The 56093-nt window shown below is 68.7% G+C and carries 58 protein-coding genes and 5 pseudogenes (2 of these 63 cut by a window edge); 34 read left to right on the top strand and 29 right to left on the bottom strand.

Annotated elements, in window-relative coordinates; genetic code table 11:
• The 4 genes in view from A4R44_RS16850 to A4R44_RS16835 are tightly spaced (each overlapping or abutting the next) and all read left to right on the top strand, a layout consistent with a single transcriptional unit that may run on beyond the window.
• Positions 1–690, top strand: the 3' portion of a protein-coding gene (locus A4R44_RS16850) for a M16 family metallopeptidase (protein ID WP_369805904.1). The gene continues 342 nt to the left of window position 1, outside the view; the window shows 690 of its 1032 coding nt (coding positions 343–1032); the start codon falls outside the window, past its left edge; it ends in the stop codon at positions 688–690.
• The gene (locus A4R44_RS16845; RefSeq protein WP_143132593.1) at positions 687–1541 is read left to right on the top strand and encodes a GNAT family N-acetyltransferase; all 855 of its coding nucleotides are present in this window, start codon (positions 687–689) and stop codon (positions 1539–1541) included. Before A4R44_RS16850 ends, A4R44_RS16845 begins: the two co-directional genes overlap by 4 nt.
• Positions 1538–2149 carry a hypothetical protein gene (locus tag A4R44_RS16840; protein ID WP_067581080.1) on the top strand — a complete coding sequence of 204 codons (612 nt, stop codon included), beginning with the start codon at positions 1538–1540 and terminating at the stop codon, positions 2147–2149. Before A4R44_RS16845 ends, A4R44_RS16840 begins: the two co-directional genes overlap by 4 nt.
• Positions 2106–2672: a hypothetical protein gene (locus A4R44_RS16835; protein ID WP_157904895.1), complete on the top strand. Its 567-nt coding sequence runs from the start codon at positions 2106–2108 to the stop codon at positions 2670–2672. Before A4R44_RS16840 ends, A4R44_RS16835 begins: the two co-directional genes overlap by 44 nt.
• A gap of 76 nt (positions 2673–2748) precedes the next feature.
• Here the strand turns inward: A4R44_RS16835 and A4R44_RS50360 are convergent, their stop codons facing one another.
• The 4 genes from A4R44_RS50360 to A4R44_RS16820 form a co-directional block, all read right to left on the bottom strand.
• Complete coding sequence (locus A4R44_RS50360) at positions 2749–3045, bottom strand: transposase (protein ID WP_232791636.1); 297 nt, start codon at positions 3043–3045, stop codon at positions 2749–2751.
• Positions 3046–3137: 92 nt separating this feature from the next.
• Positions 3138–3821 (bottom strand): hypothetical protein, encoded by a 684-nt coding sequence (locus A4R44_RS50355; RefSeq protein ID WP_232791635.1) that lies wholly within the window; start codon positions 3819–3821, stop codon positions 3138–3140.
• Positions 3822–4915: 1094 nt separating this feature from the next.
• On the bottom strand, positions 4916–5920 hold the full coding sequence (locus A4R44_RS16825; protein WP_067581076.1) for a ferritin-like domain-containing protein: 1005 nt from the start codon (positions 5918–5920) through the stop codon (positions 4916–4918).
• Positions 5921–6455: 535 nt separating this feature from the next.
• Positions 6456–6800 carry a hypothetical protein gene (locus A4R44_RS16820; protein WP_157904894.1) on the bottom strand — a complete coding sequence of 115 codons (345 nt, stop codon included), beginning with the start codon at positions 6798–6800 and terminating at the stop codon, positions 6456–6458.
• A gap of 104 nt (positions 6801–6904) precedes the next feature.
• Here A4R44_RS16820 and A4R44_RS16815 point away from each other — a divergent pair, with 104 nt between their 5' ends.
• Complete coding sequence (locus tag A4R44_RS16815) at positions 6905–7918, top strand: YncE family protein (protein ID WP_067581071.1); 1014 nt, start codon at positions 6905–6907, stop codon at positions 7916–7918.
• Here the strand turns inward: A4R44_RS16815 and A4R44_RS47965 are convergent.
• Entirely contained in the window at positions 7896–8183 is a 288-nt protein-coding gene (locus A4R44_RS47965) for a hypothetical protein (RefSeq protein ID WP_157904893.1), read from the bottom strand. The genes A4R44_RS16815 and A4R44_RS47965 overlap by 23 nt on opposite strands.
• A gap of 395 nt (positions 8184–8578) precedes the next feature.
• Between A4R44_RS47965 and A4R44_RS16810 the strand changes: the two genes are divergently transcribed.
• From A4R44_RS16810 to A4R44_RS47960, 3 genes are all read left to right on the top strand, one after another.
• Positions 8579–9472 carry a hypothetical protein gene (locus A4R44_RS16810; RefSeq protein WP_157904892.1) on the top strand — a complete coding sequence of 298 codons (894 nt, stop codon included), beginning with the start codon at positions 8579–8581 and terminating at the stop codon, positions 9470–9472.
• 58 nt (positions 9473–9530) lie between these two features.
• Positions 9531–10430, top strand: coding sequence for a hypothetical protein (locus tag A4R44_RS16805; RefSeq protein ID WP_067581066.1), 900 nt, complete (start codon positions 9531–9533; stop codon positions 10428–10430).
• Positions 10431–10530: 100 nt separating this feature from the next.
• Positions 10531–10671: a hypothetical protein gene (locus A4R44_RS47960; RefSeq protein WP_157904891.1), complete on the top strand. Its 141-nt coding sequence runs from the start codon at positions 10531–10533 to the stop codon at positions 10669–10671.
• 443 nt (positions 10672–11114) lie between these two features.
• Here the strand turns inward: A4R44_RS47960 and A4R44_RS16800 are convergent, their stop codons facing one another.
• The 6 genes from A4R44_RS16800 to A4R44_RS16775 form a co-directional block, all read right to left on the bottom strand.
• Positions 11115–11834, bottom strand: coding sequence for a trypsin-like serine protease (locus A4R44_RS16800; protein WP_067581064.1), 720 nt, complete (start codon positions 11832–11834; stop codon positions 11115–11117).
• Between the two features lie 1334 nt (positions 11835–13168).
• Positions 13169–14224, bottom strand: coding sequence for a VCBS repeat-containing protein (locus A4R44_RS16795; RefSeq protein WP_067581062.1), 1056 nt, complete (start codon positions 14222–14224; stop codon positions 13169–13171).
• 32 nt (positions 14225–14256) lie between these two features.
• Positions 14257–15186, bottom strand: coding sequence for a glycoside hydrolase family 6 protein (locus A4R44_RS16790; protein WP_067581059.1), 930 nt, complete (start codon positions 15184–15186; stop codon positions 14257–14259).
• On the bottom strand, positions 15183–17063 hold the full coding sequence (locus tag A4R44_RS50350; protein ID WP_232791634.1) for an FAD-dependent monooxygenase: 1881 nt from the start codon (positions 17061–17063) through the stop codon (positions 15183–15185). The genes A4R44_RS16790 and A4R44_RS50350 overlap by 4 nt, the downstream gene beginning before the upstream one ends.
• The gene (locus A4R44_RS16780) at positions 17048–17626 is read right to left on the bottom strand and encodes a polyprenyl synthetase family protein (RefSeq protein ID WP_067581055.1); all 579 of its coding nucleotides are present in this window, start codon (positions 17624–17626) and stop codon (positions 17048–17050) included. The genes A4R44_RS50350 and A4R44_RS16780 overlap by 16 nt, the downstream gene beginning before the upstream one ends.
• Positions 17627–17921: 295 nt before the next feature.
• The gene (locus A4R44_RS16775) at positions 17922–18209 is read right to left on the bottom strand and encodes an integrase (RefSeq protein WP_232791633.1); all 288 of its coding nucleotides are present in this window, start codon (positions 18207–18209) and stop codon (positions 17922–17924) included.
• Between the two features lie 287 nt (positions 18210–18496).
• Here A4R44_RS16775 and A4R44_RS16770 point away from each other — a divergent pair, with 287 nt between their 5' ends.
• Positions 18497–19861 carry an MATE family efflux transporter gene (locus A4R44_RS16770; RefSeq protein WP_067581052.1) on the top strand — a complete coding sequence of 455 codons (1365 nt, stop codon included), beginning with the start codon at positions 18497–18499 and terminating at the stop codon, positions 19859–19861.
• Between the two features lie 27 nt (positions 19862–19888).
• Here the strand turns inward: A4R44_RS16770 and A4R44_RS16765 are convergent, their stop codons facing one another.
• The 5 genes and pseudogenes from A4R44_RS16765 to A4R44_RS47950 all read right to left on the bottom strand — a co-directional run bounded on the left by A4R44_RS16765 (position 19889) and on the right by A4R44_RS47950 (position 24157).
• Positions 19889–20296, bottom strand: a complete 408-nt coding sequence (locus tag A4R44_RS16765; RefSeq protein WP_067581050.1) for a DUF1707 domain-containing protein — start codon at positions 20294–20296, stop codon at positions 19889–19891.
• A gap of 870 nt (positions 20297–21166) precedes the next feature.
• A pseudogene (locus A4R44_RS45725) lies at positions 21167–21426 on the bottom strand (bile acid:sodium symporter); the annotation flags it as partial.
• A gap of 114 nt (positions 21427–21540) precedes the next feature.
• Positions 21541–22359 carry an SDR family NAD(P)-dependent oxidoreductase gene (locus A4R44_RS16760; protein WP_067581047.1) on the bottom strand — a complete coding sequence of 273 codons (819 nt, stop codon included), beginning with the start codon at positions 22357–22359 and terminating at the stop codon, positions 21541–21543.
• A gap of 50 nt (positions 22360–22409) precedes the next feature.
• A complete protein-coding gene (locus tag A4R44_RS16755; protein ID WP_067581045.1) occupies positions 22410–23873 on the bottom strand; it encodes an MFS transporter in 1464 nt (487 codons plus the stop codon).
• Between the two features lie 44 nt (positions 23874–23917).
• Complete coding sequence (locus tag A4R44_RS47950) at positions 23918–24157, bottom strand: hypothetical protein (RefSeq protein WP_143132393.1); 240 nt, start codon at positions 24155–24157, stop codon at positions 23918–23920.
• Positions 24158–24198: 41 nt separating this feature from the next.
• On the opposite strand from A4R44_RS47950, the gene A4R44_RS16750 reads away from it, so the two are divergent.
• The 6 genes and pseudogenes from A4R44_RS16750 to A4R44_RS16725 all read left to right on the top strand — a co-directional run bounded on the left by A4R44_RS16750 (position 24199) and on the right by A4R44_RS16725 (position 28039).
• A complete protein-coding gene (locus A4R44_RS16750; RefSeq protein WP_067581042.1) occupies positions 24199–24405 on the top strand; it encodes a hypothetical protein in 207 nt (68 codons plus the stop codon).
• Complete coding sequence (locus tag A4R44_RS16745) at positions 24402–24638, top strand: hypothetical protein (protein ID WP_157904889.1); 237 nt, start codon at positions 24402–24404, stop codon at positions 24636–24638. Before A4R44_RS16750 ends, A4R44_RS16745 begins: the two co-directional genes overlap by 4 nt.
• Positions 24632–25294 carry a TetR/AcrR family transcriptional regulator gene (locus A4R44_RS16740; protein ID WP_067581037.1) on the top strand — a complete coding sequence of 221 codons (663 nt, stop codon included), beginning with the start codon at positions 24632–24634 and terminating at the stop codon, positions 25292–25294. The genes A4R44_RS16745 and A4R44_RS16740 overlap by 7 nt, the downstream gene beginning before the upstream one ends.
• Before the next feature lie 154 nt (positions 25295–25448).
• Positions 25449–25649, top strand: coding sequence for a ferredoxin (locus A4R44_RS16735; RefSeq protein ID WP_067581035.1), 201 nt, complete (start codon positions 25449–25451; stop codon positions 25647–25649).
• Positions 25646–26767 (top strand): annotated as a pseudogene (locus tag A4R44_RS16730) (NAD(P)/FAD-dependent oxidoreductase). Before A4R44_RS16735 ends, A4R44_RS16730 begins: the two are co-directional and overlap by 4 nt.
• Before the next feature lie 45 nt (positions 26768–26812).
• Positions 26813–28039: a cytochrome P450 gene (locus A4R44_RS16725; RefSeq protein WP_067581033.1), complete on the top strand. Its 1227-nt coding sequence runs from the start codon at positions 26813–26815 to the stop codon at positions 28037–28039.
• A 162-nt stretch (positions 28040–28201) separates the two neighbouring features.
• Here A4R44_RS16725 and A4R44_RS16720 read toward each other — a convergent pair whose 3' ends face one another.
• Complete coding sequence (locus A4R44_RS16720; protein ID WP_095213383.1) at positions 28202–28732, bottom strand: helix-turn-helix domain-containing protein; 531 nt, start codon at positions 28730–28732, stop codon at positions 28202–28204.
• Positions 28733–28810: 78 nt separating this feature from the next.
• Entirely contained in the window at positions 28811–29176 is a 366-nt protein-coding gene (locus A4R44_RS16715; protein ID WP_067581031.1) for an MATE family efflux transporter, read from the bottom strand.
• A 44-nt stretch (positions 29177–29220) separates the two neighbouring features.
• On the opposite strand from A4R44_RS16715, the gene A4R44_RS16710 reads away from it, so the two are divergent.
• Positions 29221–29433, top strand: coding sequence for a hypothetical protein (locus A4R44_RS16710; protein ID WP_067581029.1), 213 nt, complete (start codon positions 29221–29223; stop codon positions 29431–29433).
• Between the two features lie 4 nt (positions 29434–29437).
• Here the strand turns inward: A4R44_RS16710 and A4R44_RS47945 are convergent, their stop codons facing one another.
• The gene (locus A4R44_RS47945; protein ID WP_157904887.1) at positions 29438–30475 is read right to left on the bottom strand and encodes an ABC transporter substrate-binding protein; all 1038 of its coding nucleotides are present in this window, start codon (positions 30473–30475) and stop codon (positions 29438–29440) included.
• Between the two features lie 951 nt (positions 30476–31426).
• On the opposite strand from A4R44_RS47945, the gene A4R44_RS16695 reads away from it, so the two are divergent.
• The 7 genes from A4R44_RS16695 (at position 31427) to A4R44_RS49000 (ending at position 37056) form a co-directional block, all read left to right on the top strand.
• Positions 31427–32455 (top strand): hypothetical protein, encoded by a 1029-nt coding sequence (locus tag A4R44_RS16695; protein ID WP_157904886.1) that lies wholly within the window; start codon positions 31427–31429, stop codon positions 32453–32455.
• A 404-nt stretch (positions 32456–32859) separates the two neighbouring features.
• Positions 32860–33024: a hypothetical protein gene (locus tag A4R44_RS49005; RefSeq protein ID WP_093572809.1), complete on the top strand. Its 165-nt coding sequence runs from the start codon at positions 32860–32862 to the stop codon at positions 33022–33024.
• 82 nt (positions 33025–33106) lie between these two features.
• Positions 33107–33751, top strand: a complete 645-nt coding sequence (locus A4R44_RS16690) for a carbonic anhydrase (RefSeq protein ID WP_067581021.1) — start codon at positions 33107–33109, stop codon at positions 33749–33751.
• 94 nt (positions 33752–33845) lie between these two features.
• The gene (locus A4R44_RS16685) at positions 33846–35198 is read left to right on the top strand and encodes an FAD-binding protein (protein WP_067581019.1); all 1353 of its coding nucleotides are present in this window, start codon (positions 33846–33848) and stop codon (positions 35196–35198) included.
• Positions 35199–35431: 233 nt separating this feature from the next.
• Entirely contained in the window at positions 35432–35557 is a 126-nt protein-coding gene (locus tag A4R44_RS51740; protein WP_255366103.1) for a hypothetical protein, read from the top strand.
• 314 nt (positions 35558–35871) lie between these two features.
• Positions 35872–36534: a DUF1345 domain-containing protein gene (locus tag A4R44_RS16680; protein WP_198545305.1), complete on the top strand. Its 663-nt coding sequence runs from the start codon at positions 35872–35874 to the stop codon at positions 36532–36534.
• 9 nt (positions 36535–36543) lie between these two features.
• Positions 36544–37056 carry a cation diffusion facilitator family transporter gene (locus tag A4R44_RS49000; protein ID WP_067581013.1) on the top strand — a complete coding sequence of 171 codons (513 nt, stop codon included), beginning with the start codon at positions 36544–36546 and terminating at the stop codon, positions 37054–37056.
• 413 nt (positions 37057–37469) lie between these two features.
• Here A4R44_RS49000 and A4R44_RS48995 read toward each other — a convergent pair whose 3' ends face one another.
• The 10 genes and pseudogenes from A4R44_RS48995 to A4R44_RS45705 all read right to left on the bottom strand — a co-directional run bounded on the left by A4R44_RS48995 (position 37470) and on the right by A4R44_RS45705 (position 44654).
• On the bottom strand, positions 37470–37727 hold the full coding sequence (locus tag A4R44_RS48995; RefSeq protein ID WP_067581011.1) for a hypothetical protein: 258 nt from the start codon (positions 37725–37727) through the stop codon (positions 37470–37472).
• 126 nt (positions 37728–37853) lie between these two features.
• Positions 37854–38462, bottom strand: coding sequence for a hypothetical protein (locus tag A4R44_RS52395; RefSeq protein ID WP_369805903.1), 609 nt, complete (start codon positions 38460–38462; stop codon positions 37854–37856).
• Between the two features lie 29 nt (positions 38463–38491).
• Positions 38492–38905 (bottom strand): hypothetical protein, encoded by a 414-nt coding sequence (locus A4R44_RS50345; protein ID WP_255366111.1) that lies wholly within the window; start codon positions 38903–38905, stop codon positions 38492–38494.
• A 47-nt stretch (positions 38906–38952) separates the two neighbouring features.
• Positions 38953–39219 (bottom strand): annotated as a pseudogene (locus A4R44_RS52390) (glucose-6-phosphate dehydrogenase); the annotation flags it as partial.
• Between the two features lie 215 nt (positions 39220–39434).
• The gene (locus A4R44_RS16660; protein ID WP_095213380.1) at positions 39435–40352 is read right to left on the bottom strand and encodes a Dyp-type peroxidase; all 918 of its coding nucleotides are present in this window, start codon (positions 40350–40352) and stop codon (positions 39435–39437) included.
• Positions 40349–40681 (bottom strand): hypothetical protein, encoded by a 333-nt coding sequence (locus tag A4R44_RS16655; RefSeq protein ID WP_067581006.1) that lies wholly within the window; start codon positions 40679–40681, stop codon positions 40349–40351. Before A4R44_RS16655 ends, A4R44_RS16660 begins: the two co-directional genes overlap by 4 nt.
• Positions 40682–40683: 2 nt before the next feature.
• Positions 40684–41862: a CdaR family transcriptional regulator gene (locus A4R44_RS16650; RefSeq protein ID WP_067581004.1), complete on the bottom strand. Its 1179-nt coding sequence runs from the start codon at positions 41860–41862 to the stop codon at positions 40684–40686.
• A 4-nt stretch (positions 41863–41866) separates the two neighbouring features.
• Positions 41867–42985 (bottom strand): annotated as a pseudogene (locus A4R44_RS16645) (AAA family ATPase); the annotation flags it as partial.
• Positions 42986–43000: 15 nt separating this feature from the next.
• Positions 43001–43108: pseudogene (locus A4R44_RS52385) on the bottom strand (Hsp70 family protein); the annotation flags it as partial.
• A 670-nt stretch (positions 43109–43778) separates the two neighbouring features.
• Positions 43779–44654, bottom strand: coding sequence for a nucleoside hydrolase (locus A4R44_RS45705; protein WP_095213378.1), 876 nt, complete (start codon positions 44652–44654; stop codon positions 43779–43781).
• Between the two features lie 166 nt (positions 44655–44820).
• On the opposite strand from A4R44_RS45705, the gene A4R44_RS16630 reads away from it, so the two are divergent.
• The 11 genes from A4R44_RS16630 to A4R44_RS16580 form a co-directional block, all read left to right on the top strand.
• A complete protein-coding gene (locus A4R44_RS16630) occupies positions 44821–46332 on the top strand; it encodes a class I adenylate-forming enzyme family protein (RefSeq protein ID WP_067580997.1) in 1512 nt (503 codons plus the stop codon).
• A complete protein-coding gene (locus A4R44_RS16625; protein WP_067580995.1) occupies positions 46329–47498 on the top strand; it encodes a thiolase family protein in 1170 nt (389 codons plus the stop codon). Before A4R44_RS16630 ends, A4R44_RS16625 begins: the two co-directional genes overlap by 4 nt.
• A complete protein-coding gene (locus tag A4R44_RS16620; protein ID WP_067580992.1) occupies positions 47489–47875 on the top strand; it encodes a Zn-ribbon domain-containing OB-fold protein in 387 nt (128 codons plus the stop codon). The genes A4R44_RS16625 and A4R44_RS16620 overlap by 10 nt, the downstream gene beginning before the upstream one ends.
• Before the next feature lie 38 nt (positions 47876–47913).
• Complete coding sequence (locus A4R44_RS16615) at positions 47914–48696, top strand: IclR family transcriptional regulator (RefSeq protein WP_067580990.1); 783 nt, start codon at positions 47914–47916, stop codon at positions 48694–48696.
• A 16-nt stretch (positions 48697–48712) separates the two neighbouring features.
• Entirely contained in the window at positions 48713–50269 is a 1557-nt protein-coding gene (locus A4R44_RS16610) for a methylmalonyl-CoA mutase family protein (protein WP_067580988.1), read from the top strand.
• A complete protein-coding gene (locus A4R44_RS16605) occupies positions 50266–50562 on the top strand; it encodes a cobalamin B12-binding domain-containing protein (RefSeq protein ID WP_095213376.1) in 297 nt (98 codons plus the stop codon). The genes A4R44_RS16610 and A4R44_RS16605 overlap by 4 nt, the downstream gene beginning before the upstream one ends.
• A gap of 349 nt (positions 50563–50911) precedes the next feature.
• The gene (locus tag A4R44_RS16600; protein ID WP_067580986.1) at positions 50912–52270 is read left to right on the top strand and encodes an MFS transporter; all 1359 of its coding nucleotides are present in this window, start codon (positions 50912–50914) and stop codon (positions 52268–52270) included.
• Positions 52271–52292: 22 nt separating this feature from the next.
• A complete protein-coding gene (locus tag A4R44_RS16595; protein WP_198545321.1) occupies positions 52293–53282 on the top strand; it encodes an aldo/keto reductase in 990 nt (329 codons plus the stop codon).
• Between the two features lie 12 nt (positions 53283–53294).
• On the top strand, positions 53295–54089 hold the full coding sequence (locus A4R44_RS16590) for an SDR family NAD(P)-dependent oxidoreductase (RefSeq protein ID WP_067580982.1): 795 nt from the start codon (positions 53295–53297) through the stop codon (positions 54087–54089).
• Positions 54086–54955, top strand: coding sequence for a carbon-nitrogen hydrolase family protein (locus A4R44_RS16585; RefSeq protein WP_067580980.1), 870 nt, complete (start codon positions 54086–54088; stop codon positions 54953–54955). Before A4R44_RS16590 ends, A4R44_RS16585 begins: the two co-directional genes overlap by 4 nt.
• Positions 54952–56093, top strand: partial view of an amidase gene (locus A4R44_RS16580; protein WP_067580978.1) — the 5' portion only. The gene runs 229 nt beyond the window's last position; only the first 1142 of its 1371 coding nucleotides appear in the window; its start codon is at positions 54952–54954; the stop codon falls past the right edge of the window. The genes A4R44_RS16585 and A4R44_RS16580 overlap by 4 nt, the downstream gene beginning before the upstream one ends.

The following is a 56093-nucleotide window of genomic DNA, read 5'->3' as shown; positions in this document are numbered from 1 at the left end:
TTGACCGCCCGGCCGATCGCGGCGTCCCTTGTCGGGCCTGACGAGCTCATGGGGGAAGCGATAGACGCCGTGGCCGCGTCCCGCCTCGCGCAGTCAGTCTCGTCGTCACAGGACAAGAGGAAGGCCCCTCGACTGCAGGAAAGCCGACGGGTGGAGGGCTTCCGGCCAGCTGCGGACACGGACTACATCTGCCTCGCAGTCGGCGGATCCGGTGCGTCTCGCCGGCACCAGTTACAGCCCGCGTACGAAGTGCTGGCGGCACTCGTCGGCGGGATACCCGGCTCGTTGCTCTACGAGCGCTTGCGCAAGGAACTCGGCGCCGCGTACCAACTGCAGACGATCAACACGGCTTTCTCAGACTGCGGCGCGTGGCGAGTCCTGGCCGGAACGACGCCCGCAGAGGCGGCAGCAGTCGAGAAGGCGATCTTCGCTTGCCTCGACCAAGTCGCCAGCGGGCGACTGCCCGAAGGCGCGTTCGAGTTCGCGATCGCCCAGTGCCGAGGAGCGGTGCTGATCGACAACGAGGACCCGGTGTCGCGCGCCTACTTGACCGGGGCACGGGCGTGCGACGAACTTCCCGGAGAATCGCCGGTCCGGCGTATGGAGTCCGCCTTTAAAACCATCGATGCCGACATGGTCGCGGAGTCGGCGCATCGGGTGCTGGAGACCTACGTGGCGGTGTCGTCATGACCATGAGCACCTCCGGCGGCGTCGACCGGATGCTGTCCGAACTGACCTCGCGAGGGCTGCCTCGCACTCGCGCCCGGCTGTTCGCTGCCGAGAAGATGGTCCTCGCGGTTGGGGACGTCCGCCTGATCCTTTCGATCCGCGATGAGCCCCTCAGCGGCCGGCGGGAAGCCCTGCTCGCGCTGGACACTGCACCGGTGGTGTCGGAACCGGCCCTGCTCAACGAGGTACGCGACGCAGTGCGAGAACGGGACGAGAAGGTCAGCACCCTGGTCTTGCGTCTTCCGCCCGAGGTCGAGCCGACCGATACCTTCGTGGGCAAGCGAGCCACCCAGTACATCGTTGCCGGTCCCGATGTGCGCACCGTGACGGAATCGGGAGAGTGGACGCTCCGGCCCTACGGGCCGGAAAACCACGACGCCGTCGCCGCTTTGCTCCGCGAAGCGCTCGAACTCGGCTACCGGACGACGGTGCCGGACGTTCCGGTTCCGGACGTCGGCGAATTCGTGGAATCGCTGCTGAACAGCGACGGCGTCACCGTGTTCACGGCTTACCACCGGGACACGTTCGCCGGGCACGCGACCGTCGTCACAGACGAGGACGAGCTGACCGGTGCCCCACAGCTCGAACTCTTCGACCAGTTCGTCCTGCGGGAGTGGCGGGGCACCGCCGCCGGCGGGCTCCTCGCCTCGGCCGCTGTCGGGCGGGCACGCTCGGCGGGCCACGCCTTGCGCGGCCACGTCGTAGGGGACAATCCGCATTCCGAAGCGGTCACCGCGCGACTGCTCGCAGCGGGTTGGCATCGTGCCGAAAGCTACTGGGCGGTGCCGCTGAGCGGAGGTGCGGACGCTTGAAGCTGGAGCCCGGCCATATCGTCGACCTCGTCGAATCCTGGCTGCCCGCACCGTCCTCGGAGGTGTCCGAAACGCTCCGGGACCTCCGCAAACGGGCCCCGTCGTTCGTCCCGACCTGGCTCAGCGCCGTGGCCACTCGCACGACGCTGCCCGACCACCTCGCCCATGAAATCGACGAAGCCCGCCGGCGGACGCAGCTGTTACGTACCGTGCGTGACACCGTGGTCGAGGTGGTACCCGGGGCGTACGCGATCAAAGGACACGCGGTGGCGGATCGGTATCCGTCGCCGCTCGTCCGCACGATGATGGATCTCGACCTGGTGGTCACCGACGTCGATTCGCTGTGGCTGATCGCCGAAGTCTTGCGAGATCAGTGGAAGGCCGCGGTGCAGGCGGTGATCCGCTACCCAGCTCGCGCGGGAGGTGCATTCGGCGAGCACTGCGTCATAGCGACTGTCGTCGCCGCGAGGGACTGTGAGTTCGAGTTGCCGCTCGCCATCGATCTCTACACACACGGGTTCGCCGGTGACATCGGCACAGTCCCTGCTCGGAGGGAGATCGGGCGTGCCCCCCGAACACTTGACGAGCATCGCAGCGGAGGGGCTTGAAGGCGGCTTCTCGCCCAAGGACATGGTCGACGCGGCAGTTCTCCTCCTGGGCACCGACGCCGAGAAGGAGTTCCGGCTTGCACGCGAGTATGCGTGCGAGCTGAAGCTGGTGCCGGAACTCGCCCGGCTGCTGACACTCGCCCGGGTTCATGGACTTCCGCTCCCCTCCTTCGCCGTGGTCCCCGATCGGGAGGCCCGCGAAGGTCGGTTCAGGAGAGTCGCGGCGCATTTGCTGAACAGCGCGCACTATCCGCGCACGGCTCTTCTTCAGGCACTGCAACGCTCGGAGGTGTTTCCCGGTCCCTGGGCCAAAATTCGCCGCAGGGCATGGCGTCTCGTCGACGACGTGCTCCCAGTGTCAGCACGGGTCCGAACCCAGCTGCTCGGCTTCGGAGTCCCAGTTCGCCGGACAGGAAGCTACGACGGGCAACTGCTCAGCGGGGCGGGAAGGGAATTCCTTCTCGTCAACTCGGCTCAGGTCAAGGAGCGCTGGCTCGATCCTGCTCTCGAATTCCTGGAGTGAGGCAGTCGTGCGAACAAAGGCGTGCCTGGTACCCTGTGGGGTTCCAAAAGTCAGTCACCGGTCCTGACCAGTAGCTTTACGCGGCCCGTTCGTACTCGCTGATCAGACCTCCGAAGAGCTGTTGTCGCTTGATCCGCTGAGAGCCGAGGTTCGCCACGGGGTGGGTCGGCCGAGGTGGGCGAAGCTCGCGGGAACGATGCGGCCGTCGACCGTTGTAATGCCGGACGTACTCGGCCAACACGGCCCGCAGATGCCGCTCACCCACGATCAACACACGATCAGTGAGCTCGGTCCTGACCGTGAGCACGAACCGCTCGGCGTAGCCGTTCGCCCGCGGGCAACGCGGAGGAATCTTTACCGCCTCGATGCCCACGCCGGCCAGGACAGTGTCGAACGACGCAGTGAACTGGCCAGCCCGGTCGCGGACAAGAAACCTGAACTCGTCGGCTCGATCACCGAGATCCATCACCAGGTTGCGGATCTGCTGCGTAGTCCGCCCCCCCCCCCGTCCGGATTCGTGGTCATGCCCAGGACGTGCACGTAGCGGCTGCCGACCTCCAGCACGAAGAACACATAGATCCGCTTCAGGGTGAACGCACAGTCGACGTGGAAGAAGTCGCATGCCAGCATCGTCGCCGCCTGCGTGCGTAGGAACCGCCGCCAGGACGTGTCGGTACGCCGGTCCGGCGCGGGAGGTACGCGTGCCCGCTTCAGGATCCGCCGGATCGTCGACGCACCGACCCGATGACCAAGCTTCAGCAGCTCGCCTTGAATCCTCTTGTTGCCCCAGTGGTGGTTCTCGGTGGCCATCCGTTCGACCAGCCCGGTGATCGCCTCGTCGACAGGCGGACGGCCGGCTCGGTGTGGGTAGGTCCACTTCGCGGCGACCAGGCGACGGTGCCAGCGCAGGATCGTGGCCGGGGTGACTAGCCGGTGTGTTCGCAGCGTCTTGGGCAGCAGCCGAACCAACGCAGCGATCACCGTCCGATCAGCCCAGTCCAGACGAGGTTTCGGGTTACCTCGGCGCAGCACAGCCACCTCATGGCGTAACACCAGCAACTCGACATCCTTCGACGCCGACGAGCGCCCAAGCGACACCAGCAGACCCACCAGCCGGAGGAAGATCAGATAGAGCAAACGCAGCGCCATGGCTGGCGATCATGCCCTGCCCATCGAACGCGCCCAGCACCGCAGGTCAGATCCACGAACCGACTTCTGGGACCCCACAGGTTTTCAGACCACAGCCGGGTTCTGGACGTCCACGCTGGTCATCGTCATTCTTTCCGCCGCCCTGTATGCGTCCTTCAAGAAACGCGACTGGCTGTGGTCCGATCAACGCACGGCACGCCGCCTCGCCTGGTGCCTGCCGCGCCCTCGACCAGCACCGCCGGGGAATGCCCGCGGAGCGCATCCAACAGCGTCTCGTGTTCGGCGTCCTGGACTCCGCTCACCAAGAAATTCGCGGTCGGCACAACCGGCCGTCCGCTTCGCATCCTACTCACCTTGCGCCGAACCTCAGATCCCTTTAACGACCGGTCTTTCACGCCGAGCCGCACATCGCTGTCCCCCGCGCGGGGCGGATTACGTAATGCCCGTATGCCTACCCGCACTGACCCGTAGGAGATTCTGTGGCCCGAGTCGCCCAGAGGCGTCGAACGACCCTTGAGAACGTCGAATGCGCACCGCGCGGCCGGTCGGACCCCGTATTCGGGTGCAGCACCAGAAACCCGCTATGCGATCGTCCCCGGACAATTCGTCAACCACCGAACCGTTGTCGCGGCACCGGAAAACCGCGCGTTGGAGCAGTGACAGCTGGTAGGCGACGAGGCGGCGGGCCGGTGCCGACGAGCGCGGCCTCGACGACAGGTTCCCCCGCGACGACCAATCCGACGCCGAGGAGAGTCTTCGGCAAGGGCCGGCGATCCTGCCATTCCGCGCTCGTGAACCAGGATCGAATCAAGGACGCGCTCCGAGCAAACCACCAGCAGCTCAGGTGCACCTCGCCGGTCGCGGTCCGAGCTTGCTCGCTCCTGTACTCGCCGAACTGTCGCATGGCGACATCCGCGTCCAGGTGTTCTGCCTCGATCTGGCCGGTGAGCCATTTTCCGCGGAACGAAGGCCTCGTGTGTCAGGACGATCAGCCAAAGCCCGTAGAACGCGGGCCTGGCACCGGAATCCGCCGCGCCGAAGGGCCAAGAAGACACGGAGGACGGCAGCGGTGTCCGGTGCCGGGGTCTGCGGGATCAGTGGGCGGCGCTGGTGTTCACTTCGCCGTTGACGCCCTTGGGGAAGAATCCGCCGGAGGTGGCGGCTTTGCTGGTGAGGTAGACGATGTTGAGGACTTGGCCGGGGCTGCGGCTGTAGGCGATGCCGTTGGCGTCGGCCGGGACGATGTTGGCGTTGCCGCGGTCGTCGATGACGCCCTGGTCGTCGTCGGTCGGGCCGTCGAGGCTGTCGCGGGCGTCGGAGAGTTTGACCGAGGCTTCGCGCAGGTCGTGGCTGAACAGTCCGGTGCCGAGCAGGCCGTCACGCCGGTCGTAGAGCTGGCTGCGGATGTTGCCGGCGTGATAGGCCTCGACCGCGAGGATGCCAGCGGCGGCTTCGAGGTAGGTCTTGTTGGTGATCAGCGGGGCAGCGCCCTTGTAGGCGGTCACGCCGACGTCCTCGAACAGGTACGCGGCGAGCAGGAAATTCTCCTCGCAGGCGAAGGCGTCGAAGCTGTGGCCCTTCTTCACCAGGCCCGCGGCTTGCGCGGCGGCGGTGAAACTGGACTGGAGGTCGATCTGAGGCCGGGACACCGCGGCCCCGCCGAGGGCGCTGCGCAGGAACTGGACATGGTCCTTCTCGTCGCCGGCGATCTCCTGGGCGTACTGGCGCACGGTCCGGGACTCGAACCGCACGGCGCGGCCTCCGGTCACCCCGCCCTGGGCGCCGGTGCCGGTGGCCAGGGAATCCGGCAGCCCGCGGCCGGTGACCGCGTGCAAATAGAACTCCGCTTCGAGGTATTCCAGATTGAGCGCGAAGTTGAGCACCGCGCCGTCGCTCACCTGGGCGGCTTCCGCGGTTTCGGCCATCGGCGCGGCCGAGCGGGCCGACGCCGACGCGGTGCCCGCGGTCAGGCCGCCGAGCGCGCCGGCCCCCACCACCCCGAGTCCGGTCATCCCGGCCGCCCGCAGGAAACGGCGGCGGTCCTGATCGTTCTCCGCGCTCCGGTTGATCATCGACGCGGCATAACGCTTGCCAAACACGGATGAACTCCTTCCCGCCCGCGCGCGAAGGTGCGGGCGTACCCGCCGCCGGCTCCCGACAGCGGGACGGATCGTTCTCGGACTATTCGCATTCGGAGCCCACGCCGGTCTGGATTGGCCGGCCGCCTCTGATCAAGTGAAGAAACCCTCCGGGGCTGGCGAGATTGTCACCCGCCGGCAGGCGACGGCATGGCCGGTATCGGTGGCGGTGCGCTCTCGGCTTGGCGGTTCATGACCTGTTTGCGTGGTTTGCCCGCTGGTTCACCGCACAACGCAGCGCCCTGCGCCGCTGCTCCGGGGCCGGTGAACACGTTCGGGGAAAGCACCCGGTTTGCTCCGGGTGCTGGAGATTGCCGGCGGGTTGTTCGGGTTCGCCGCAGGCCGTCGAAGAAGAACTACCGCGAACATGCGGCAACCGCGCCGACTCCGTCGTGCCTGACGGCTCGGGTCGGCGGGACAACGACAAGCGGCGGGAGCCGACTACCGTCGAACTGCGGGAAAGACTGCGCTTTGCCCCTCGGCACGAATCGCGTGTTCAGGTTCGCACCGTTCGGCTGATCCCCGCCCCGTCCAAGGCGATCGCGACGTCGATATCCGCGGTGACGACCCGTAGACCGCAACGGGCGCGCCGGGCCGCTACTGCGGCGTCGCCGAGGGCAGAGGCGAGGGTGTCGCCGTCGCACCGGCAGGCAGTCGCCTCCACAATCACTACGCCGCAACATAATTCGAGCGCTTCGGCGAGTTCGGCCACCAGCGTGTCGACACCTGAGCCGATCAACCGGCCTTCCAGCACGACGGTGATCGTCCCGTCCGCGGCCAGCATCCGGGTCTTCAGCCAGCGCGCCGCCCGCACGGGTGCCCGTACCTCGAGTGCGCTCATGCGTCCCGCCCTTCCGAATTGCCCGTCCGAATCATCTGACTACCCGCTTACGATGTTCTTACGCATCGCGACCGGCAGCCGGGAAACCTCTACCGTGAGCGGACATGCGACGACGATGCGCACTGTTCTCGATCATGGTGCTGGCCACGGCCTGCGGGCCGTCCCCGTCGACCGGCGGACCAGCGCAGCCGCGGCTGCCGCCCGCCGCCGAGCCCGCCGTATCGCCCCCGCTGGGCGCGGCGCCCGCCGGCACGATCGTCAGGGTGGGGCCGCAGCCGGAGGGCATCGTCGCCGACAGCCCCAGCCACCGCGTCGCAGTCGGGATCCGAGACCCCGACCGGCTCGCGCTGCTCGACACAGCCACTGGCCAGGTCACCACCACGGTCGCACTGCGCGGGCACCTGCGGCACCTGCAGCTCGCGGCGCCCGGCGGGCCGGTCCTGGTCCCGGACGAGAACTCGAACCGGCTGCTGACCGTCGCGCTCCCGGACGGCCGGATCACCGGGGAGATCGCCACCGGCCGTTCGCCGCACGACGCCACCCGCGCGGCGAACGGCCGGGTGTTCGCCGCCAACGAGAACGGCCGCAGCGTCGCGGTCACCCAGGACGGCAAGCTGGTGCACACCTTCACCGACGTCACCCAGCCCGCCGGGCTCGCGGCGGCCGGCGATCTGGTCGGCCTCGTCGATGTCCGCCAGAACGATCTGAGCGTCTACGACGCCGCCGCGTTGACCCGCGTCGCGCGACTGCCCGCCGGTGCCGGGCCGACCCACGTGGTCGCCGACCGCCGCGGCCGCTTCGCGGTGATCGACACCCGTGGCGGCGCAGTGCTGACCTTCGACCCCGCAGCGCCCGCGCACCCACTGGGCAGGCTTGATCTGCCCGGAACGCCCTACGGCGTGGCCTACGACGCGCGACACGACCAGCTGTGGGTGACCCTGACCGCGAAGAACCAACTGGTCGGCATCACGCTCGCCGGAACTGTTCCGCGCGTGTTCGCCACCATCCCCACCGTGCGCCAGCCCAACACCGTCGCCATCGACTCCGCCACCGGCATTCGCTACGTCACCGGGACCGCGGACGGGACCGTCGAGATCATCCCTCCTGAGGCCGCATGAGCGCCGCGGCCGCGCGACGCCGAGAGCCGGGAACGCGAGTGCCTGTCGATCGCTGGAAGAAACTGCGGCACCCGACGCTGGTGTTGACAGTGCCATTGCCTCCTTTGGGAAAGAAGCCGCCGGAGGCGGCGGCTTTGGCGGTGAGGCAGACGATGTCGAGGACTTGACCGGGGAACGGCTGCAGGCGATGCCGCTTGATGGCGGCTGCGCCTTCGCCGCGCTGGTAGAGCGCGCTGCGGATGTTGCCCGCGTGGCAGGCATCCACCGCGAGAATCCCCGCCGCCTCCAGACAAGTCTTGTTTCCGCGACCTGCGCAGCGTGCGCGGTCCCCGCGGCGAGGCCGGTCATGCCGGTCGCCTCGCCGAAGCGGCACAGCGTTTGCCGAACACGGGCGAACTCCTCCCCTCCCGCACACGTACGGCGCATCCGCACGAGGACGGATCCTTTGTGGACCGTGCGCATTCGAGGCTGGGCCCAGCGCGGATTGGTCAAACCTCCGAGCGGCCCGCGGCGAAAACCCGCGCGGGATACCCGCTACTCCGAGGTAGCAAACTCGTTTGAGGGAAAAGAAAAACTTCCGCTCACACCCAATCCGATGACGCCGGCCGCGCCGAAATACGACTGACAGTGAAGTTCACACCAGAGGGGGGGGTGAGATGGATGAATACTTCTCTGACGGATGACTCGCCGGCCGGGCAGCCGCTCTTGCTGCGGCTGCTCGTGGTGACCGGTGCGTTGTTCGGGTTCACCCTGCTGGCTCTGGCCGTATCGGGCGCGGCGGACGCGTCCGAGGGTTCGCCACCGCCGGATCGGCCCGGTCTGCTCGACCGGGTGGGCAACACCGTGCACGAGGTGCTCAAGCCCGCCGGACCGGCACTCAAACCGGTCATGGACACCGCGCATCTCGTGTCGTCACAGGCAGCGCCAGCGGTCAAGGCGGCGACAAGCGGGCTCGAGCCCGTGGTCGCACCGCTGACCCGTCCGGTGCTGCACGCGGCGGAGCCGGTGCTGTCGGCCGTAGGGCCGGTGACCCAGCCGGTGCTGCACGCAGTATCGCCGGTCACCTCGCCGGTCGGGCACGCCACGGCCCCGGTGACCGCACCCGCGGCTCGGGCGGTCGGTGGCGAGCATGCCGCTCCCGCGGTGAGCGGACATCCTGCCGACGGAACGCCTACGGCGTCCGCACCACGCGGCGACGTGAGTTCCCCGCCGGCAGCGCCCGCGGTGCCCAGTACGTCAGCTGCGTTCACGCGGCCGGTCGCACAGCATCCTGCCGTGACGTCCGCCGTCCGGCACGCCGCTGGACACATCGGTTCGGCCGACGCCGGCGTCGCCGGTCCGGAGCCCGGTACCGGTGGCGGTGGGATGCCCGCGGACCTCTCCGGCACGGTCGGGGCGGTATCGGCGAGCGCCGGGAGCGCACACGGCAGCGAGTTCGCCGTGACCGAGTCCGGTTTCGCCGCGCCCGGCACGGACCGGGCCTGGCGGGCTCCGCCGGGCTGGCGTGCGTCGCCGTACTGGCTGGTCTTCTACGGAAACGACCATCCGAGCTGACATTCCCTTTCCGCCCCCAGAAATCCATCAAGGACAGACGGCAAGGAAAGGGAAGTTCATGCACAAGTACGTACGACGCGGCCTGACCGCCGCGTTCATCTCCGGCGGGTTCGTCCTGCTGGGCGGCGCGGTGGCCAGTGCGGACACCGGGAACCCGGGCTCGCTGGGCGGGCTCGGCGGCACGCTGCACTCGGCGGTGGCCGGCACGACATCGGCGACCGGCGCCGGCGGCAACGGCGGCGACTCGGGCAACGGCGGGAACGCGACCAGCGGCAACAACGCGGTCAGCGGGAACTCCGGCAACTCGGGCAACTCCGGTTCCACCGGGCACAACAGCGCCTACGGCGTCTGTGTCCTGGCCAAGTGCAGCACCTCGGTGACCTCGGGCAACTCCGGGAACACCGGCGCGACCGGCTCAACCGGGAACGCCTCGAACACCAGCACCACCACCGGCGGCAACTCCGGCAACGCCGGAAACGGCGGCTCCGGGACCGCGGCGTCCTCCGGCAAGAACACCGCCGGATCGCACGGCGGCGGGCGCTCCGCGCGCGGCGGGATCGTCGGGGCCCTTGGCTCCGTGACCGGCACCGCGAAGGGTGGCAACGGCGGCGATTCCGGCAACGCCGGAAACGCCACCAGCCACAACAACGCCGTCACCGGGAACTCCGGCGACTCGGGCAACTCCGGCTCCACCGGCGGCAACACGGCCGTCGCCTCGGCCCGGGGGCACGAGCACCAGGGCCGCCATCACGACGGCTGGAAGCACGAGCGCACGACGTCGCACACCGCGGTGACCTCGGGCGACTCGGGCGACACCGGCGCCACCGGCTCGACCGGTGACGCGGGCAACACCAGCAGCACCACCGGCGGCAACTCCGGCGAAGCGGGCAACGGCGGCAACGCCGGCGTCATCGCCGCGGGCTGGAACACCGTCGCGCACGCCCCGCACACCGTCTGACGGAGCGCGGGACCGCACGGAGCGGGGCATCGGGGATCTTCCCGGTGCCCCGCTCCCATTTCAGCCGGTAGCCGCGCGACAGGCGAAGAGAGGCCAACGATTGCGACGCACACTCGGCCCGACGACGACAGCGAGTCTGTTCTGGCACGAAACAGCACAGCTGTCCCAGCCCGCGAAGCGCTCGACACAGCGCCGCGACGCGGACAAGCTGCCCGAGAACGACACCGGCAAGCTCGCCTGATACCTGCAGCCCAACGCTGTTCGCCGGCTGGGCCAAGATCAGCACCCGAGACTGTCTCTGCTGTTGCGTCGTCGAGGCATCCTCCACGACTTGATTCGCGCGACGTTCGCCTCTCCTGCCGCGATGACGGCTCAGCACCGGAACCAAGGTTTGTCCTAGTGCCCTGTGGACGTGCGGCTCGGCTGGTTTCTCGGCCGCAGTACCGTTCTCGTCGACGGCTTGAGCGCGCGGGGATCGTGAGCGGGCGCGACAGCGACCGAGATCGGCAAGCTCCCGCGAGGTGCTTCGCCCTCTGCCGACCGCGGAACGAATCACACTTGCTCGGCTCAAGGGCGGTGCCAACGGAAGTGCCTCGGGGACACTCCGTTGACACCGCCTCAGCGGTGATCAGCCGGCCCGGCGCGGAGCGCGGCGGAGGAACCGCTACGCGCCGGGCCGGTTCGTCACGATCCGATCTGCTGCCGGATCCAGCTCAGGTGCTGGGCGATCCCGGTGTAAAGGGTGCTCGTCGCGCACTCGCCGTTGTTGTCGCCAGGGCCGTGCGTTTCGCCGACCAACGTCCACTTTCCGGCCGTGCCCACGATCGCCGGACCGCCGGAGTCGCCATGGCAAGCGGAATGCGCGCGGTCCCCGGAAACGCACACGTCTCCCGCACCGCCGCCGCCCGCGTAGCAGGAACTGCTGGGCAGCACCCGCAGATCGATCTGCCGCAGCGTGGCCGGAGTGCCGCAGCTCGGCCAGCTCGTGCAGCCCCAGCCCAGCAACCGGGCGGTCGTGTTCGCGGGCGGGTTGCTCGTCGCCATCGGCACCGGGGCGGCTCGCACCGCCGAAGAAAGGTGCATCAGCGTGAGGTCCGTGCCAGGCTTGGTGATCCGGCGGTCGATGCGGCCGACTTCGCCGCCGGAGTTCTTGTTGACGGAACCGACGCGGCCTTGCGACGCGCTGCCGCAGTGGTTGGCGGTCACGATCCACTGTGGCGCGACCAGGCTGCCGCCGCAGCCGTTGCTCAGCGAGACCATGAAGCTGTAGGTCTCGGACGCGGTCGTCCCGCCGATGATGTGGGGCTGGGCACCCGGGGTTTGCGGGGCCTGCGCGGCTGCGGGAGCGGCCGCCACGAGAGCGGCCGCGAAAATCCCGAGCGCGGTCGAAAGCACCTTGCGCATGATCGCTCGCAATCAGCGGCTTCGTTGCCGCTTGGTAGTAGGAACGGTCAGGGAACGCCGGGACCCCTGATGCGCGGGCCCGGCACCCAGCACGATGTCCCGGCGTCCCCCGGCGGAACCACCGTCGTCGGTAGGAAGACGAAAGTCGCGGATCGTTCCGGGTCCGAGGCGGTTCGCGGAACACCGGCCAGCCGGTGCTTCCCCGGCACCGGCACGGGATCCCGGGTTGAACAGAGAACGTTCACCACGACCGACCCGCTCGCCGGGCTGGCAAGAAAACCCGGCCGGAACGCCAGCAGGGCCGCACAGCCCCCGGCACGAACCGCCGGAAGGAACGACGCGTGACATCGGAGCCCCGGACAAGCCCGGCTTCGACGGGCGGAGACCGAAAAGATTCTGGGAACAGCTCTACCGCCGGCACCGCGGCAACGCGGAAATCTGGGGCACCCGAGCCAATCCGACCCTCGTCGAAGACACCAGTGACTCGACGAGGGCACCACGCTCGATCTGGCCTGGCATGGCTGGCGGGTCGCCGCGAGCGGGTCGGCTGGCCGGAGAACAGGTACGCACTGGACCGCGCCGACTGGGCGCAGAGGCGCCGAACGGGCCAGGCGGTCGGTCAGACCGCGACCGGCACCGATCCGGCCCTGCGCATCCGCCGGAACGAACCTTGCTCAGAGCCGGTGGCGGATCAGACGTGAGCTGTTGCCGACCACCGCGACCGACGACGCGTTGTGCAGGACCGCCGCCGCGACCGGGGAAAGAGCGCTCCCCAGCTGTACAAAGCCTCAGAGGGTGTTTCGAAACCCGGCGGCGTGGCCGGGCGTTAGCTGTNACACGGATTCAGCGACTGACCACGCGGGTTTCGAAACACTCTCTCAGGGCGAAGACCGACGCACCCCGCTTTCAGCCTACGCCGTGAACGTCACGGCCTCCCCGTCGCCGGGTGCCGGCCGGCCGCTGACGACGAGGTGCTCGTCGTCACCCGCTCCCTGACGCCAGCGAACCGAGTCTGCTGGCCGTCGGCGCGCGACAGGCGGCGCCTTCCGCCTGGACACGCTGACGGATCTGTCGTGCAGAGTCAGAACCGCAGGCGATGAGGCAGCTAGGAACGTGGGCCGTTACCGCATAAGTGGAACGCAAGCAGCACGTGGCCGGCGTCGGGTTCCTCCTGCTGCAGTTAGGACGGCGGATTCGCTCGACGCTGGTGAGCTTCGGCTGCCGAGGCCTGTCGATCTTGCAGGTTTCGAACCCCGCCATACCGACGCACCCCATGCCTCCCGTCTGGGAACCGTGCTGTGGTGCGCCCCGATGGGGCGCACCACAGCGCTGCGTCAGAACACCCAGTCGTAGTTCGACCAACCGGATTTGATCAGCTGGCCGGTGGCGGCGTTGAACACCGTTTCGGGCTTCGCCGGGTTCCACACTCCGGAGTGGAGGACTCCCCGCAACTCGCCGGACGCGGTGAGCCGGGCGGCGAAGTCGGGGTAGTCATCGTGGTTGAAGTCGGGGAACAGGATGTGGTCGGCCGTGTTCATTCCCGACCCGATGATTTTGAACCATTTGGCGACGGGCTTCCCGCTGGAGTCGACGTCGGCGAAGAGGTCGAGCATCCACAGGGTTCCGTCGGACATCGTGATGAGGATGTCCTTGAAGTAGTCGCCAGTCAGATCGGCCAGCTGGATGCCGGTCACGTAGTCCGCGGCGGTCAGCAGCTGACCGCGGTAGCTGTAGGACGGCTTGCCGTTGACCATTCCGTCGTTGACGTAGAGGTCGATCGCCTTCGTGCTGGCGTTCTTGATGATGATGTCGGCGCGGCCGTCCGGCTCGAGCGGGTTTTTCGGGTCGCTGCCGACGAAGTCCGCCAAGCAGATCGGCGAACCCGGGGTGAAGCCTGAGATGAACGACGCGTCGGCGCTGAGCTGGGGCGCCCCGGCAACGGTGCCCTGGTTGTACGCGGCGTACATCACGCCGGCGCTGTCGATGCTCGCGACGTCGTTGCGGCCGTCTCCGTTGAGGTCGCCTTGGCCGAACCACACCCGGTCCGGAGTCGATGCCCGGATCTGGGTGGGACCGGCGAGGGTGGCGGCACCGTTGAGGCTTCCGCTTCCCGCGAAGACGTCCAGCCGGGTGGTGACGCGGTCTCTCGCGATGACGTCGTCGATCCCGTCGCCGGTCAGATCGTTGGCGGACGAGGTGATCGCCGCACGGCTCTTCGCGGGGGCGGCTTTCTGGTGCTGCAGCATCGTCGCGAGTGCCGGTCCGATGCTCGGCACGGCGGTCTTGTGCGGGGAACCTTGAGCGGTCGCGCTGGTCGTCACCAGCGTGGAACACAGCAGTCCGGCAGTGACCATTCCGGCCAGCAGCGGTCTCTTCGTGGTGCGTTTCATGATCGTCTCCCCCAATTCGTGGTGTGGGCGGACTACCCGGTCAGCTGGCGAGCCAGATCCGGGACGAATTCGCCCGCTCGCGAGGCGGGCGCGGCTCCGCAGGGGCCGTCGGAGACCCCTGGGACGGTGAGCCAGGCTTGCTGAAGTGCGCCCGGCTGGTCGGACAGCACCGAGTCCGGCCCGATCCGGGCACCGGCGGGATTGCAGGTCCCGGTGACGACGGCACCGTTGCGGGAGCTGTCAGCCAGCAGGAAATAGTCGCTTCGGCCGGTCGCGGCGGCAAGGGCGTCGTGGAGTTTCCGGGCGGGCCCGGCCAGCTGTGCGGCCGGCGTGTAGTCGCCGACGCCGAAGGTGACGCCGGCGGCCTGCGCTACCCCGGAAGAAATCAACCACGCACGCTGCTCATCCACCGTTCCACCTGCTGACACGTCCAAGAACACGAACGCGTTGGGTGCCTCAGCGCGGAGTTGCCGCACCGACGCGTTCAGGTAGCGGGTGACACCCGCGGTGTCCGCGCATTGTCCGCCCAGCAGGCGGGGCTCGAGCACCACGATCGCTTTGCCGTCGCCGAGGCCGCGCGCGAGGTCGCCGACGGCGGGCGAACGCTCGGCGGGACAAACACCAGGCTCGGTGAACGCCGCGACGAGCATCGGCATCCAACGTTGTTTCGCCGCCTGGGCCAGGTAGTCGCGGACGTGCTGGCTCAGGTCCACGTCAGCCGCGGTGAATCGGTGGGCGACTGGGGTGTAGGCGATGTCGCGCTGGATCGGTTCGAAGGCTGGCGACTTGCCACCAGCGTTCTGGCGCGTCCATATCGCGGCTGGGCTTTCGGGATCACGGGCTAGCCGGAACGTGCCGGCGAGCAGGCGCGACGCAGGTGGCGGACCCGCTTCGCCGGGCAGATCGACACATCCGCCCACGAGCAGCAGCACTGCCAGCAAGATCGGTCCCAGCCGGTTCACCGCGCCGCCTCCTCGTCCGCACCGGGGACCGGATTGGCGAGCGAACGCGCGAAATAGCGCAGCACTCGCTCGCATCGCGCCGGCACCGCCTTCGCGACCGACTCGTCGACCGCACGGAGTTCTCCCGCGATGGTCTCATCGAGTTTTTCCGCCAGAACGTTTCTCCGGGCCCGCATCTCGTTCTCGCTCAACCGTCCGAATCGAACTGGCAACCCGGTGAGGCGCGCGGCTAACGCGCCGGTCAATGTGGTGTCCAGCCTTCCTTGCCGCTCAAGCAGCAACGCCCGGTCCTCGGCAAGGAGGAAAAGCCTGCCGCACGTGCGTCCGAACCGGCGCAATACGTCGGCTGTCGCGTCATCCGAGCCCGCCGCATAAGTGCCGAGGCGAGCCGGGAATTCGAAGAAAGTCTCGAACAGCGCCTCCGCCTTGTGTTCCGCCCGAAGCGCGACGAGCGAGGCCAGCCAGGCCGCGAAAGCCGCGGACAGGTCTGGTCGCGCAGTGGTCAGGACGTCGGTCGCTGTCGCCAGCAGGTAGTCCGCGGCCATCACCGAGGAGGCATAACGCCAGTCCACGCCACGGCACGGAGCGCTCGCCTCCCCGGCCGGAACGCTGTGCGCGAGTGCGCCAAGAAGGGCCAGTTCGATCGCAGCGGCCACTGGCGCCTGGCGCACATCGGGATGGTCGCCCGCCGCCATCAACGCGCCTGCGAACAACGCAGAGGGCCGGATGCCCCGGTGAAGACCATCGCGGCCGCCAAGCGTGTGCATCGCTAACAGCGGCCATTCGTCACCGATCCTGCGGACAGCCACTTCATTGCAGGCCATGGTGAACGGGGCGAGGTACAGGCGCACAGGATCGGCCGGTTCTCGCCGAGCCCGGAGAGCGTCGTGTGCCATCGCGCCGCCGAAAAGGACCGCACGATGGCTCTGCCGGAAGAACGGATGCTCCGAGGACGCCGAACTCGACAGGATTCGCCAGGCCAGGTGGTAGTGCCGGATCGCGTGCCGGGCGGTGTGGAAGTAGCCGACGAAGGAAGCCCGGAGCCCTGCCTGGTAGGCATCGCTGACCCGCGACGGATCTTTTCGATGGCGAGCGACCGCCTCAGCTGCGATCTCCGCGCTGCGAATCGCGTAGGAGATCCCGTCGCCGGTGAACGGGTTGACTAGTCCTGCCGCCTCGCCTGCTGCAAGAGCACCGTCTCGGATCGCGTTCTCCGGCGCGAAACCTGCGTTGACCGGATAGACCGTCAACGGACTGACCGCGACCGCTGCGGCCATCCGCGGGTCAGCCGAGCGCACGGCGGACTCGATGCGGTCTCCGGCGAGCGGCCGGGACGACATGGTGGTCACGGACACCGTCGCCGTCCCGGGTGCGCCCGAAACCGGAACCACGCGGACGACCACAGGGGCCGCCCGTGGGTTCTCGTCGTCCGGTTGGGTCAGGTGGGTAACCACAGTGCCTTCGACGGAGCAGTTCCGCCAGGTTCCGGTGACTGTCCACCCGTGTCCCGGCCGCTCGCTGTGCGGCGGCGCACCGGTCGCGTCGACCACCAGCCCGGGTATGTCTTCGTCGGGCACTGCGGTGGCGATGACGGCACCGGCGGCTACCGCGGCTTCCCGCAACGACTCGACCAGCGTGCGATATGAGCAGATGACCATGTTTGAGCGGCCGAAGTCCCGCGGCGCTTCACCGCCGAACGAAAGCAGCAGGCGGCTCGTCCCCGCGGCGGAAGCAGGTGCCACGGGCTGTTCGACCACCATCTGGTGGTCAGGTCCGGTCCTGGGCCGCTCCACCAGCAGGACGTCGAAGCCGGACGCGGCGAGGAGCCGCGCCGCGGTGCAGCCTGCCGGGCCGGCCCCCTTCACGAGAACATCCATACCGCGTCGGTCACCTCCCGCAGCCTCTTTCCGGCGGCCTCGTGTTCGAACGGGCGAAGTGCCGCGAACGCTGACTCCCGATGGCGGCGGGCTTCGCCGATCGCGTGGTCCAGGCCGCCGGACGCGACGACCAGCTCGCGGATTCGCCGCACCGCGGTCGCGTCCATTTCCGGGGCGAGCAGCAACGGCTCAAGCTCGGCGGGACGGACGCGCAAGGCGTGCAGCGTCGGCAGCCCGTAGAGGCCGAGTTTGTGGTCTGTGCCCGCGGGTTTCCCCGAATCGCCGGGCAGGAAGTCCTTGCAGTCGTCTTGGATCTGGAAGCACACGCCGATCTCCGTGGCGAACGCCGCGACCGCGGTGACGAACGAGCTGTCGCGGCCAGCACTTCCGGCACCGAGGACACAGCTGAGCACGAACAGCTCGCCGGTCTTCTTGACCACCATCGCCACGTAGTCCTCGGCGTCGAGTTCGGTGTCGTACGCCCGCTCCACGTCCATCATCTGGCCCAGCGCCAGATTCGCGCTGCACCTGCTGACGGCGGCCGCGGTGCGCGGCCCGATCACCGAGGTCCATCACAAGGTTGCGGATCTGCTGCGTGGTCCACCCGCCGTCCGGGTGGGTGGTCGTGCCGAGAACATGGACGTAACGGCTGCCGACCTCCACCACGAACAACACGTAGATCCGCTTCAGGGTGAGCGCGCAGTCGACATGGAAGAAGTCGCAGGCCAGCATCGTCGATGCCTGCGTGCGCAGAAACTGCCGCCAGGTCGTGTCGTTCTGGCGGTCCGGCGCGGGAGGCATCCGCGCCCGCTTCAGGACCCGCCGGATCGTCGAAGAACCGACCCGGTGACCAAGGCATCAGCAGCTCACCCTGGATCCTGTCCACTTTCCGGCGACCAGACGCCGGTGCCAGCGCAGGATCGTGGCCGGGGTGACCAACCGGCGCAGCCGCAACCCCGTGGGCAGTAGGCGGACCAACTCAGCAATCACCGCCCGGTCGGCCCAGTCCAGGCGCGGCTTCGGGTTTCCTCTGCGCAGCACGGCCACCTCGTGGCGAAGCACCAGCAACTCGACGTCCTTCCACGCCGACGAGCGACCGAGCAACACCAGCAGACCCACCAGCCGGAGGAAGATCAGATACAACAAAACGCAACGTCACGACCGGCGATCACGCCCTGCCCGCCACGTGTCTGTTTCCGCAAGTCGGACACGTGAACCGACTTCTGGAACCCCACAGGATCAGCACGGCAATCATCGCCGCATACAGCTATGGTGCTGTCGAACTCTCCGAAGCCGCGCGCTTCTAGCCGCTGAGCCGCAACTACCGGAAGCGCACACGCGACCGGAATATATCGTGGGGCGGTGTTCGACGAGACCTCGATCGACAGTCGCGCCCTTCCGGGCTTTGCCGCCATCGGGCGGAGCCCGCGCCGTTGACTTTCTCCGCGCACGGATCGGCGGGCAGGCAACTCGCCGCGCTCGCCACGCCCATCGTTCTCACCCAACTGGCCCAGGTCGCGCTGACCACCACTGACACCGTGATGATGGGGCTGCTCGGCACCGAAGCCCTGGCCGCGGGCGGGCTCGCGGTCGTGCTGTTCAACCAGCTGAGGACCATGGGCGTGGGCCTCGTCACCGCCGTCGGCAACCAGGTCGCGACAGCGGAGGCGAGAGCCGAGGCTGCGGGCGACCCGCGCTCCGCGCAGGCAACGATCACCTCGGCAGTGCGGGCGGGCTTCGTTGTCGCCACCGCCGCCGGCGTCCTCGGCGGCGCGGTGATGCTCTCCCTCGGCTATGCGTTGTCCTGGTTCGGTCAGGATCCCGGCGTCCTCGCGGGCGCCCGCCCAGTGCTGGCCGCGCTGGCCCCCGGGCTCGTTCCTTGCCTCTGGTTCCAGGTGATCCGCCAGTTCACCGTCGGCATGCGCCGGCCCCAAGCACTGGTGTGGATCACGATCGGGTCCGTCGCCCTGAACGCCGGACTCGACTGGGCGTTTGTCACCGGCGGAGCCGGCCTGGCCGCCCTGGGCTTGCCCGGGATCGGTCTCGCCACCTCGATCGTGCATTTGCTGTCCTTCGCCGCACTCCTGCTCGCGGCCCGACGCGACCCCATCCTCGCGCCGGTGCTGTCTCTGAAGCGAGGACGCGGCCCCTCGGGGCAACCGGCCGTCCGCCGCCTGCTGTCGCTCGGAGTGCCCATCGCCGCCACCTACGGCTCCGAAGCCGGTTTTTTCTCCGTCGTCGCACTGCTCATCGGCAGCTTCGGCCCTGCGGCGCTCGCCGCGCACACCGTGGTGAACCAGTTGGTCTACATCGTTTTCCAGGTCTCGGTGGGCATCTCGCACGGTGCGTCGATCCTCGTCAGCCGTCACCGCGCGCACGCTGACCGCGCGACTGCGGCGAAGGTCGCGCGGACCGCACTGGCGTCCGGCACTGTGCTCGCTGCGGCGATCGCGGCTGTCTACCTCGCCGCGCCTACTCGCCTTCTGCAGCTTTTCACCGCCGAAAGCAGCACTGTGTCGGCGGCGATCCCGTTGTTGGCTGTCGCCGCGGTCCTGCAGTTCGCTGACTCCGCCCAGAACATCGGCGTCGGCCTGCTGCGCGGCTTGGACGACACACGCGGCAGCTTCCGCATCTCCCTCATCGGATACTGGGCGATCGGCCTGCCAGTCGCGTTTCTGCTCGGAGTGCCGGCCGGCTGGGGAGCCACGGGCGTCTGGATCGGCCTCGCGACCGGTCTGACCGCGACCGCGGCACTGCTGCTGCGCCGATTCGCCGCCGGACTGCACCGCGAAGCCTGACCCCGCCCCGGAGAGGCTGCGATCGGCTCAATGCCGCTCGAGCTCGTGCCCTTCACCCGCGATGCCGTGCACCGCGAGCAGCACCACGAACAACAACCCCGCTGCCGTGAGCGCGGCGAGCACCACCCGGCGCCGACGATTCGCGGGCACCCCGGCGCTTCCGGCCAGCAGAGCCAAGTCCGAAAGGAGTTGCCAGCCCGACATAACCAGTACCGGCATCCATCCGGCCGGCGCCCGCTCCCGTCGCGACTCCGGCGCGGGCAGCTCCGCGAGCGCGCCCCGCAGCTGGTCCCGATACCGCGCGGAATAGACCGCCGCAGTCCGCTCGTCGGTCTCGGCCAAGGTAAGCCGCCCTTGCGCCGCAGCGTTCTGCAACGCCCGAACCGCTTCTTCGCGTTCAGCGTCGGAACAGCGCACGCGATCTTCTGCTGTCACCTGTCCTCCCGACGATCAGAGTTGCCGGCAAAAGCGCGCCGATGGCCGCGGCAGAACCCGGCTCGGACGCCTCGACAGTGCCGAAGCTCGCGACCAGGGCCCTTCGTATCGGGCAGAGGGCTCATCCCGCCTCCAAAAACTACGTCGATGTAGAAACTCTACCCGAATATCGGAGCGTTCTTCCGCCAGCAACTACGCTCACTCAGATTTCACTTCGCGGGTTCCAGACGGCTCAACGACCACGACCGCAGGATCTCGGCGTGGACGTCCTTCGCCTCCCCGCAGCGGCGCCGACCTCGCGATACCGGCATCGCCGAGAGCGCGACGTGAACGTCCTAGTTAGTTTGAGCCGACGACGTTGCTTGCTGGCAAACGGCACCGCGCGCGCTTCGCCAGCAGAGGGGCGGCAGCCTGTTCCCTCGCAAACGCGTGCCACGGCTGTTCGGCCGCCGCGTGCAGCGAAGGCGACGTCTGACGACTGATCGTCGAGCACACGCTGGTTCAGCGCGGCGCACGGAGGCTGCAGATGAGTTCCTGATACGGGACCGGCTGCCGTCCCGCACGACGTTCGGGCCCGGCGAGTCCGTCGCGCATCGGTCGGCCCCAGGGCCGGTTCCTCGGGCGCGCGAGAACGGATCAAAGCGCTGCCGGAGTCGTCTCGCGTGCTCGGCGGATGAACGCATGTGTCTCAGTAGCTCCTGTCTGCCGAGATACACACGCGAACTTGCCACGTCTGATCAGGTTCGCGAGTCCCAGCCGCACCATCAACAAGAGGCTCCGGCGAAGCCGATCTTTGGCCGAGCCAACGTTCTTGCCGAAGATCCGCGTTTTCACCGGTACCGCAACGCCTACGACACGCCGCGCCCGCTGTCACACAGCGACGTCGAGGACTATCCGAATGACTCGCTGTTCAGCCGTGCGCGCACGCCGATTCGCGTAGCGGCGCGCCATCCAAGCGCATACCATGAGCTGGATCTGCTGGAACAGCATCAACGGCAGCACAGTAAGCCCCACTGCAGTTGCGGGGAACAGCACGGTCGCCATCGGCACCCCGCTTGCCAGGCTCTTCTTCGACCACAGAACACGATCGCGATCTCGTCTTCGCGGGAGAATCCCAGTCTGCGCGCTCCTCCTCAGCAGATCTTCAGTCGTTTCGGCACTCGCCCCTGCGCTTTTCGTTGTCTGGCCGTCGTTGATGCGCACGGTTCGGCAGAGGAAGCGGCCCGTGCGCACCCGGCCGGCCCTCACGTCAGCGAGACGCCTCCTTCGACCGGCAGCACCTGGCCAGTGATGAACGCGGCGTGTTCCGAGGACAGGTAGACCGCGGCGGCGCCGATCTCGGCGGGACGGGCGAAATCACGCGTCAGCGCGGTGGAACGGCGGAACCCTTCGTGGACGCCGCTGCCCGCCCGCAGCCGCGGCCCGAACATGCCAGTGCCAGGATGAAACCGGCTGCCGCTGCTCGTCTCCGCGGCCGGATCCTGCGGGAGCGTGCCGTAAGGGGCGATCGCGTTGACCGTGATGCCGCTGCCGCCCGTCTCGAGCGCGAGAACGCGGGTGAAGGAATGTACCGCGCCCTTCGCCGCCGAGTACACCGCCAGGTGCGGATCGCCGATCAGCGCGGCCATGGACCCGATGTTGACAATGCGGCCGTACTCGCGTTCGAGCATGTGCGGCAGGACCTGATGAGTGCACAAGAGCGTGCTGATGAGGTTGACGTCCAGATCCGCCCGCCATTGCTCCGGCGTGGATCCCGCGAACGGGGTCATCGGGGAATTCCCTCCGACGTTGTTGATGAGCACGTCGACCACGCCGAACTCGCTGACGGTTCTGGACACCATTCCGGCGACAGCGTCGCGCTCGGTGACATCGGCCGCGTGCCACATCGCACCGGCGGCACCGGTCTCCAGGGCCAGGGCGGTCACCCGTTTCCCGGCATCGTGGTCCCTTCCCACGACGACGACCTTCGCGCCTTCGGCCGCGAAAGCCAGTGCGATGCCGCGGCCGATGTTGGCGGTGGCCCCGGTGACGATCACGACCTTGCCGGCCAGTCCAGTGTCCACAACACTCCCTCGCTTCGAGAAAAATGATTGCCTGATCAGCGGATCCCGCCTCAGCGACTCGGCGAGCCGCTCGCCTCGGGCTGCTCGGCGCGAACCGCTGCCGTCACGGCGCCGCGGCCGCCGGGGATGAAATACGCCACCGCGAGCGCGACCAGTGCCGCACCGGCCCCGATCGCCAGTACGACGCGGAAAGCGTTCTGCGACGGGAAAATCGCCGGACCGACTGAGATCACCAGCTGAGCCAGGACGACCCCCGCCACTGCGCTCGAAACCGATGTGCCAATCGAACGCATCAATGTGTTGAGACTGTTGGCCGCCGCGGTCTCCGACACCGGCACCGCGCTCATCACCAGTGCGGGCATCGCGCCGTAGGCAAGCCCGATCCCCGCGCCGATCACGCACGACACGAGCACCAGCTGCCACACCGCGGACATCAGCACGATCGCCAGCCCGTACCCCGCGGCGACGACCAGCGCGCCGAGCATCAACGTCGCTTTCGGGCCCCGCGACGCGGAAACGCGCGCCGAGATCGGCGCGACGGCCATCATCACCAACCCGTTAGGCGCCATCACCAGACCGACCGTCAGCAGCGACTGCCCGAGTCCGTATCCGGTCGCTTCCGGCAGCTGCAGCAACTGCGGCAGCACCAAGGACATCGCGAACATCGCGAACCCGAACACCGCCGACGCGATGTCGGTCAGCAGCACCTGCTTCCGCGTGGTGGTGCGCAGGTCGACCAGAGGCTGCCGAACGCGCAGCTCCCATCGCCCCCACAAGAGTGCCGTTGCGACCGCGCCGAGCAGCAAACCGAGCGTCACGCCGCTGCCCCAGCCCCAGTCCGAGCCCTTGGAGACGGCAAGCAGCAACGCCACCAGCACCGCCGAAAGCCCGACAGCGCCCACGAAGTCGAACCGGCCGCCCGCGCGCACCCGCGATTCCGGCACCAATGCCGCCACGAACGCGAACACCACCACGCCCAATCCGGCCGAGGTCCAGAACAGCAGGTGCCAGTCGGCCTTCTCCGCCAGCAGAGCCGCCGCCGGGAGTCCGAGCGCACCGCCGATGCCCAGTGAGGCACTCATCAACGCGGTCGCCGAGCCCAGCCGGTCCGCAGGCAGTTCGTCGCGCATGATGCTGATCCCCAGCGGGATCACTCCGGCCGCGAGCCCCTGCAATGCCCGGCCCGCGATCATGAGCACGAGGCTCGAACTCACCGCCGCGAGCACTGATCCCGACACCAGCAGCAGCACGCTCAGCAGCAGCATTCGCCTCTTGCCGTACATGTCGCCCAAGCGCCCGACGGTCGGCGTCGCGACGGCCGCGGCCAGCAGGGTCGCCGTCACCGCCCACGTCGTGTCCGCCGCCGTCGCGTGCAACAGCACCGGCAGCTTCGGCACGATCGGGATCACCATGGTCTGCATCAACGACACGACCACCCCCGCCAGAGCCAGGACCGCCACGATCGCACCGGGCTTCCCTTCGGGCGCGGAGGAAAGACCAGCAGAAGCAGGCATTGGATCTCTCATCTCTCGTCGAAATCGCAGTTAAATCAAGTGACTTATTTCAACGTAGCAGATTGCTTGCCTTGTACAACTAACCCGTGACGCTGATCGCCTCCGGCGAAGCGGTCAGGCACCGCGAACCGCCGGGCCGAGGCAGCCGGCACGCCCTCGCCGCCGCGCAGGTCGAAGCCGGAGCGACCACCCCAAGGCGGCGAATCTTCATTCAGTTGACTTAATTGATGATTCATGATGAGGTGGTGTCGCGCCGGAGCGGAGGAAAGCACCATGACGAGCATGTGCCTCACTGTGCCGATCGCACCTCCGGCCGCCTCGCTGGATGCCTCCTGGTGTCCCGCGGAGCGGGTGGCGCGCCTTCGGCGGCCGCGCGGAGAAGACGTCGAACGCCTCAGGCCGCAAGTATTGGCATCGCCTGGACGGCAAGCGATTCGCCGTCAAGGAGACGTTCGCGTCCTTGATCCGCACGATGCCCGGCTTGCCCGGACGAGAACGGGATCCGGTCAAGGACGGTCAACAGGCTCGTTGATTTTGGCGAAGCGTGCCAGCGAGCAAACCGGCGCGGTGCATCAGGAATTCACTGACCGCGAGCGCTCGACGACAGCCGCGAAGCGCAGCGGATGCGAGAGGCTTCGCAGCGCCGGCGGGGACATCGCGTTCAGCAGCAAGCCCGTACCCGGGCCAGTCATCGGCACCGGTGAACTCGAGCGCCAGGAGGGCATGCCGAACGCGCCTTCACAGGAGGAAATTCCCGCATGGTGAACAAATCCGCGAATCTCGAAGACGCCACGCCCCGTTCTGCCGCCACCCGTCAGGCGATCATGGCAACAGCAGAACGGCTCTACGCCCAGCACGGGCTGTCCGCCGTGTCCAACAGGCAGATCGGCGAAGCGGCCGGGCAGAACAACACCACAGTGGTCAGCTACCACTTCGGCAGCAAAACCACGCTAGTGCGCGAGATCATGACCAAACACAGCAAAGCGATCGATGCCATCCGCCAGCGGCACGTCTCGGCGGCGGGCGCAAGCGACGACGTGCGGGATTGGGTCCGGTGCCTGGTGCGGCCGGTCACCGAGCACCTGGAATCCCTTGGCGTCCCGTCCTGGCACGCCCGGTTCGCCGTTCTGGTGCTGACCGACCCGATGATGCGCGCCATGATCACCGACGACTCGCTCACCCGCCCCAGCCTTCAGCACACCCTGCGCGAGCTGGGAAACTGCTTGAAAGACAAGGTATCCGCTCAAGTTCGCCGCGAACGCGGCGAAATGGCCCGCCATGTGATCACGCATACCTGCGCCGAACGCGAACGAATGCTGGCCGAGGGGACCGCCCGACCCGTCGCAGCCTGGAAACACACCGCGAGAACGCTCGAGGACGCGCTGACCGGGTTGCTGACCGCGGAGGTCAGCCATCGCTGAGTAGCCGATCCGTTCAACTGCCCCACAGGACGGCCCGCATCGCAAGAAGCCACGGAAGCGAAGAAGCCGAGCACGCTTGGGCATCGGCGTCGTCCGGCGCATGCGCCGGACATCGCCGATGTGCTCAGGCCGCTGGCGTTCGGAAAGGGGAACCATGAAGATCGCCATAGAAGAAGACAAATGCTGCGGCGCGGGTCCATGCGTGCTGATCGCTCCTGAGGTTTTCGACCAGCGTGAGGACGACGGCATCGTCTTCCTGCTCGAACAAGCGCCGGGCGCGGACCTGCACGAGCAGGTCGTCGAAGCCGCTGAGGTCTGCCCGGCCGCCTGCATCCGCCTCGACCACACCACATGAGCCCCGTCGGGAGCGTCCTCGTCGTCGGCGCCTCAGCGGCTGGTCTGGCTACGGCGGAAGGCCTGCGCCGCAAGGGGTATGAGGGCGCGTTGACGTTGCTGGGAGCGGAACCGGAACTGCCCTGCGATCGTCCGCCGCTGTCCAACCAGGTCTTGAACGGGCAATGGGAAGAGACCCGCGCGCAACTCCGCTCGGCGCAGGCGCTGGACGCGTTGGACGCGGCCTTTGTGCTCGGGGACGCGGCGATCTCGTTCAACGCCGAGCGCCGGGAAGTCAGCACGGCTTCCGGGCGCGTGCTGCACGCGGTCGTGATCGCGACCGGCGTCGGCGCGTCGTTGCTGCCGGCCCGGCGCGAAGTCCGCGGCACGCATGTGATTCGCACGCTGGGCGACGCCGCGGTTCTGCGCACTGAGCTGCTGTCCGCGCGGCGGGTGGTGGTGATCGGCGACGGAGCGCTCGGCGCCGAGACCGCCGCTACCGCGCGGCAACGCGGCCGGCCTGTGACCCTGGTCGGCCCCCAGACTGTTCCGATGGCTCGGCACCTCGGCGCGCTGGCCGCCGGGCAACTCGCCGAACTCCACCGTCGCAACGGGGTCCGGCTGCTGGGCGGTGTTCTGCCGGACACCCTCCACACCCGCGACGGCCGGGTCGCAGGAGTGCGGCTCAGCGACGGGACAGAGCTGGAAGCCGCCGTCGTGATCGTCGCGATCGGCTGCCGTCCGGCCACCGAATGGCTTCAGGGCAGCGGGCGACGTAGCCCGCTGGCACCACGAAGGGCTCGGGCGCTCGCTGCGCCTGGAAAACCGGACCAACGCGGGCGACCAGGCCCGCGCCGTCGCCGCGGACATCCTCGGAACAGGCGAGCCTACCGGCCCGTTCCCCATTTTTGGACCGACCAGTTCGACGCCAGGCTCCAGATCCACGGCATCATCTCGCCGGACGCCCGGGCCGAGATCGTCGAAGGAGACCCGCGGGCAGGCCGCTTCGTCGTCCGTTACACCGGATCCGACGGGCCGGAAGGCGTGCTCGGCTGGAACATGCCGCGGCAGACCCGTCTCCGGCGGGTCGAACTGACCGGCCGATACACCCTGCCCCGGGAAACTGCCGACGCCGGGTAAGCGCCGATCCTTCCTGCCAGGCCCATCTTCGATCAGGAGTGCTTGATGACCGCTCGAACCGACGTCGACGAGACCATCCCCGAATTCCCGCCGCCGCGCTCCGCGGTCTGCCCGTTCGACCCGTCGCCGGAACTGCGGGCACTCGCCGGCCGCGGACCGGTCACCCAGGTCCGTTCCTGGGGAGGCTCGACCCCCTGGGCGGTGACCGGGCACGCGGAACAGAAAACGCTGCTCGCCGACCCGCGGCTGAGCGTCGATTTCGCCGCCCCCAACTTCCCCAGTCCCATCGACCCCGCCCACAGCCACGGCGGCGGGACCGACCTGAGCTTCGTCGGGATGGACGACCCCGAGCACGCCCGCCTCCGCCGGATGATCAGCGGTGCTTTCACCGTCAAACGCGTCGAGGCGATGCGTCCCGCGATCCAGCGGCTGACCGACGAGTTCCTCGACCGGATGCTCGCCGGGCCCACACCAGCCGATCTCGTCCAGGCATTGGCTTTGCCGCTGCCTTCGCTGGTCATTTCCGAAATGCTCGGCGTGCCCTACGCCGACCACGAATTCTTCCAGGCCAACAGCAAGATCATGGTCTCGGCCACCGCCACCGGCACCGAACGCGGAGCGGCGCACTCGGCGCTGGCCGGCTACCTCGACGAGCTCGTGGCGAAGAAAACCGCCGAACCCGGCGACGACCTGCTCTCCAAACTCGGCGCTCAGATCCGCGTCGGCGAACTCACCGCGCGCGAAGCCGCGACGATGGGCGTCCTGCTGCTGCTCGGCGGCCACGAAACCACCGCCAACATGATCAGCCTCGGCACCCTCGCCCTCCTGCAGCACCCCGATCAGCTGGCGCTGCTGCGCGACGCCGACGACCCGCGGGCGGTGACGGGCGCGGTCGAGGAGTTGCTGCGGTACCTGTCGATCGTCCACTTGGGCCGGCGGCGCACCGCCCTGGAGGACATCGAAGTGGCGGGCCGCACCATCCCGGCCGGCGACGGAGTGATCCTGCTCGGCGAACTCGCCAACCGCGATCCCGAAGTGTTCGACGACCCCGACCGGCTCGACCTCACCCGCAACGCCCGCAGGCACCAGGCCTTCGGCGGCGGCACCCACCACTGCGTCGGCCAGCCGCTGGCCCGTCTCGAACTGCAGGTCGTCTACCCGGCCCTGCTGCGGCGCGTACCCACCCTCCGCCTCGCCGTCCCGCTGGACGAAGTGAAGTTCAAGTACGACGCCGTGATCTACGGGCTCCACGAACTGCCCGTCACCTGGTAGCGACCGGACCGGCGAGGACAGACAGCGCGGAGGCTGTCCTCGCCGGTCCGGAACGCCGTCGGCGACGACGTGTTTACCTCAACGCCGGGCCGCAAGCCTCCGCGACGTGCTTCGTGTGCTCAGGCAGCATCTCAAGAACTGACAGCTTTCCGGCGAACTCCGTCAGCCCGGCCGGGAAACCACCTCAGGTTCGAACATCCGGCTGAGCGCGACTCCGATCTCGTCGGGTTCCACCACGTGCCCGTCATCGCACATGGGCACGACCCAGATCGCCGAACCGCAGCCCGCGTGCACTGGCGCGACCGGCCCTCCGGCATCGGAGAGGTACCGGTCGCCCCACTGCGTCAGCGCGAACAGCGCAGGCATCAATTCGAGGCCCGGCCGCTCGAACACATAGCTCTCCCGAGCCCGCCGACCGGGATCCTGGTACGCCACTTTTCGCACCAGGCCGGTCGCCGTCATCCGCCGGAGCCGGTCGGCCACGACCGGGGTGCTCAGTCCGGTCTTTTCCACCAGTTTCAGGAACCGGTTCGTACCGTAAAAAAATCTCGCGCAAAATAAGCCACGTCGACCGGTTGGCCACGAGGTCCAACGCTCGTTCCAGCGAACACGCCATTTCCGGCCGGTGGACCGGATCAGCCGGCGAGTGCCCGCGCGCTTTCGACATAACCGAATTGTAAATTCGATCGCCATTCGACTGAAGCCTTCGAAGGCAAAGTTTCGGTAAGCTGGACGACTAATGCGCACGCTGCTCGGCACGTTCGTCTTCGTTCAAGTTCTTCCCGGAACCGCCGAAAGCGCCGGGGTGCTGGCCAGTTCCCGGGAGAACTTCCGGAGCAGCAGCACCGCGGTGGCGCCGAAGCCGAAGCACAGTCCGAGCCAGATTCCGGGCCCGGCAAGGCTCAGGCCGAAGCCGCACAGCACCATGACGGGGATGCCGATCACCCAATAGCCGAGCAGGGTCGCGCGGAAGCCGCTTTTCGTGTTGCCCAGGCCGCGCAGCAGGCCGACGCAGACGTTCTGCGCGCCCTTCAAGTATTGCTGCGCGATCCCGAAGAACAGCAGAGTGTGCGCCAGCGACAGCACTTCCGGCGGCGGGTGTTTTTCCAGGAACAGTCCCAGCACCCAGCCCGGCACGACGAGATACCGTCATCGGCATCCTGAGGTGCCAGACGATCTCCGTGTCCATCACCGGCGCGTCCCATGGCGTGAAGATCGCCCGCACGGTGTCCCCGGTCCCGAGGGCCTCGCTCCCGACCGCGACGTCCGCCGCGGCCGCGGCGATGGTCACCAGCACCAGCACCGTCACGGTCAGCCGTTTGCGCCGGACCCGGCCGCGGTGCGCGCCGACGACCTCCGCGACGCGGACTTCCGGGCTCGCCAGTTCGGCCTGAGCCGTCACGGCAGCTCCGTCCAGAACGTGCCCTGGTACGGAACCGGCAGGAATTTCTTGTGCGGCTCACGGATCGTCGCGTCCGGATCGACGTCCCGGAACAGGTCGGGATGAAGCCACTTCGCGAACCACTCCACGGCGAGGAAGTTGTAGGGCGAGTCGTAGAAGTGGTGCCACGCCGCGTACGTCCGGTGGTCCTTCACCGCTTTCAGTTGAGAGAATCCGGCCTGCTTCTCGACAATCGACCGCAGCTGTGCCTTGGCCGCGTCCGGTTTCTCGTCGTACCCGAGCGGAATGAACGAGCCCGCCTTCGCCGGGCTCCCTGGCGCCCAGTCCGCGCCGGTGGCGATGATCACCTCCGGGTCGCGGCTCAGGATCGCCTCCGGGGAAACCGTCCCTTGTTTCGTTTTCAGCACGTCGTCGGCCAGATTCGTCCCGCCCGCGAACGTCACGATCTCGGCGAGATTGGACTTCGCGAAACTGGAGCAGCATTCGAAGTATCCCGGCGCGCGCCACAGGAAGGTCGGTGTCGGCGGCTGGTGCGCGGCGGCGAGCCGCGAGCGGACCCGATCCATGGCCGTTTGGTAATACGACGCGAACGCGTCCGCCTCGGCGATCCGGCCGGTCAGCGCGCCCATCAGCCGCACCGACGCAACCGTGTTCCCGAGGGGGTTCTCGAAGTAGTCGACCACGACGGTCGGGACGCCGACCCGGCCGAGCTTGTCCACGACCCCGGAATCCTGCGCCGCCTTGAAGTTCGCCGCACTGATGACGAACACGTCCGGCCGGAGCCGGATCGCCTCCTCCGCCGAGAACGACCCGTCGTACACCTGCCCGGTGCGCTGGATCCTGTCGATGCCGGGGAACTTCTTCCGGTACTGCCGCAGCGAATCCGGGTCGTTCTGTTCGAGGTCGTTCGGCAGCCCGACGATCCCTCGCAGCGGATCCTCCTTGTCCAGCAAGGCGGTCGTGTACAGCATCCGCGCTCCGTCGAACAGGATCCGCTTCGCCGGCACCGGGACTTCGACCTTCCGCCCCAGCACGTCGGTGAGCGTCTGTCTGACAGCGCCCGAGTCCGCCCCTTGCGGCGCCGAACACGCCCCAGCGGCCAGAACCGCCGCCAGCAGGACCACGCCCCGCCGGCGCCGTTCCGGACGTCGACGAAGCCCCGTCAAGAAGTTAGGCATACCTAACCTTAACAGCGAGGCGGCCGCACGCAATACGGAGACCGAATCGTCGCGATTCGCCCGATTCCTCAGGCAGTTCACGAAAAATTCGGTAAGTCGTGACCGGCACGAGGGTGCTGGCCGGAGCGACCGACGATCCGTCCGAATAGGACAGCAGGGTTCGGAACCGCTCCAGCGGGCAGTGCGGACCGACTCGGTCGCCGGGTCTGCGTACAGGTCGCAGGAACCGCTCGGCGCACTTTGCCGGACCCGGCGAGAGAACTCGGCGCGATCAGGTCGGTCGTGCCCGGCGGCGCGGTGACGGTGAACGTCGCGACATGGTCGTTCGCCGCGGGGCACCAGCGGGGAGGTCGCACCGGCGAGATGCTTCAGTTGCGCGACGGTTTCCGTCGCCGGAGCCGGTCCGTCGACCGTCGCGGAGTATCCCGGCCGCACGGAAACCGTTGGACTGCCGCTGGTTCCGCCGAACTTTGCCGGCCGCGGCGGTAGTTCGGGTGAACTTCTGCTCCGCGCCGGGAGGCACGACCGGGATCGGCGGCTCAGGTTGGCGAGGGTGCGGGTCACCGTCTGCGTCCGGGCGAGGCTCGCGATGTGCGGGGTGGCCATCGACGTGCCGGACTCGACCGTCCTTTGTGGTTCACCGCGGCGAGCAGGGCCGGATTGACGAGCACCATGCCCACGCCGCCGGACTCGGCGACAGACCACGATCGTGCCCCTGATCACGCGAAAGCACCCCTATCATCGCCCCCTCCCACGGCCGTGAACGAGATCCTTGGTGGCGTTCACCGCCACTTTTTGGAGGGAAACGTGCACAGATACCGGTTACTAGGCGGCGCCTTGCTGGTCGCGGCGGCCTTGCTCGTCCCGGCCTCGGCCGCGTCCGCCGCGGCAGCCTGCACCTGGCGGCCGACGGCGCTTCCCGTGCCGGGCCGGGGCGGGCTGCCGACCGCGACCGACCACCAGGGCGGCTTCGCCGGGGTCGCCGACACCGCCGACGGCCAGCGGCCGATCGCCTGGAAGAACGGCGCGTACTCCGTCTTCTCCGGGATCGGCGACCGGCTCGGCTACGAAGTGGCCGGCGAGAACCGCGCGGGCACGATCGTCGGCACCGCGCGGGTCAGCTTCCCGGGGGTCTCCGTGAGCAGGGCGTTCCGCTCTCGGGGCGACGTGCTGGAGGAACTGCCGAAGCTGGGGAACAACACCAAGGCCGCCGCGCTCGGCATCAACGACGCGGGCGACATCACCGGATACGTCTGGGGCGACAGCGGCGGCCTGACCACGGTGGTGCGCTGGCCCGCCGCGCAACCGGGCACCGTCACCGCGCTCCCCGGCCTGGCTCCGGACCCCACCCAGCCCCAGGCGGTGGACGAGGACGGCTCGGTGCTGCTGCTGCGCGACTCCGGTCTCGCGATCTGGCGAGCCGGCACGATCACCCGCCTCGGCACGCTGCCGGGCCTGCGCTTTCCCGCCGGGAGGGCGTTCTCCAACGGGCGCGTGGCCGGCGACGCCACGTACAACGACAAGAAGGTCGGCGTCTACTGGGACCAGCAGGGCGCGGCGCACGTACTGCCCAAGTCGAGCTACAACCTGTCCAACGGGAACCCGCAGATCGACATCAATCGGGACGGCCTGATCACCGGCCGGATCGACGAGGCACACGGCGGCAACGACTCCAACGGCACCGGCTACGGCGTGTGGCAGCAGGGCGCGTGGGTGTCGAACTTCGGCGACATTACGCGCGACCTCCCGTCCCGGATCGGCGACGACGGCACGGTGGCCGGGGCACGCGCGGACTCCGACGGGACCTACCACCCCTACACCTGGCGCTGTTCCTGATCGCCGGCCGAGCGTCCGGGACGGACCGGTCGCATTCGCGGGGCTTCGGCACGTCCTTCTTGGCCGACCGGCCGCTGAACTGGGTTCCCCGCCCTCCCTCGACGTTGCTCAGGCAGTAGTTCCCCGCTTCCGCCTGGACCCAGCCGGGCCTGCCCGCGACACCCACCCGCCACTTGCCCGCTCCTGGCATCCCGACGCCCGCGTCGGCCCCGGTCTCCTTCCACGGGCGGCCGGGGACGATGCCGGCCAGGTCATGCCGCTGCCGGCGTCTCGCACGACGCCCCATCGCGGGGCTGATCGCGAAACCCGCCTCCGCCAAACACCCGGACCTTCGCATAGCCCGGCCTCGTTGGGGTATCCCTCCGGAGAACCGCGGTTTCCCGGCGAACGGTCAGGAGGGCTCCATGCTGGCACTGCTCGGTCTGCTTCTGGTGATCTGGCTGGTGTGCATCGTGCTCGGGGTGGTGATCAAAGGCCTGTTCTGGCTCGTCGTCGTGGGCGCGGTCCTGTTCCTGGCGACCGCCGCGGTCGGCTTCGTCAAACGGGCCGCGCTCGGCCGGGGGCGCTGACCCGCTCCGGCCCGGTCGAAACCTGCGCCCGGCGAGACGATCGCAACACCGATCGCCACCACGGCCGGTTTAGGCTGAGGCCATGGCCGACACGACACCGCCGACTCCGCAGGAAGCGTTCGACCTGCTGATGGCAGGCAACCACCGCTTCGTCAGCAGCGCCCCGGAGCACCCCAACCAGGACGCTGCCCGCCGGGCGGCGATCGCGCCTAATCAGCATCCGTTCGCGGTCCTGTTCGGGTGTTCCGACTCGCGTCTCGCCGCCGAGATCATCTTCGACCGCGGCCTCGGCGACCTGTTCGTCGTGCGCACCGCGGGCCAGGTGATCGGCGGGGAGGTCCTGGGCAGCATCGAGTACGGCGTCGACCTGCTGGACTGCCCGCTCGTCGTCGTCCTCGGCCACGATTCGTGCGGTGCCGTCGGCGCGGCGCGCGCGGCTCTCGAAGACGGACTCGCGCCGGTCGGATATGTCCGCGATGTCGTCGAGAAGGTGACACCCAGCGTCCTCGCCGCGCGGGCCGCGGGACGGGTCGAACCGCACGAGATTCTGGCTGAGCACGTCAAGCACACCGTCGACCTGCTGCTGGATCGCTCCCGCGTGCTCGCCGACCGGGTCGCGGACGGCCGGGCCGCTGTGGTCGGCCTGCGTTACCGGCTGGCCGACGGCAGCGCCGAAGTCGTGGCGGCGCGCGGAGTCGACGCCTCCGCCGCCAAGTCGGTGTCCTGACCACGCGCGCTTCGGCCGCGGAACCGGAACCGCGTTCCCCGGGCTACCGTGGCCGATGCGGCGCGCTCAATGGACGGACACCGGGAGGCAGTGCATGCCCGAGCAACCCTTCGCAGGACTCCAGTTCGAGGGCACGCTGTCCACCGACCCGCGGGAAATCGCCTACGCCGCTGCCGACTTCGGCGGGATCGTCTCCCGCCCCCCGTCGGCCGTCGCCCGGGTCAGCTCGTCACGAGATGTCAGCGCGGTCCTCCGTTTCGCCGCGGAGCACGGTTTTTCCGTCACGCCACGAGGACAAGGCCACACCGGCATGGGCCAGGCCCAGTCCGCTTCCGGCATCGTGCTCGACCTCAGTGGTCTCAGTACGGTGCACGACATCAGCGACGACCGCGTAGTCGTCGATGCCGGTGCGACGTGGGCCGAACTCCTGGCGGCCACTCTCCGGCACGGGTTGACGCCCCGCGTCCTCACCGACTACCTCGGCCTCTCCGTCGGCGGGACGTTGTCCGTCGGCGGGATCGGCGGCACGAGTCACCGGTACGGGGCGCAGACCGACAACGTGCTGTCCCTCGACGTCGTCACCGGCGACGGGGTACTGCGGACCTGTTCACCGACCGAAGCACCGGACCTTTTCGCAGCAGTGCTCGCCGGGTTCGGGCGATGCGGGGTGATCGTGCGCGCGACCATTCCCCTCATTCCCGCGCCGGCCCGGGTGCGGCGGATCAAGGTTTACTACCCGACCGCGGCCGAACTGCGCGCGCAGCAACGGAAACTCCTCCGCGAGCGCCGGTTCGACTTTCTTCAAGGACAGATCATTCCCGGCGAGGCGGGCTGGCTCCATCTGCTCGACGTCGCCGCTTTCCACACTCCGCCCGCGGAACCGGACGACGCCTTGCTCGACGGCCTCGGCTTCGACGCGGCTCGGGACAAGACCGAAGACCTCAGTTATGCGGAGTTCGCCGCCCGGCTCGACGAAACCGTCGGTTATCTCGAAACCACCGGCGAATGGCGTGCGCCTCATCCCTGGGCCAATCTGTTCCTGCCCGACCACGCCACCGGCACTTTCCTCGACGGAATCATGTCCGGCCTCACCCGCGCCGACCTGGGAGATTCCGGGCTGATCCTGACCTATCCCGTTCCCGCCGACGTGCTCACCACGCCCCTCTTCCGCGTACCGGACGCGCCGACGGTCTTCCTCGTCGCGGCACTCCGCTACGCGGCGACCGGAGCTGCCGCCGAGCAGATGGTGGAGAGCAATCGTCGCTGGTACGACACTGCCGCGGAACTCGGTGGTACCAGTTATCCAGTGGGCGCGATTCCCTTCACGGAGAACGATTGGCGGAATCATCTCGGTGAAGCGCGTCAATTGATCGCTGAAGCCAAGACCCGCTATGGCCCGCGCGCGACAAGCCGGGAAGCGGAGCCGCAGCAAGCCCGGAAACCGTGATTCGGGACTCGCCGGGCAGCGGGTGGGCACGTTCCTCCGGCGCGCACGAGTCCGTGCCCCCGGCTCGGCACCCTGAGCGGCATGGCTTTCCTTCGCCCGGCCGTCGCCGCGCTGGCGCTGGCCACGGTGGCCGTCGCGGCAGCTGGTCGAGTTGCCTGGGCAGTGATCGCTGCCGAATTTCCGCGGCTACGACTGCCTTGGCGAGAAGCCGGCCCAGCGGGGGCCTCATCGTCGTGTCGATCAGCGCCAACGCCATCAACGCGTACCTGTTCGGCGACGAGGGCTGCTACTCGCGCGCCCATCTGGTCCACAACCGCCTGGAGCTGTGGCAGGCCTCCGACAAGCACGCGCCCGAATAGCCCGCCGGGGTGCGGATCCGCGCGGTCGTCCCGCTCGCGCCGGTCCACTTCAGTTCCGTCGAGGACGCCGAAAGACGCAACCTCGACATCAGTTCGATGACGCGGACCGGGAGATCGTGTCGTTCTTCGCCAGCCGTCTGCGGCAAGGCGCCAAGCGATGCGGCCAGCGACCGTGTCGCCGGCCGCCGCGGCGCCCGCGCTCCGGTGGAGCCGGACAATTTTCCTTGTTTCGCGGAACAAAATCCTGACCTGCCCTGGACCAGTCAACCGGGTACGGTGTCCGCCATGGCACCCAGCATTGACCATTTCAACGAATGTGCCGCACTGGCCAGGTCCGGGACGAAATGAATTCCGGCTTCCTGGAATCGGTGGCGCACCGGCTCTGGATCACGGCGGCGGCGGGAGCCGCGACCGGGGCCGCGGTGGGGTTCGGGGCTGGTGCGGCGCTGGGGATCCTGGCCGGGATCGCCGGGGCCGCGGCGGTGTTCGTCGCCTCCGGCTGGCTTGCGTTGTGGCCGATGGCGGCGGAGCTGACCCGCCGGTACGCGCGCCGGGAGGATCTCCGGCCGGCGCTTGAGGAACTGATCGTGGTCGCTGCCGCGCTCTGCGGCTTGACGGGCATCGTGGTGCTGCTGGTGTCGGGACAGTCGGCCGGGCCGGTGGCCGCGGCGGTCGCGCTGGGCGGGGTGTTCTTCGTGTGGGCGGCTCTGCATCTCATGTACGCCACCCGGTACGCGGATCTGTACTACGCGGCGTCCTCCGCCGGGATCGACTTCAATTCCGGCGATCCGCCCGCGTATCGCGACTTCTTCTACTTCAGCTACAACCTCGGCATGACCTACCAGGTGTCCGACACCAGCGTGTCCAGCTCGACGATCCGCGCGGTCGTGCTGCGGCACACGCTGCTGTCGTACGTGTTCGGCACGGTGATCCTCGCCGCCACGATCAACCTGGTCGCCGGGATCGTCACCCGCTAAGGACCGAGCATGACCGCACAGCGGCCCAGCCAGGCGGGCGAGAGCCTGACGACCGTCCTCGTCGCGATGAGTTCCACCATGCTGATCGCGGCGGCGATCACCGGTTCGGCGGCGATGCTCGCCGAGACGGCGCGTTCCTGGGCGGACACCGGCAACGGGGTGTTCCTGCTCGTCGGCGAACGCAAGGCGGGCAAGAGCCCGGACCAGACCCCTCCCCTCGGCTACGGCCGGGGCGGCTACGTGTGGTCGATGTTCGCGGCGTCCGGGCTGTTCGCCGTCGGGGCGGCGGTCCCGGTCTGGCACGGGATCCAGTCGCTGCGCGCACCGGAGGAAACGTCCTCGTACGCCTGGGCTTACGCGGTGCTGGGCGTGTCGCTGCGCCAGACCCGGCGCGGCGCGTCCGGCCGTTGCGGTCCGTGCTCGTCGCCTCGAATCCGGTGCTGCGCGCGGTGTTCGCCGAGGACCTTTCGGCGCTCGTCGGCCTCCTGGTCGCCGGGTCGGGCATTCTGGCCCACCAGCTGACCGGCGACGCCCGCTGGGACGCGCTCGGCTCGATGCTGGCCGGGCTCCTGCTCGGCGCGGTCGCGATCTTCCTCATTACGCGCACCCTGGACTTCCCCACCGGGGAGAGGGTCACCCCCGCTGGCCCGCAACCGGGCATTGCGGGTTCTGCTTGCGCACGAGGCGATCGAGCGGGTCAGTTTCCCGCACAGGGAATGGGCTGGGCGCGGACAAGATTTTTCTTGTCGCCGCGGTCGACCTGTCCGGCGACGCGCCCGAATCGGCGGTCGCGGCGCGGGTCAACGAGGCGCAGGACGCGCTCAACGACCGCCCGGAGATCCAGCGGGTGGCGCGCCCGGGCGATCCGACCGACCTGCGGCCTTCTCCGCCTCCCGACTGGTATGTCGAGTGCCCCGGGGTGCGTCGCGGCCTGGCTACGGGGCCAGCACAGCGAAACCCGGCTCGGCTTCCGCGGCGGCGTGGTCGTCGAAGGAGAAGGTCTTCACTTCGGGGACGATCCGGCGGAACGCCGCCTCGCTGAGTGCGGCGTCCTCCAAGTGCCGCAAGCCACCGGGAAGGTTTGCCAGAGCTGAGTCGTCGAGGCGGTCCAAGACCACAGTCGGCCTCGGCGCGCCGGGTCCGGCGCCGTCGATCGCAGTCGCGCCGACGTTGCGGACCGCTTGGGCCAGCAACGAACCGATTCCCCTTGCCGGAGCCCGTCGTGCGGGCGCACCAGCGCCGTCTCCAAGATCCCCATCGCGGTGCGTCCCGGCCCGATCATGATCGCGGCCGCGGGGTACTCCAGAGTGCCGGGGATTTCATGCACGGTCTCGACCGCTCGTTCGGCATAGCCGCCGCCCTGTCCTGAATAGACGGCGACTCGCCTGCCCCGCCAATGGCGCGGCACTCCTTCTCCGACCCGGTGGGCGAATCCGGCCATCGCGTGTCCGGGGATCGGCGTATGCGGCTGCACGGGCTCCGCCGCGCAAGCCCGCACCGCGATCCCGGGCTGCCCCGCGGCCGGGTGCAGGGTCGCGACTTTCTCGCAGGCCAAACGACCCGGCTCGTACTGTCGAACGGCACGCATGATTCTCCTCCACCAGGTCGTCCGCGGCGGACGGTCCCCAGGTTCCCGGAGCGGACAAGCGTGCCGGGCGGGGATACGCCAGTGCTGGCCGCAAAATTCGCCAGCTTTCCGCTACCGCGTCCTGCCAGGCGAAGAGCCGGTCGTCGCCGGCAAGGGCGTCCGCCAGCAGGCGTTCGTAAGGCGAGCGCGGCGTGCCAAGGTCCCGTTCGAAGGTCCTGTCCAGGCGCACCGGACGCCATTGCCGCGCACTGTCCAATCCAGACAGCCAGAGCCGGGACGCCGGGTCCGGCGAGATCCGCAGGACCAGCTGGTTGGCCTCGACCTGTGCGGCGTCGGGCAGGAAGCGCAGGCGCGGGGTGTGGTTGAAGATCAGCCGGACCTCGGGTGGCGCTCGCGGGCAGGCATTTGCCCGCGCGCAGGAAGATCGGCACCCCGGCCCAGCGCCGGTTTGAGCGCCACGTAGGTTTCGGTGTCCGACCCGGCGGCCACCCCGTGCACGCCCTGGTAGCCCTCGTACTGTCCGCGCACGCAGTCGTCCGGCACGACCGCCGGGATCGCCCGGAAAACCTCGAGTTTCTTCGCGCGCAGGTCCGCCAGCGCGTCCATCGCCACCAGCGCCAGCAGTTGCGGCAGATGGTTCTGCACGACGTCGCGCAGTGCCCCGACCTGGTCGTAGAACCGTCCGCGTCCGGCGACGTCCAGTTTCTCGGCCATCGTGAGCTGGATCGCGGCCACGCTGTCGCGGTCCCACAGTTCGGCGAGCACATGGTTCGCGAACCGCAGGTACTCGATCTCAGTGACCGGTTCCTTGCCGAGGAATGGTCGACCAGGAACACCTGCCGCTCGTCGAGGACCTCGTTCAGGCGTCGGCGCAGTTCCCGCGCTGAGGCCAGATCGCTGCCGAACGGTTTTTCCAGCGCCACGCGGGCGCCGCGGTCAGGTGGTCGACGACGGTGGCGAACAGCGAGGGTGGCAGCGCCAGGTAGTACAGCGGCCTGGCGGTCAGGCGTTCGGCGAGTCCCTGGTACAGCCCGGGATCGGTGGCTCCGCCGCTGAGGTAGGAGGTAGGACAACCGCCGGGCCAGCCGGGCGAACACCGCGTCGTCGAAGCCGTCGACGGCCTTCTCCACGCAGCGGCGGGCCAGTCCGGTGAACTCGGCCCGCGACAGCTGCGCGGTGGCGGCGCCGATGACCGGACAGCGCAGTTCGCCGCGCTGCTCCAACCGGTAGCGCGGGAAGGGTCATTTTCGCCGCGAGATCCCCGGTGATCCCGAAAATCACCAGGGCGCCGGCGTTCCAGTCCGCCATCGGCTCAGTCCTGCCGCACCGGCGGACTGTCGAGGAAATCGGCCGTGGGCACGAAGAACAGGCTGCCGGTGACCGCGGTCGACACGTCGAGGAGGCGGTCCGGCGGGTCCGCGACGAACATCCGTGCCAGCATTTTCCCGGTCACCGCCGGATCGGCCGCGTAACCGCAGAAGTATGTGCCGTATTCGCCGCGGTCGATGGAGCCGAAGGGCATGTTGTCGCGCAGGATCTTGTGCTCGGTGCCGTCCGGGTCCTCGATGGTGGTGCGTGCGACGTGCGAATCCGGCGCCTTCCGCGCGTCCGGGTCTTCGACGTCGTCGGCCAGGTGCCTGCCGAGGGACCGGTCGCGTTCCTCGACCGGCATCGCCGTCCACTTGGCCAGGTCGTGGAGGTATTTCTGCACGATCAGGAACGACCCGCCCTCGAACGGGCCGTCGCTGATCAGCGCCGCGCGGGCCGCGGCGGCGTCGGCGGGGTTTTCCGTGCCGTCGACGTAGCCGAGCAGATCCCGCCGGTCGAAGTACCGGAACCCGGTGGTGGCGTGATACACCGAGACCGCGTCGCCGAGCCGGTTCACCACGCGCCGGGCCAGTTCGAAGCACGAGTAGTGCCGCGTCGCCCAGATGTGCAGGAACACGTCGCCGGGGGTGGCGGGCGCGTGATGCCGTGAACCCGTCAGTTCCTGGAAGGGGTGCAGTCCGGTGGGGTGCGGTCCAGTGAAAAGCCGGTCCCATGCTGGCGAACCGAAGCCGGTCACCCAGGTGAGGCGTTCGTCCGGCAGCGGGAACGCCACCGAGCGAGCCGTCCCGGCGAGGTCGGGCACCAGGTCACCGACGGCGGCCTCTCCGCCGGGATTGATCGTCAGCGTCAGGAAGACCGCGCTTTCGCTCAGCGGGGCGAGAACCGGTTGCGGGGTGGTCAAAGCAGGCTCGCCTCGTCCGGGGCTACCTCGCAGGTGCGCTCGCGGCCCGGCGGAGCCGACACCGAGGTGACCGTGCCGGTGCCGCAGCCGCGCCAGGCCACGGTGCCGCCTTGCGGCTCGTCGCGGCTCGATCCGATCGGCCCTTGCGCGGCGGTTTCGGCCGGGCCGACGTGGTAGGTACGGATGTTGTGGCCGGTGCCGTCGACCCCGGTGACTTCGTAGGCGAAGATCGCGACGCGTTGTCCGGCGGCCGGGAAGTCCGGCGGCCACGGGTTGCCGAAGAGCCCGCCGGCCGGGGTGCCGAGGGTTTTCGCGGTGATCTGGTCCATGGTCAATTCCGTTGAGAGTGGGCTTGAGTGTCGACGCGCAGTGCTTGCATCGCGGTGACCAGCTCCGCCAGGTCGCGAGGGTCGGTCAGTGACCGGTCGGTGAGCTCCCGGATCCGCCGCAGCCGGTAGCGGACGGTGTTGGCGTGGCAGTGCAAGGTCTGTCCGGCGCGTTCGGAGGAGCCGCCGCCGGAGAAATAGGCTTCGAGAGTCTCCAAGAGCACATCGCGTTCGTCGGCGGGCAGATCCAGAACCGGGCCGAAGACCTGGTCGCCGAGCCGCCGGCCTTCGTCGGGGTCGTGGGCGACGAGCGCGGCCAGCGGGCTGGGATCGAATGCGCGGACCTCGACGCGTTCGGGCGAGGCACCGGCCAGCGCGGTCCGCGCCAGGTGCAGCGCGCGCGGGGTGTCGGCGAGCGACGTGTACAGCGGGCTGACCCCGGTGCGGGTCAACGCCACCTCAGTGAGCACGGTGAGCACCGCGCGGTATTGCTCGTCGCGCAACGAGACCAGCCCGGCCTGCAAGACCGGAGTGAGCTGCCACGCCGACACGATGCCGAGCTGCCCAAGCCGCCCTTCGATGCCGGCCAGGCTCTCCTCGGCCAGCCCGCGCGTCTCGGCCGCGACGACGGCGAGTTTGCCCTCGGGAGGCAGGCCGAGCAGCCGCCCGGCTTCCCACGGCCCGGCTTCGGCGAGACGCTGGCCGGTGAACAGGGCTTCGGCCAGCGCGGAGCGACGCCGTTGCTGGGCAACGAGCAGCTCCGCGCTCGCTGTCCGATAAGCCTCGGTCACGCGCACCGCGTGTTCGTCGGTGACCTGCCAGAGCAGACCGGCCGCGTCGATCAGCACGTCGGTGTCGCCGGTCTCGCGGGCGTGGGCGGCCAGCAGGTCCCACACCATCGCGGTGCCGATCCGGTACACCTGCAGCACCTCCGGCAGCGGCGCGCCCTGGTGCGCGCGCCTGCTGCCGGTCTCCCGCGGTGCGCCCTGGTCCGGGTCTTCGGTCCCGCCGAGCGCGTCGACGAGGAACCGCACGTTGACCGCGATCGAGCGGTGCAGGTCCGCGCGCGGCACGATCTTCTCGTCCCGGTAGAGGTCGATCCGCTCGCACACCGCCGCGCAGATGTCGTCGATCAGTCGCGGCAGCCGTTGCCGGACCCACGCGACGAGCTCGCCAGTGGTCATCGGATCACGCCGCCGCCTCGCGGTCCCAGCACGTCACGGAGAGCACACCGTCGTCGAGGCTGACGTCGACGACGGTGTTGTCGTGCGCCTCGCCGCCGAGCAGCGCGCGCCCGATCCGGGTCTCGACCTCGCGGGCGAGGAACCGGCGCAGCGGCCGGGCGCCGTAGACCGGGTCGAAACCCTGTTCCGCGATGAAACGCAGCGCTTTGCCGGACACCTCCAGCGTCATGTTCTGCTCGGCGAGCCGCTTGCGCAGGTCGCCCAGCATCAGTTCGACGACCCGTTCGATCTCCGGCAGCGTCAACGGCTTGAACAGCACGATGTCGTCGATCCGGTTGAGGAACTCCGGCCGGAAGTGCCCGCGCAGCGCGCCCATCACCTCCTCGCGCGCGGACTCGGTGATCTCTCCTTCGGCGTTCACCCCGTCGAGCAGGAAGGTCGCGCCGATGTTCGAGGTCATGATGATCACGGTGTTGCGGAAGTCGACCGTGCGGCCCCGCGAGTCGGTCAGCCGTCCGTCGTCGAGCACCTGCAGCAGCGTGTTGAACACGTCCGCGTGCGCCTTCTCGATCTCGTCGAACAGCACCACCGAATACGGCTTCCGCCGCACGGCCTCGGTGAGCTGGCCGCCCTCGTCGTAGCCGACATACCCGGGCGGCGCGCCCACGAGCCGCGAAACCGTGTGCCGTTCCTGGTACTCGCTCATGTCGATCCGGACGATGTTGTCCTCGGTGTCGAACAGGTCCGCGGCGAGCGCCTTCGCCAGTTCGGTCTTGCCGACCCCGGTCGGGCCCAGGAACAGGAATGACCCGATCGGACGGCGCGGGTCCTTGATCCGCGACCGCGCCCGGATGATCGCGTCCGCGACCAGCTGCACCGCCTCGTCCTGCCCGATCACGCGCTCGTGCAGCAACTCGTCCAGGCGCAGCAGCTTCTCCCGCTCGCCCTCGTGCAGCCGGCTGACCGGAATGCCGGTCCACCGCGACACGACCGCCGCGATCTCCTCCTCCGTCACGACCTCGCGGAGCAACCGGGTGCCCGCCTGCCGCGTGGCGAGCAGTTCTTCCCCGCCTTCCAGGCGACGCTCCAGTTCCGGCAAGCGCCCGTGTCGCAGCCGCGCGGCCAGATCGGTGTACGCGACCACCGACGGGGTCGTCCGAGCCCCGTCCGCGTTGGCGATCACCTCGGGCTGGCCGCCCTCCAGCACCGCGATGACCGAATTGGTCGTCCCCAGGTCGATGCCCACCGCTTTCGCCACGACGCGTTCCTTTCTGGGATTTCTTCTCCTGCCCGAACGCCTCCGGACCAGGCGAGTTCGAGGTCTGGTGTACTGGAGGGAGAAAGGCCCGTCAAGACGAAACGATCTTCGTCAGCGGGTTTTCCAGCGCAATTGTCGGGCGATTGTGGGGAGCACCAAAGAATATTGTTCCGCGACACAAACGGCTGCTTCGCCGCACGACTCATCCGCTTCGCGTGATCAAGTCGCACAGTTCCCGCAGCGCCCTGGTTGCCAACGGGGCGTTCCGGCGGGACTGGTCGAGCTTCCTCGCCATCCCTGTCGTTGAGGCAAGCGTGCTACGGCCGGAACGCCGCGCTACTCCTAGGGGATCTCCAGACCCACGCCCCGGGCCAGCGTCCGCGCGGCCTGGCTGCCTGCCAGCGAGGGGTGCTCCACCATCGCCCGGCGCAAGTCACGGAGTCCCCCGGAGGGAACCTCGATCGAACTCAGCGGCGACGAATTCGGCGTTCCCGGCGACGTCGCGCAATACCACGCAAATCGTCCGCCGAAAGGGAAGTCAAGGCTTCAGCATGGGTACGCTCTCGCCCATGAGGCGAGTAGGCGGAATTCGGCGAGAAATTTCCACGAGACACTCCCCTGGCACCGGATCAAGCACGGCCAGGCAGCAAAGCGTGCATTAACTGGTCAAGCAGGGCGCTGGTATCAGCGACGACGGCGACAGCTGCCGCCGCCTCGTGCGCCGCCTCGGCAGTCCGGGTCTGGCCACGCCGCCGCTCCCCGAGCTCGACCGCGACCGACGCGCGGCGGAACGTGGCGATCTCCTGGTCGAGCAGGATCGCGGCGGCCACGGGATCATGCAGCGGGAAAGCCGGCAACTTCCCTGGCATGGCAAGGAGCATCGCTGCCATCCGCCCCACAGCCGGTCTTGATCGGCGGCGAGATGTTCGAGCCACAGCCGGGTGACGGTGGCCTTGCGGGTCAGGTCGAGGGGAACCACTGCCAGGTCGAACCCGGCCGCTACGACCCGGGCAGCCGCTTCGGGATCGTGCCACACGTTGCTTTCCGCGCAGTCGCTGATGTTGCCCTTCACCTCGAACGCGCCGGCCATCGACACCATGCGTCGGACCAGCCGGGGCAACTCGGGTTCGGCGTCCAGCGCGAGCGCGACATTGGTGAGCGGGCCCAGAGTCAGGAGATCGACCCGCCCGGGGTTTTCCCTGGCAAGACGCACTAGCTGCCCAGCGGCGGTTTCCTCCCCGACGGGCTTCCGCTTCGGCGACCCCGCCGCTGTGCGGAGGAGATCTTCAGGATGGGCGAGATGCAGAGGACGGGCGAGCGGCTCCGACGCCCCTACCGCGACCGGCGTCGAATGATCACCCGCGATCTCGAGCACTCGCAAGCCGTTGTCGGCCGCGGCCGTCGCGGTCACGTTGCCGTGCACTGAACCCACGCCGACGATCTCGACGCCAGGAGCACGGGCAAGGAGGACGAGGGCAAGCGCATCGTCGATACCGCCGTCCTGGTCGACGATGACGGTGGTCGTGGTCGTCATAAGGCATCTTCTCCGGAGACCGGCAAACGACGCAATCTTCGACGACAGCCGAGCCGGAGAGCATGGAAGCGGACATCCTCGGCGGCACCCTCTTGACAGGGCGTTTCACCAGACAATACGTTCTTGTCGCTAGATGAAACACCCTTCAGCGAGGGAGGCCGCTCGGATGGTTCTCGACACCGCCTACCTGCTCCGCCGGGCCGGGGCCGCGCACCGGGGCCTCACCGCGGTCGACGACGGGCCTACGGCGCGCACGTTCGGCGAGCTTCTCGATCGCGCGGAGCGGCTGGCCAATGCCATGGACGCGCTCGGCATCCCGGAAGGCGCGAGTGTCGGGATCCTGTCCGACAACCGCACGGAATTCGTCGAGACCGACTGTGCTCTCGCACTCGGGCGGCGGGTTCGGGTAGCGCTCAATGCGAGGCTGCATCTGGAGGATTTCCGTTACGTCGCCGAGGATGCGGAGCTCAGAGCGCTCTTCTTCGCACCGAGGTTCGCGGCCGCGGCGCACGCGTTGGCCGAGGAGTTCGGAATCGCGGTGATTCCGTTCGAGGAAGACGCCGGTTTTGAGCACTCGTTCGAGGATCTTATCGCGAAAGCACAGAACGAGCCGGTGTTGCGCGGCGGTGACCCGGAAGGGGCGGCCTGGATTTCCTACACCTCCGGGACAACTGGACGGCCCAAGGGAGTCGTGTTGTCGCACCGGGCGTTGCGCGAGGTGGCGTTGAACTTGCTGCTGGAGCTGGCACCGGTTCGCGAGGGGGAAATGATTCTGCTCACCCAGGCCGTTTCGCACGCGTCGGGGTATTTCGTGTTGCCGTATTTGATCAGTGGCGCGGGCGTGCATGTCATGCCGAAGTTCGATCCCGACGAGGTGTGGCAGCGCTCCCGCGAGGGGCATTTCCGGACGCTCAAAGCGGTTCCGGCGATGCTCGAACCATTGCTGGACGCGGCGCGCGGCGAGTGGGGGTTCGAGACGATCGTCTACGGCGCTTCCAGCGTGGCGTTGCCCGTCCTGGAGCGCGCGCTCGACCGGTTCGGGCCGACGTTGGTGCAGGACTACGGGCAGTCCGAGGCGCCGATGACGATCACCTGCCTGGGCAAATCCGACCATCTTGACGCGCGGGCCAGGCAGTCCGCGGGCAGACCGTGGCGGTCGGTGGCCGTCGAGGTGCGCACCGAGGACGGCCGGGTGGCGCGGGCTGGGGAGATCGGGGAAGTTTACGTTCGGGGATCGCACGTGATGACCGGGTATCACCGCAAACCCGAGGCGACGGCGGCGGTGCTGGTCGACGGGTGGCTGCGCACCAAGGATCTTGCCCGGGCCGATGAGCGCGGGTTTGTTCATCTACAGGGACGCAACGACGAAATGATCAATTCCGGCGGGTACAACATCGCGCCTCGTGAGGTGGAGAACGCATTGTCGGCGCACGCCGCGGTGAGCGAGGCGGTGGTGCTGGGGCTGCCGGACCCGCGGTGGGGCGACGCGGTCACGGCGGTGGTGCGGTTGCGCGACGCACGGGCCGCCTCCAGCCAGGAGTTGATCGAGTTCGTCCGGCCCCGGCTGGGGATTCGCACGCCGCGGCGGCTGGAGATCTGGGACGCCATTCCGCGCACGCCGTACGGAAAGGTCGACCGGGCCGAACTCCGGGACAAGCTGCTCGGAGGGCTCGAATGAACATCGACATCCTCGGCGTCGGGATGCATCCCTTCGGGCGCTATGCCAGTTCCTCGTTGAAGGATCTCAACCGCGTCGCCTGTGTGTCCGCGTTGGTGGACGCGGGGCTTGCGGTACGCGACATCGACGCGGTTTACGCGGCCAACGCGATGGCGGGATTGTTACAGGGGCAGGAGATGATCCGCGGTCAGTCCGTGATGCGAGAGATCGGGATCGAGCGGGTGCCGGTGACGAACGTCGAGAACGCTTGCGCGAGCGGGTCGACTGCGTTACGTCAGGCCATTCTCGCGATACGCGCCGGATCAGCGGAGGTCGTGCTGGTCGCGGGCGTGGAGAAAATGTTCGTGGCGGACCGGTCCCGGACGCTCGCGGCGTTGGAATCGGCGGGCGACCTCGACGTGGTGTCCGGCATCGGGTTGCAATTCACGGCGGTCTACGGGATGCGGCTGCGCAGGCTCATCGCCGCGGGCAGGCTGACGGTGGACGATTTGGTTGCTGTTTCGGTGAAGAGTCACGCCAATGGCGAGCGCAATCCGTATGCGCAGCACCGGAAATCCGTCAGTCCGGAGGAGGTGCTGGGGTCGCGGCCGATCGCGGATCCGTTGACGTTGTTGATGTGCAGTTCCATCTGCGACGGTGCGGCGGCGGTCGTGCTGGCGCGGCGTGGTGCGGTGCCAGCAAGCGAAAGGCCGGCTGTCCGGATCAGAGCCGCGCAGGCGGCGACCGGGTATACGACCACTGGGAGCGAGCCGTCGCTGACCGAACTGTGCGCGGCGGCGGCGTACGAAGAGGCGGGGTTCGGGCCTGAGGACGTCAACGTCGCCGAGGTGCACGACGCGATGGCGCCCGCCGAGCTCATCGCGTACGAACAGCTCGGCTTCTGCAATCCGGGCGACGCGGGGGCGCTGCTCGACAGCGGCGCGACCCAGATCGATGGCTCCCGTCCGGTCAATCCCAGCGGCGGCCTGTCCTCGCGCGGGCACGCGGTGGGGGCCACCGGGTTGGCGCAGGTCGCCGAGCTGACCTGGCAGTTGCGCGGCGAGGCCACCGGACGGCAGACCCAGCAGCCGCGCATCGGCCTGGCCCATAACAACGGCGGCTGGCTGGAGGGCGAATCAGCCGTCTCCTGCGTGCATCTGCTGGAGAGGACCGATCCATGGGACTGAACGCCGCCTTGCAGGTTCCGGCGACCGGAGAACGGCCGCGCGACAACGGGCACGCGCTCGTCGGCAGCCGTTGCGGACAATGCGACGCGACATCGTTCCCGGCACGCGCTGTCTGTCCTAAATGCGGCCTAGCCGCACCTGCCGAGCACACCTTCGCGGCGACGGGCGTGTTGCTCACCTACACGACTGTGCACGTCCCGCGGCCGGGGCTGCCCGCACCGTACACGCTCGGCCAGATCGCTCTCGACGACGGCGGGCCGATGGTGTTCGGCCAGGTCCGGACGGAGGGGGCCGAGCCCGAGGCGGGGATGGCGGTGCGCGTCCGGATCGGCGAGACGCCGCGCTACTGGTTCGAGCCCGAGCGTTTCGCTGGTTGATACGGTGACCTCAGTCGAGGAGAACGCAGAGGTGGCCAGTGACTGAAACCCCTGACGGCTCCACGGTCCGCGCGGTCAGCCGGGCGGTCGACATCCTCTTCGCGCTCGGGCACAGCCCGCTGACCCTCGGTGACGTCGCCGAGGTCGTCTCGCTGTCGAAGCCGACGACCTACCGGCTGCTGAGCACGTTGCGCGCCAAGGGAATGGTCGTCCAGGACCAGACCAGCGGGCACTACGGGCTCGGCCCCGGCTGCTTCCACCTGATGTCCTCGATCTCGAACGGCAACGCGGGCTTCATCTTCGAGGCCACCGACGCGCTGGAACAGCTGCGCGACGTGACCGAGGAGACCGTCGCGGTGCACGTGCGCGCCGGCCGCTCCCGCATCTGCGTCAAGGAACTCCCCAGCCCGCACCTCATCCGCTACATCGCGGGCGTCGGCGTGTCCGAGGGCATCCACACCGGTTCGGCGGGCAAGACGCTGCTCGCGTTCATGCCCGAGTCCGAGCGCGAGCGTCTGCTCAAGGACCTTCCGCTCAACCCCACGACGCCGAACACGATCACCGACCTCGAAACCCTGCGCACCCAGCTGACGCGCATCGCGGCCGAGGGCGTCGCGCACAGCCACGGCGAACGGGCGGTCGGCGCGGTCGGCGTCACCGCGCCGATCACGGACGCGAACGGCTTCGCGCTCGCGGCACTGAGCGTCATCGGACCGGAAGGCCGTCTCGGCAAGGCGAAAATCGCCGAGATCGAACGGAACGTGCGCGAAGTCGCGGCCCGGATCTCGGCGACGGTGTCCGGAGCATCCGAGGTGGACTGAACGAGACGGAGGTCCAGTGCCCCACGACGGCGACGACAGCACCACGGCGAACGACGGCCGGGTCCCGGTCCGCGCGCGCTACGAGCCGACCAGGGCCGAACCCGCGCTGAAGGCGTGGAGCGACAGCCGGATCGCCGAGCCAGGGCCGTTCCGGCCGCGTTTCATGGTCTACTCCGGGCTCGGCCCGCCCGCGATGACCGCGGAACGGCTCGCCGTGCTCCAGGAGGTGGGCGCGGAGTCGTTCCTGCTGGCCGCGGACCTGCCCTCGCAGCTCGGTTTCGACCCCGACCACGAACTGTCGCACGCTCAGGTCGGCCGCGCCGGGGTGTCGTGCGCGACGCTCGACGACTTCGCCACGATCTGCTCCCGGCTCGACCTCACGGCCGCCGACAGCGTCGGGATGCTGCAGAACTCGCTCGGGCACGTCGCGCTCGGGATGGTCCACAGTGTTCTGTCCGATCGGGACGCGCGGCACGTGAAACTGGTGATGCAGAACGATCCGCTCAAGGAATTCACCGCACGCGGCACCGAGATCCACTCGCCCGCGCAGGCGCTGCGGATCGCCGCCGACTGCGTCGCGTTCGCCATCGACGAGGACATGCCGGGCGCGGCGCTGACCGTCTGCTCCAACCATTACGACGTCGCGGGCGCGGGCCCGCTGCTGGCGGTGGCTTTCGCGTTCGGCAACGCCATCGCATACCTGGACGAGCTGGCCGGCCGCGGCTACGAACCCGCGGACGTCGCCGGGAAGCTGATGTTCTTCCTCAACGAGCGCAGCGATTTGTTCGTGGAGGCTTCGGTTTTCCGCACGGCGCGGATCCTGTGGAGCGAGATACTGCGCGACCGCTACGGCATTCCGGTCGCCGAGCAGCCGGTCGCGAAGCTCATGGGTTACGCGCACGGGCTGGAATCCGCCGACGAACCGCTGGTCAACATCCCGCGCGTGACACTCAGCGTCCTCGGTTCCATGCTCGGCGGCGTCGATTACCTCTGCGCGACCGGTTACGACGAGGCGTTGCGCATCCCGTCGGCCGACGCCGCCGCGCTCGCCGTGCGCACGATGCAGGTCGTCGCGTACGAACACGGCACGTTGACGACGATCGACCCGCTCGCGGGCAGCGCCAAACTACGCGACGTGGACGAGCGGGTGATGCGCAAGATCCGGCTCGAACTCGACCGGCTCACCGAGGCCGGTGGGCCGCTCGAAGCCATCGAGAACGGCTATATCGCTGCGCGGATCGACGAAAACCGAGGTGCCCGTCAGGAACAGTTGAGGACCGGCGAGCGGCTCATGGTCGGCCACGGCGTATTCGATGCCACGGCGCGCGCCGAGTGGTTCGCGGGCAAGAGTTCGGGCGAGATCGACTTCGCGAAAGTCGAGCGAGAGGCCGTCGAGCGGATCACCGCGCACAAACGCCGCCGAGACACCGCGCTGGTCGACCGGGCGCTCAAGGCGGTCGAGACCGCGGCCGCGGGCACCGAGAACCTTGTCCCGTCCAGCATCGAGGCATTGCGGGCGGGCGCCACCTCCGCCGAGATCGTCGGCGCTACCCGGGAAGGGTTCGAGAGATGAAGCGCGTCGTGCTGGCGAAACTCGGGCTCGACGGCCACGACGTCGGCGTCCGGCTCATCGGCAAACACCTCGCCGACGCCGGGTTCGAGGTCGTCTACCTGGGCAAACGCGTGGCCACGGCGACAATCGTGCAGGTCGCGGTCCAGGAGGACGCCGACGCGGTCGGGCTCAGCTGCCTCAGCGGCGGGCTGGGCCACTTCGCTTCGCTGACCGTCGAGGGGCTGCGCCGGGAGGGCTCCGAGGCCCCGGTGCTCGCCGGCGGCATCGACNGCCCGCCGAGATCGACCGCATGATGGCGGCGGGCGTCCACCGGCATTTCGGGCCCGGCGCGTCGATGGAGGAGATCGTGGCGGCCTTCCGCGAGGCGACCTGACGCGTTCCGCCCTCGTGACGCTTGCTCGCGTCCGTCAGGGGCCGCATGCCGGACAGCACATCCCGCTTGCCTCGCCAACGCCCGCGATCAGCTCGAACCGCACCCGCAGCGCCGCCTAGATCTGTGGCATCGGACCGCGGACCGCGGCAAGACCCCTCTTGACCTGCGTGACCAGGGCGAGTAGACAATCCATATCACGTAGTGGTTCGCACGTTTCATTGTATGAAACGTTTCCCAACGGCCGTCGAAGGTGGCGGAAGGAGCGGGCAATGGCGCCGGCGCAGGAACCCACACAGGCACGACCCGAAACGAGGCTGGCCAAGGTCGCGGTGACCGCACTCTCGGCTTCGAGCATCGAGAACTACGACTTCTTCATCTACGGCACCGCGGCGGCGCTGGTCTTCCCCCAGCTCTTCTTCCCCGAGCAGACCGCGCTGACCAGCGCACTGCTCAGCTTCGCGACGTTCGCGGTCGGTTTCATCGCCCGGCCGCTCGGCGGCGTGCTCTTCGGCCACATCGGCGACGTGCGCGGCCGCAAGACGGCGCTGATCGGCGCGCTCGCCGGAATGGGGCTCGCCTCGACCCTCATCGGCTTGCTGCCGACGCATTCGGTGATCGGGGTCGCCGCGCCGATTCTGCTGGTGCTGCTGCGTTTCCTGCAAGGCATCGCGGTCGGCGGACAGCTCGGCGGCGTCGTGCTGCTCGCGATGGAAAGCGCGCCGCCCCGGAAACGCGGCTTCTTCTCCAGCTTCGCCCAAGCGGGCGGTCCGGGCGGCATCATTCTCGGCAATCTCGCGTTCATCGCGGCTATCCGGTTCACCTCGCCCGCCGCGTTCGAGGCATGGGGCTGGCGCGTTCCGTTCCTCGCGAGCGCAATGCTGGTCTGGCTGGCCATCCACCTGCAGCTGCGCCTTGAGGACACCGACGCGTTCCGCCGGCTCAAGCAGGTCAAGAAGCCGGACGCCGGACGCTCCCCCGTGCTGCGCGCGGTTCGCGTGCACTACAAGCAAATCGCGTTGGTCGCGGCCGCCTACATCGGCATCAACGTGACCTACTACCTGTTCATGACGTTCGCGGTTTCCTACAGCACGAACTCCGCGATTTTGGGGCTGTCGAAGGACACCGTCCTGCTCGCCGTGCTCGTCGCGGCCGGCGTTCAACTGGTCTTGCTCCCGGTGTCCGGCGCCCTCTCGGACCGCATCGGCAGGCGCACCATGCTGCTGGCGGGTTCGGGATCGCTCTGCGCCTTTTCGTTCGCCTTCTGGCCGCTGCTGAACACGAAGTCGACCTTCCTGATCCTCGTCGCGTTCATCGTCGGCCTCGGTCTGCTGCACACCACGATGTACGGGCCGCAGGGCGCTTTCTTCGCCGAAGCGTTCTCCACCGGGCTCCGGTATTCCGGCGTCTCGCTGGGCGTGCAGCTGGGCGCGGTCATCGGCGGCGCGTTCGCCCCGCTGATCGCCACGTCGCTGTACGCGGCGACCGGGTCCTCGGTGCCGGTGGCCATTTACATGGCGGTCGTCTGCGCGATCACGTTCGGCGCGGTACTGCTGATGCCGGAAACCCATCTGAAAGACATCAACGAACCGGTGGCGGCGGGCGAACCCGCCCGCGACCCGGCCGTCTGAGCAAAGGAGAAACAGCATGGCGATGCCCACCCGGCATCTGGGCAAGCTCGACGTCGGCGCCCAAGGGCTCGGCTGTATGGGAATGAGCGATTTCTACGGCAGCGGCGACGAAACCGAGTCGATCGCGACCGTGCACCGCGCACTCGACCTCGGCGTGACGCTCCTGGACACCTCCGACATGTACGGCTACGGCGCCAACGAGGAACTGGTCGGACGGGCGATCGCCGGCCGCCGCGACGAGGTCGTGCTGGCCACCAAGTTCGGCGTCGTCCGCGCCGAGGACGACTCGATGGCCCGCTCGGTGCGCGGCGACGCGGACTACGTCCGGCAGGCGTGCGACGCGTCCCTGCGCCGGCTCGGCGTCGACCACATCGACCTCTACCAGCAGCACCGGGTCGATCCGGCGGTCGAGATCGAGGAGACGGCCGGAGCGCTGGCGGAGCTGGTCGCGGCCGGGAAGGTGCGGCACATCGGGCTTTCGGAGGCGTCCGCGGAGACGATCCGCCGGGCGCACGCCGTGCACCCGATCACCTCGGTGCAGACCGAATGGTCGCTGTGGTCGCGCACGATCGAGGACGAGGTCGTGCCGGTCTGCCGGGAACTGGGCATCGGGATCGTGCCGTACTCGCCGCTGGGCCGCGGCATTCTCACCGGACGCTACCGGTCGGCCGGGGACTTCGAGAAGGACGACTTCCGGCGGACGTCGCAGCCGCGCTTCGCCGAGGGGAATCTGGAACGCAACCTGGAGTTCGTGCGGGCGCTGGAAAAACTCGCCGAGGAGCGGGGCGTTACGGCCGGTCAGCTCGCGCTCGCGTGGGTACACAGCCACGGCGGCGACGTCGTGCCGATCCCGGGGACGAAGAAACGGAGCAGGCTGGAGGAGAACGTCGCGGCCGTTGAGATCTCGCTGTCCGCCGCCGACGTGGCGGCGATCGAACACGCGGTGCCCGCCGACCAGATCGCCGGCGAGCGCTACTCCCCTGACCGCATGTCGTTGCTCGAAGGACCTTGACGGGTTGGTGAAATGCGTTTCGCAGAGCGTGTGGTGATCGTGACCGGCGGCGGTGGCTCCGGGCTGGGCCGGACGTTGGTTCGCCGCTTCGCCGCCGAGGGCGCCGCCGTGGTGGTGGCCGACCGCGACGAGGCGGCTGCCTGCCGGGCCGCCGCCGAGGTGGAAGAACAGGGCGGGCGAGCGCTGGCCGTCCGGACCGACGTCCGCAGCGACGAGGACGTCCGGTCCATGGCCGAAGCCACCAGATTCGCCTATGGCCGCATCGACGTCCTGGTCAACAACGCCTTCACTTCCCATCCGGCATCCATTCTGGACACTCGCGTCGAGGACTGGAACCGCGACCTCGACGTCGTGCTGACGGGTGCCTTCCGCTGCTCCCAACAGGTACTCCCGACGATGATCGACCAGCGGCGCGGGGTGATCGTCAGCGTCTCGTCGGTGAACGCGCACACCCACGTCGGTGCGGCCGGATACAGCGCCGCGAAAGCCGGGGTGGAAGCGCTGACCCGCAACCTGGCCGTCGAGTTCGCGCCCTTCGGGATCCGGGCGAACGCGCTGGTGCCCGGCACCTTCCGCACCGACGTCTGGAAGGACCGGGAGAAAATCGACCCGGACCTGCTCGACCGCCTCGCGACCTGGTACCCGCTCGGCCAGGTCGGCATGCCCGACGACATCGCGTCCGCGGCGCTGTTCCTGGCTTCGGACGAAGCTTCGTTCATCACCGGCAGCCTGCTGCCCGTCGACGGCGGACTGCTGGCGGGCAATCCTCAGTTCGCGCGCGACGTGCACCCGGAGAACCACCGATGAAGGACGAGGTACGCGTTTCGCTGGTGCAGTTCAGTTCCACGGTGCTGGACTGCCCTGGCAACGTCAAAAGGATGGCAGAGTTCGTCGAGCGCGAGGCAGCAGAGCACGGAGCCGAGCTGGTCGTCTTCCCGGAACTGAGCACCACCGGCTACATCCGCTCCGCGCGCGACGACGCCTATGCCGAGCACCTCTACGCAGCGTCGGAGCTGGTGCCCGGCCCGACGACGGAGGCGCTGGGCGAAGCCGCCCGCCGGAGTGGTGCACACGTCGTGGTTGGCATGTCACAACGGCATCCGCACATACCAGAGGTGCTCTACAACAGTGCCGTGCTGATCGACCCGTCCGGCGATGTGACCGGCGTGCAGCACAAGGTGCACCCGTGCCGTGACGAGAAGGAATACTACGTTCCCGGTGACGTGATCTCCGTGTTCCCCACTGCGCTCGGCACGCTCGCGCTCAACGTTTGCTACGACGTCCGGTTTCCCGAAATGGCCCGGGTGCAGACCCTCGCGGGCGCGGAGATTGTCGTGTCGCTGTGGGCCTCGGCGGTGCAGCCGGGGAAGGTTCCGTCGGACAGCATCGTCTCGCGGTGCGCGACGAGGGCGATGGAGAACGCCGTTTTCTTCTTGGGCTGCAACCGAACTGGCACCGACGACGAACAGCGCTTCTACGGTCGAAGCGCGGTCGCGGGCCCGAGCGGCGATGTCCTGGCGCGCTCGGACGACGACCGAGAGGACGCTGTCCGAGCGGTGCTGCTGGGTGCGAATCTCAAAGCGCAGCGCCGGTATCTGACGATCTTCCGCGACCGCAGGCCCGAGTTGTACGGCCGCGTCACCGAACCGCTTTCCCGTCCGGAGGCCCGATGACCTCGGATCTCAGCCAGTGGACGGCTGAACAACTCGCTGCCGCTTACGCGTCCGGCGACCTCTCGCCGGTAGACGCGACAAAGGCGGCGCTACAGGCGATCGACGCCCACGACGACCTCCGCGCCTTCGCCTACGTCGACCGCGAAGGCGCGCTCAACCAAGCTGTGTTGAGTGAACAACGCTGGGCCGACGGTCGCGCGCTAGGGCCGCTCGACGGCGTTCCCGCGTCGATCAAGGACCTCTTCCCGGCCCGTGGCCTCCCCACGCTGCGCGGTTCGCGTCGCACCGATCCGGCGCAGCCATGGGACGCTGACAGCCCTGCCGCGGCAACGCTCCGCACGAACGGTCTGGTCCTGCTCGGCAAGACCACGACTTCCGAACTCGGCTGGAAAGGCGTCACCGACAATCTCATCGACGGCATCACCCGCAACCCGTGGGATCCGACGCTGACCGCGGGCGGGTCGAGCGGCGGCAGCGGCGTGGCCGTCCGGGCCGGAATGGGCGCGGTGTCCGTCGCCACCGATGCGGCCGGTTCGGTCCGCATCCCGGCCGCCTTCTGCGGGGTGGTGGGCTTCAAGCCGACGCACGGGCGCATCCCGATGCACCCGCCCAGCGTCCTGGGCACCCTGGCGCACGCCGGACCGATGGCCCGCTCGGTCGCCGACGTCGCCGCGCTGACCGATCTCCTGGCTGCCCGGGACCACCGCGATCCCTCCTGGACGCCGGCGATCGGCGATCCAGTCGATCCCGTCCGAATCGCGTTCTCGCCAGCGCTGGGCCGCGTGACCGTGCAGCCGGAGATCGCGGCCCTCGTCGCCGGCACCGTCGCCGCGTTAGCCGGAACGGGCTTGCACATCGAGGAGGTCGATCCCGATTTCCCGGACCCGGCAAGCGCGTTCGACGTGCTGTGGTCCGTCGGCGTCGCACACATCGTCCGCCGCTACGGCGGCACGGCACCGCTCGATCCAGGTCTGCAAAGGTTGATCGAACGAGGCGCTCGGCACTCGACGGCCGACTATCTCGACGCGCAAAGCGCACTCGCCGCACTCGGCGTCGCCATGGGTGAATTCCACACCCGGTTCGACGTCCTGATCACGCCGACCATGCCGATCGAACCCTTCGCCGCGGGCCATGACGT

It is taken from the genome of Amycolatopsis sp. M39 (assembly GCF_001651785.1).
Classification (GTDB): domain Bacteria; phylum Actinomycetota; class Actinomycetes; order Mycobacteriales; family Pseudonocardiaceae; genus Amycolatopsis; species Amycolatopsis rubida.
The sequence above is the reverse complement of the archived record's forward strand: the minus strand, read 5'-3'. Positions and strand labels throughout refer to the sequence as shown.

Coding starts and splice junctions, on each gene's coding strand:
- A4R44_RS16655 (WP_067581006.1), bottom strand. CDS start 40,681: ATGGACCAGATCACCGCGAAAACCCTCGGCACCCCGGCCGGCGGGCTC.
- A4R44_RS16755 (WP_067581045.1), bottom strand. CDS start 23,873: ATGCCTGCTTCTGCTGGTCTTTCCTCCGCGCCCGAAGGGAAGCCCGGT.
- A4R44_RS47950 (WP_143132393.1), bottom strand. CDS start 24,157: ATGCTCGTCATGGTGCTTTCCTCCGCTCCGGCGCGACACCACCTCATC.
- A4R44_RS16810 (WP_157904892.1), top strand. CDS start 8,579: ATGAATACTTCTCTGACGGATGACTCGCCGGCCGGGCAGCCGCTCTTG.
- A4R44_RS16630 (WP_067580997.1), top strand. CDS start 44,821: ATGGTTCTCGACACCGCCTACCTGCTCCGCCGGGCCGGGGCCGCGCAC.
- A4R44_RS50350 (WP_232791634.1), bottom strand. CDS start 17,063: ATGGATGTTCTCGTGAAGGGGGCCGGCCCGGCAGGCTGCACCGCGGCG.
- A4R44_RS50355 (WP_232791635.1), bottom strand. CDS start 3,821: ATGGCGCTGCGTTTGCTCTATCTGATCTTCCTCCGGCTGGTGGGTCTG.
- A4R44_RS16815 (WP_067581071.1), top strand. CDS start 6,905: ATGCGACGACGATGCGCACTGTTCTCGATCATGGTGCTGGCCACGGCC.
- A4R44_RS16690 (WP_067581021.1), top strand. CDS start 33,107: ATGGCCGACACGACACCGCCGACTCCGCAGGAAGCGTTCGACCTGCTG.
- A4R44_RS16805 (WP_067581066.1), top strand. CDS start 9,531: ATGCACAAGTACGTACGACGCGGCCTGACCGCCGCGTTCATCTCCGGC.
- A4R44_RS16650 (WP_067581004.1), bottom strand. CDS start 41,862: ATGACCACTGGCGAGCTCGTCGCGTGGGTCCGGCAACGGCTGCCGCGA.
- A4R44_RS16800 (WP_067581064.1), bottom strand. CDS start 11,834: ATGCGCAAGGTGCTTTCGACCGCGCTCGGGATTTTCGCGGCCGCTCTC.
- A4R44_RS16585 (WP_067580980.1), top strand. CDS start 54,086: ATGAAGGACGAGGTACGCGTTTCGCTGGTGCAGTTCAGTTCCACGGTG.
- A4R44_RS16625 (WP_067580995.1), top strand. CDS start 46,329: ATGAACATCGACATCCTCGGCGTCGGGATGCATCCCTTCGGGCGCTAT.
- A4R44_RS16590 (WP_067580982.1), top strand. CDS start 53,295: ATGCGTTTCGCAGAGCGTGTGGTGATCGTGACCGGCGGCGGTGGCTCC.
- A4R44_RS16720 (WP_095213383.1), bottom strand. CDS start 28,732: ATGGCGATCGAATTTACAATTCGGTTATGTCGAAAGCGCGCGGGCACT.
- A4R44_RS45705 (WP_095213378.1), bottom strand. CDS start 44,654: ATGACGACCACGACCACCGTCATCGTCGACCAGGACGGCGGTATCGAC.
- A4R44_RS16725 (WP_067581033.1), top strand. CDS start 26,813: ATGACCGCTCGAACCGACGTCGACGAGACCATCCCCGAATTCCCGCCG.
- A4R44_RS16740 (WP_067581037.1), top strand. CDS start 24,632: ATGGTGAACAAATCCGCGAATCTCGAAGACGCCACGCCCCGTTCTGCC.
- A4R44_RS49005 (WP_093572809.1), top strand. CDS start 32,860: ATGCTGGCACTGCTCGGTCTGCTTCTGGTGATCTGGCTGGTGTGCATC.
- A4R44_RS16820 (WP_157904894.1), bottom strand. CDS start 6,800: ATGAGCGCACTCGAGGTACGGGCACCCGTGCGGGCGGCGCGCTGGCTG.
- A4R44_RS16600 (WP_067580986.1), top strand. CDS start 50,912: ATGGCGCCGGCGCAGGAACCCACACAGGCACGACCCGAAACGAGGCTG.
- A4R44_RS16845 (WP_143132593.1), top strand. CDS start 687: ATGACCATGAGCACCTCCGGCGGCGTCGACCGGATGCTGTCCGAACTG.
- A4R44_RS49000 (WP_067581013.1), top strand. CDS start 36,544: ATGACCGCACAGCGGCCCAGCCAGGCGGGCGAGAGCCTGACGACCGTC.
- A4R44_RS16685 (WP_067581019.1), top strand. CDS start 33,846: ATGCCCGAGCAACCCTTCGCAGGACTCCAGTTCGAGGGCACGCTGTCC.
- A4R44_RS16795 (WP_067581062.1), bottom strand. CDS start 14,224: ATGAAACGCACCACGAAGAGACCGCTGCTGGCCGGAATGGTCACTGCC.
- A4R44_RS16750 (WP_067581042.1), top strand. CDS start 24,199: ATGCCTCCTGGTGTCCCGCGGAGCGGGTGGCGCGCCTTCGGCGGCCGC.
- A4R44_RS16620 (WP_067580992.1), top strand. CDS start 47,489: ATGGGACTGAACGCCGCCTTGCAGGTTCCGGCGACCGGAGAACGGCCG.
- A4R44_RS16595 (WP_198545321.1), top strand. CDS start 52,293: ATGCCCACCCGGCATCTGGGCAAGCTCGACGTCGGCGCCCAAGGGCTC.
- A4R44_RS16735 (WP_067581035.1), top strand. CDS start 25,449: ATGAAGATCGCCATAGAAGAAGACAAATGCTGCGGCGCGGGTCCATGC.
- A4R44_RS16680 (WP_198545305.1), top strand. CDS start 35,872: ATGTGCCGCACTGGCCAGGTCCGGGACGAAATGAATTCCGGCTTCCTG.